Below are 56206 nucleotides of genomic sequence, written 5' to 3' on the forward strand. Positions count from 1 at the left end.
CGCGGATGCGCTGCAGCGCCATCTTGTCCTTGGTGAGGTCGATGCCGCTGGAGGACTTGAACTTGTCCACCAGCCAGTCGACGATCCGCTGGTCCCAGTCGTCGCCGCCGAGGTGGTTGTCACCGGAGGTCGAGCGGACCTCCACGACGCCGTCGCCGATCTCCAGCAGCGACACGTCGAAGGTGCCGCCGCCGAGGTCGAAGACCAGGATGGTCTGCTCCTTGGCGCCGCCCTTGTCCAGCCCGTAGGCCAGCGCGGCCGCGGTCGGCTCGTTCACGATCCGCAGCACGTTGAGGCCGGCGATCTGCCCGGCCTCCTTGGTGGCCTGGCGCTGGGCGTCCTCGAAGTAGGCGGGGACGGTGATCACCGCGTCGGTGATGGTCTCGCCCAGGTACGACTCGGCGTCGCGCTTGAGCTTCATGAGCACCCGCGCGGAGATCTCCTGCGCGGTGTAGTCCTTGCCGTCGAGCTCGGTCTTCCAGTCCGTGCCGATGTGCCGCTTGACCGAGCGGACCGTGCGGTCCACGTTGGTCACGGCCTGGTTCTTCGCGGGCTGTCCGACCAGCACCTCGCCGTTCTTGGCGAACGCCACGATGGACGGGGTCGTCCGCGAGCCCTCCGAGTTGGCGATGACCGTCGGTTCACCGCCCTCGAGGACGGCGACGACGGAGTTGGTCGTCCCCAGGTCGATGCCGACCGCACGCGCCATGATTTCCTCCTGCTTGACCCTGTGGTGTCTGTCGGGTTGAGCGTACCGGGCTCAGGTTTGAGACTTGAGTCGGACCCGCTCAACCTTCCTGACTCCCACAACGAGGCACCCCGGGAAGTTGTTCCCGGGGTGACCTGGCTCTCACTGTTCTCTTGTCAGGCGAAGCCGATGGTGATGTCCCCGGAGTTCGCGTCGAGGTCGAGGTGGTTCGCCGCCCCCAGGTCGTCGCCGACCCGGTTGTCCACCTCGCCGCTGTCGCTCTTGGCCGACACCCGGTACGCCCCGCGCGGCACGGTGACCTGGATCGACCCGCTGGAGGCGCGCGCGGCGACCCCGGCCGCTTTGGCCGCCCGGATGGTGATGTCCCCCGAGTCGGCCTCCACCGCCACGGTGTCCCCGGTGTCGACCAGCTCGACCGAGCCGGAACTCGCGGCCACCCGGACCGGCCCCCCGACCTCCCGCACGGTCACCGACCCGGACGAGGACCGCACGTCGACCGCCGCGGCCCCCCGGACCTCGACGTCCCCCGACGACGACTCCCCGAGCACCCGCACCCCCTCGGGCACGACGACGGTGTAGTCGACCCAGCAGTTGCGCTCCCCGCACCCCGAGAGCACCAGCTCGTCCCCCTCGACCCGGAACGTCGACCCCGGCCTGCTGCTGCGGTAGCCGACGTCGCGGTGCACGCTCGCGGTCTTCCCGACGCTGATCCGGACCGACCCGGAGTCGGTGTCCAGGCGGACCCCTCGTACCGCCTGCTCCACCTTCGCGTCGTCGGAGAACGTCTCCTGCTGGAACGCCCCGCACCCGGTGAGCACCCCGCTGAGCACGCCACCCACCCCGACGGCCAAGAGCACCGCCACCACCCGCCGACCCATTCCGTCCCCCTCCTGCGGCAACCCGACAGCCGGAACGCTATTGACCACCGGTGCCGCGAGCCATCAGGGAGACCCCCGACCCGTCCCTGAGGTTGCCCCTACCTCCGGTCGGCGGCGGGCGGCCGTCCCACCTGCTCCGTTCGGGGTGGAGCGTCCCCTGTGGACCGGGACGACCCGAACCCGGTCAGCGCAGCGGTTCCAGCAGGTGCTCGACCACCGGGAGCAGCTCGGCCGCGGTCGGCGGGTCGTCGTCGATCAGGCCCTGGAGCAGGATGCCGTCGACCCCGGCGAGGAAGGCCCGGAACCCGACCTCGTCGGGCTGGCGGCCGAGGCTGGTGAGCACGTCGAGCCACTGGCGGGCGGCCGGGCGCAGGGCCGGGCGGCGGGCGGCCAGCAGGTACAGCTCGTACTCGGCCATGGTGCGGCCGCGCTGCGGCCCGAGGGCCTCGGCGAGCGTCTCGGCGACCGCGCCCGCCTGGCTGCGGCCCTTGATCCGGCTGGACTCGATCCCGTCCCGGATGCGGGTGGCCATCCGCTCGGCCGACCAGGTGAGGGTGCCGACGACCAGGTCGTCCAGGGAGGCGAAGTGGTAGGTGAGCGACGCGGGCGGCACCCCGGCCTCGGCGGCGACGGTGCGGTGGGTGACGCCCGCGACCCCGTCGCGCTCGATCACCCGGAGCGCGGCCTCGACGATCTCGGTCCGCCTGCGGTCGCCGCGGGCGCGGCGGCCGTCGACGCGGCGGTAGGCGGTGCTCACCGGCGACCGGGTCCAGGGGCGCTGACCAGTGCGGGAGGCACAATTCCGCCGCACCGGGGTGACAATTTCCGCCCCTGCGCGCCCGTCGCCTCGCCGTCGGGGGCGGGGACCAGCAAGATGAACGCGGACATGACCGCCAAGTTACCTGGACGATCGTCCAGGTAGTGCGGAGGTCTGCGCCACACTTGTCCGACTTAGGCTTCGCTTACCTGGTTACTGGCGAGTAAGAAGGCGTAGGGTCTCGCTCCAAACCGACTGACGGAAGGTCACCACAGCATGGGTGCCGTGCAGCTAATCCTCGGTCTGATCGCCGTCGCGGTCAGTCTCGTGGCCTGGAGCATGTTCGTTCGCACGATCCTGCGAATGGTGAAGGTCGTCCAGTTGGGGCAGCCCGACCCGACCCGCAACGGCCCGTTCGTGCCCAGGATGAAGACGCTGATCACCGAGTTCGCCGCGCACACGCGGATGAACAAGTTCCGGCACGTCGGCTGGGCGCACTGGCTGGTGATGTGGGGCTTCCTGATCGGCTCCGCGGCGCTGTTCGAGGCCTACGGCGAGGTGTTCGTCCCGACCTGGGGCTGGCCGATCCTGGACCACTGGAACCTGTGGCACCTGCTGATGGAGCTGCTGGGCGTGGCCACCATCATCGGCGGGATCGCGCTGGTGGTCATCCGCCAGCGCAACCACCCGCGCCGGGCCGACCGCCAGTCGCGCTTCCAGGGCTCGAACTTCTGGCAGGCGTACTTCGTCGAGGCCGTGGTGATCTTCGAGGGCATCGGCATCCTCGGCGTCCGCGCGGGCAAGGCCGCGCTCGGCGCGCACGAGCTGCCCACCTGGGCCGCGTTCGTGTCCAACCCGCTCGGCGAGATCCTGCCCGCCAGCCCGAACCTGGTCTCCGCGCTGGCGTTCATCAAGCTCATGGGCGCGATGGTCTGGGTCTACGTCGTCGCCAAGTACATGACGATGGGCGTGGCCTGGCACCGGTTCAGCGCGTTCTTCAACATCTACTTCAAGCGCGAGGCCGACGGCGGGGTGGCGCTGGGCGCCCTCAAGCCGATGATGTCCGACGGCAAGCCGCTCGACTTCGAGGAGGCCGACCCGGAGAAGGACGTCTTCGGCGCGGGCAAGGTCGAGGACTTCACCTGGAAGGGCTGGCTGGACTTCACCACCTGCACCGAGTGCGGCCGCTGCCAGTCGCAGTGCCCCGCGTGGAACACCGGCAAGCCGCTCTCGCCCAAGCTGGTCATCACCCAACTGCGCGACCACGCCTACGCCAAGGCGCCCTACCTCCTCGCCGGTGGCAAGAAGGACATGATGGGCGAGGAGATCGGCCTCACCGGCGACAACCCGCACGCGGGCATCGACGTGCTGGCGCTGGCCGAGGCCGAGCGGCCGCTGATCGGCGGCGTGGACGAACTGGGCGTCATCGACCCCGAGGTGCTGTGGTCGTGCACCACCTGCGGGGCCTGCGTCGAGCAGTGCCCGGTGGACATCGAGCACGTCGACCACATCGTCGACATGCGCCGCTACCAGGTGCTGATCGAGTCGAACTTCCCGTCCGAGCTGGGCGGCATGTTCAAGAACCTGGAGAACAAGGGCAACCCCTGGGGCCAGAACGCCAAGGACCGGCTGGCCTGGACCGAGGAGCTGGACTTCGAGGTCCCGGTGTTCGAGGGCGAGCTGAGCGACGACACCGAGTACCTGTTCTGGGTCGGCTGCGCGGGCGCGTTCGAGGACCGGGCGAAGAAGACCACCCGGGCCGTCGCCGAACTGCTGCACACCGCGGACGTGAAGTACGTGGTCCTCGGCTCCGAGGAGACCTGCACCGGTGACCCGGCGCGGCGCGCGGGCAACGAGTTCCTGTTCCAGATGCTGGCCCAGCAGAACGTCGAGGTCATCAACACCGTCTTCGAGGGCCGCGAGGCGGGCAAGCGCAAGGTCGTGGTGACCTGCGCGCACTGCTTCAACACGCTGGCGAACGAGTACCCGCAGCTCGGCGGCAAGTACGAGGTCGTGCACCACACGCAGCTCCTGAACAAGCTGGTGCGCGAGCGGCGCCTGGTGCCGGTGGCCAAGGTCGCCGAGGACGTCACCTACCACGACCCGTGCTACCTGGGCCGCCACAACAAGGTCTACGAGGCACCGCGCGAGCTGGTCGGCGCGTCCGGGGCGAAGCTGCGGGAGATGCCGCGGCACGAGGAGCGCTCCATGTGCTGCGGCGCCGGTGGCGCCCGGATGTGGATGGAGGAGCGGATCGGCAAGCGGATCAACCTGGACCGGGTCGACGAGGCGCTGGGCACCGCGCCGTCGAAGATCGCCACGGGTTGCCCGTTCTGCCGGGTGATGCTGACCGACGGCGTCACCGCCCGCCAGGCCGACGGCGCGGCCGGTGAGCACGTCGAGGTGGTGGACGTGGCGCAGTTGCTGCTCGCCGCGGTCAAGCGGGGCCAGACCGAGCCCGCTGACACCCCGACCGACGAGGTGGGCACCGGCACGCCGCTGCCGGACGAGGACAAGTCGCCCACCGCGGGCAACTGACCTGACCCGAGAAGGGGCCGCGACCTGCTGGTCGCGGCCCCTTCCGCATTTCCGGGTGTTCGCAATGTGGGATGACAGTTCCGCGATGCAGGATAAGTTAGCTACGTTAACGATATGACCGAGACCGCCGACCGCACCCGGAGGCGGTGGCTCGTCCTCGCCGTCGCCGTCGCGGGCCAGGCCGCCACCAGCACCCTCGTCTACGGCCTGCCGTTCCTGATCCCCGCCCTGCGCGCGGCCGAGGGCCTGGACCTCGCCCAAGCGGGCGGCATCACCGTCGCCCCGGTGCTGGGCGTGCTGGTGGCGCTGATCGCCTGGGGCGCGGCGGCCGACCGGTTCGGCGAGCGGGTCGTGATGACCATCGGCATGACCGGCACCGGCGTGGGCGCCCTGGCCGCGGCGCTGCTGCCCGGCATCCCGGCGCTGGCGGCGTCCCTGGTGGTCGCAGGCGTGTTCTCCGCGTCGATCAGCGCGGCCAGCGGCCGGGCGGTGCTGGGCTGGTTCGGGCCCACCGAGCGCGGTCTGGCCATGGGCATCCGCCAGACCTGCCAACCGATCGGCGTCGGCATCGCGGCGCTGGCGCTACCGCCGGCGGCCGGGGCGTTCGGCTACCGGGCGGCGCTGCTGGTACCCGCCGCGCTGTGCCTGGTGTGCGCGGTGCTGGTGGCCCTGGCCCTGCTGGACCCGCCGCGCCAACCCGCGAAATCCGTGGCGGCCACCCGCTCGCCCTACCGCGGCGGGCGGCTGGTGCGGGTGCACCTGGCCAGCGCGCTGCTGGTGGTGCCGCAGTTCGTGGCGGGCACGTTCGCGCTGACCTACCTGGTGTCCGAACAGGACTGGAGCCCGGTGGCCGCGGGCGCGCTGCTGGCAGCGGTGCAGGCCCTCGGCGCGGCGGGCCGGATCGGCGCGGGCGTGTGGTCCGACCGCGTCGCCAGCCGGATGCGGCCGATGCGCACCATCGCCGCCGGGGCGGCGCTGGCCCTGGTGCTGTGGGCGGTCGGCGACCAGGTGGCGCCCTGGCTGGCGGCGGTCGGCCTGGTCGCCACGATGGTCATCTCGGTCACCGACAACGGCCTCGGCTTCACCGCGACCGCGGAACTGGCGGGCCCGTTCTGGGCGGGGCGGGCACTGGGCATCCAGAACACCGGGCAGAATGCGGTGGCCCTCGCGGTCGCCCCGGTCTTCGGCGCGCTGGTGCCCACCGCGGGCTGGGTGTGGGCACTGCTGATCGCGGCGGTCGTCCCGGTGGCGGCGATGGCGCTGACACCGGTGAAGGGCGAGGAGATCGGCTAGGGGCACCGGAGCGCCCCCAGCCGATCCCGGATCAGACGGCGTTGATCGTCTGGGTCAGGACGTTGTTGGCGGGGTCGCTGTCCGGGAAGTCCCCCGGGTGCACGGTCAGGGTGACGTCGGCGGCGGAGAAGGCGTGCTCGACGACGACCTGGGCGCCGATGAACTCGTTCGCCCCCGGGGTGCGGCGCTGCGGGAACTCACCGACGACGCTGCGCCCCTGCACGGTCGAAGGCATCCCACCCGCGCGGTCGACGATGCGCAGGCCCGCCGGAACGGTGAGCGTGGCACCGAGGCGCTCGGGCACGTTGCCGCTGGGGAAGACCGAACCGTAGACCGTGAACGTGTCACCGACGGCGAAGGTCGTCTTGCCCGCGGGCTGCCCCTCGAAGATGATCTGGCTGGTCGACAGGTCGCTGGTTGCCTTGAGGTAACCGACGTCGACGGTCAACGCCTCGGTGGTGAGCGCGTAGCGGTGCGAGTTCCCGGTGACCGGGTCGATCTTGGAGTCGAACGGCTCCCCCGGGAAGCTCTCGACGATGCCCCGGGTGAAGCCGAAACCGCGCTGCGCCAGGTACTGCGGCTGCACGACCGCCTCCCCGCCCAGGGGCAGGTCGTGGGCGCAGTAGCGGCCCGACGCGTCGGTGACCGCCTGGACCAGCATCGGGGTGTTGACGGTGACCTGGACCGCGGGCAGCACGAACTCCCCGCTCTCGCGCATCCCGTCGCCGTCGGCGTCGTCCCAGGCGGTGCCGCAGACCTCGCCGCCGCGCAGCCCGAAGTCGGCGGTCGCGGTCCGGCCGGGGCGCACGCGCACGTCCACGTGGCCCGGGGTGGTGCGCTCGTAGGTCCACCCGGTGCCCACGGCGACCCGGTAGCGGCCGGGCGCCAGGGCGGGGACCTGGTAGGTGCCGTCGGACCCCGCGTACACCTGGGTGCTCTCCCCGGTCGACAGGTTGTCCACGCGGATGCCCGACATCGGGGCCGGGGCGTCGCCGAAGCCCAGGGTCCCGGAGGCGTCCCGGTCGAACCAGACGAGCCCGGAGATGCCCCCGGTGTCCGCCGCAGCGGCCGGGACCGCACCCAGCAGAGCGCCGCCGGTGATCACGGCCGAGACGAAGGCGGTTGCGCCGATCATGGTGTTTCCCCCCAGAGAAGGTGTTTCCTGCTGACGGGGAGAACTCTGGCGGTGCGCCCTGGAAATCGGCACCTGCGCGCCTACAAGCGCGCTGCAAGCCCTGCCGACGGGGGTGGAGGTCCATGCCCGGCCCACCCCGGTCGCCACCCGCGGGACAGGACCGTGTATCCTCTGATCGTCTTGCGGATGTAGTTCAATGGTAGAACATCAGCTTCCCAAGCTGAATACGCGGGTTCGATTCCCGTCATCCGCTCCACGCGCTGAAGAGGGCGGGCCACCCACACCGGGTGGCCCGCCCTCTTCGCGTGCGCGTCAGACCGCGGTGCCGACGATGAAGCCGAGGAACCAACTGGTCAGGCAGAGCCAGGTCGCGGCGCGGGTGGCGGCTGCGGCGGTGAGCAGAAGCTTCATGTGTCCTCCTTGGGGCCCGGTACGGATGAGGGTGCTCCGCTTTCCGGGAGGGGACGCTGACAGCGTGCAGGTGGGCTATGTGCCATTTGGCGGGTCGCCGAGGAAGGCGGTGAGGACCTCGGGGCGGGTGACGAGGATGCGGCCGCGGGCCGGTGGTTCGACGATGCCCCGGTCGCGGAGGAGGGAGATGGCTCGGGCGACCGCGCGCAGGGAGGCGCCGATGGAGTGGGCGATGTCCTGCTGGGTCAGGGGGAGGGTGAGGACCACGCCCTCGGGGGTGCGCACGCCGTGGGCGGGCAGGAGGCGGGCCAGGTAGACCGCGACGCGGCGGTTGACGTCGAGGGTGGCGGTGTCGGTGCGGGCGGTTTCGGCCTGGACCAGGCGGGAGGCCATCTGGCGGGCCAGGCCGAGGGTGATGCTCGGCCGGGTCTCCAGGAGTTCGACGAAGCGCTCGCGGCGCAGTTGCACGGCGGTGATCGCGGTCAGCGTGCGGACGGTGGCCGTGCGGACGGTGGGCGCCTGGGTGCGCTCGCGCAGGGCGGCGAGGTCGCCGAGGACGTCGCCGGGGCCGCGGAAGGCGACCAGGAGTTCGCCGCCGTCGCGGGTGACCGCGTCGACCCGGACCCAGCCGGAGACCAGGACGAGGACGTGGTCGGTGGGGTCGCCCTGGCGCAGGACGACCTCGTCGGCGGGGAAGGTGCGCGGGGTGCCCCGGTCGAGCAGCAGCCGCCGGTCGGCGGGCTCCAGGTGGGCCAGCAGCGAACCGGCGACGGGCTCGGGGTCAGCTCGCCCTGGCACGCATCTGGGCGCGCATCGCGGGCAGGCCGAACTCCCGGACCGCGGTGAGCGCTTCCCTGGACACCCTGGTGAACGGCTTGCCCGCGTCGACCTGCCACCACAGGTCGCCGATCGGCACGCCGCTGCCGACGAGCATCACGTCGCCGATGCGCTCCTGCCAGGCGCCCGCGGTGTGGCCCGCGGCGCGCAGGTACGGCCGGATGCGTAGCTGCGAACTCCACTCGTCGGTGGAGCTGACGCTGAGCGTCAGCGTGAACCTGGTGCTGCGCGGGGTGCTGGTCTGCAGGATGGCGACCTGGCCGACCTGCCCGTCCGCGAGCACCCGGAAGCGCTTGCCCATGCCGGACAGGCCCAGGGCCCGCAGGCCCGGCGCCAGCCCGGTCTCCACCATCAGCCGGAACCACTCGTCCGCGTTGCGGACCGCTCCTGCTTCCAACGCCGCCCCCCTTGCTCGTCGGATTCCCGTTCTTGGCACAGCCCCCACGGCGCGCCCCCGACCGACCCGCCCGCGCGGGCCCCTGGACCCGAACGGGCCCACGGACTCCTCACGGAGAGCGGTTCGCCGCGGAGCGCGTCCCACCGCGCACCCACTGCGCACACCCATTGCGATCGGTCGGTCACCGGGTTTCGGTACGAGCCTAACCCGGTGCACCGACAGTTCCCGCACCCCGCCGGTTGCGGATGAATCACTCTCGTGGATCTGGACAAGCACGGACGGCGACCACCACCATGTCTGTGGCGCGAGTCACAATGGCCATCCCCTTTAGGGGTGACTTTGCGACCGGGTGGTCCGAGACAGAAAACTGCACGTCACGGTATGCCGATGGCGGCGTCACGTAGCACGGTCGAGTGACACCCGGGAGGACACACTGATGCCACGCAGCACCACCCCCAGACCCGTCGGGGGACCCGGCGGCAACGAGGCCGCGGGCCTGTCCCTGGCCCTCGTCGACGGCGTCCCGATGTTCCGCGAGGGGCTGTCGGCCCTGGTCCTGCGGACGAAGGGCCTGCGCTGGCTCGGCGCGACCGACACCCCGCAGGGCGCGCTGCAGTTCGCCGAGCGGTACCGGCCGGACGTCGTGCTGATCGACTCCGGCCTGGACCCGCGCCAGCACCTGAGCCACACGCTGAGCGGGGCGAACCCCGACCTGGCGATCCTCATCCTGGTCCGCGACGGCCACCGCACCACCCAGTACGTGGCGACGGCGATCGCCGCGGGGGTGCACGGCGTGCTCCTCCGCTCGGCCGAACCGCCGCAGCTGCTGGAGGCGATCAGCGCCACGCACCGGGACCGCCGCTACGTCGACCCGGCGCTCGCGGCCACCGTCGCCGCGCCGCGCGCCCGGCTGGCGCAGGTCGGGGAGACCGAGCAGCAGCCGCTGTCCCGGCGCGAGTTCCAGGTCCTGCAGCTCATCGCGGACGGCCTGGAGAACCAGGCGATCGCCAAGATCCTCTACGTCTCGGTGGAGACCGTGCGCACCCACGTGAAGAGCATCCTGAGGAAGCTCTCCGCGCGGGACCGGACGCACGCCGTGGCGGTCGCGTTCAAGATCGGCGTGCTCATCGCACCACCCCTCCGGCGGTCGCCGGACGATGGGACGTGACCGGAAGCACAGGTCCACAACCGCCATCCGAGCGACTTTCCTTGCCGTGGTTACCCGCAAGTAATACCCTGTTGTTACCGGTGAGTAGCACGCTTCTGCTCGCGGCTTGACTTACCCGCACGAGCGTGAGGGACACGGAGCAACCAGATGGGTCACTACAAGAGCAACGTCCGCGACCTCGAGTTCAACCTCTTCGAGGTCTTCGGCGTGCAGGAGCGCCTGGGCAAGGGTGTGCTGGCCGACTCGGACGAGGACACCGCGCGCGGCGCGCTGGCCGAGTTGAACAAGCTCGCCACCGGCCCCCTCGCCGACTCGTTCGCCGACGCCGACCGAAACCCGCCGGTCTACGACCCCAAGACGTTCAGCGCGACGCTGCCCGAGTCGTTCAAGAAGTCCTTCCAGGCCCTCTGGGACGGCGAGTGGTGGCGGCTCAGCCTCAACAACGACATGGGCGGCCTGGGCATCCCGCCGTCGGTGCAGTGGGCCGCGGCCGAGCTGATCCTGGGCGCCAACCCGCCGCTGTTCATGTACCTGGCCGGTCCGAGCTTCGCCATGGTGGTCGACGACAACGGCACCGAGGAGCAGAAGCGCTGGGCCCGGATGATGATCGACGACGCCTGGGGCGCCACCATGGTGCTGACCGAGCCGGACGCCGGTTCGGACGTGGGCGCCGGTCGCACCAAGGCCGTCAAGCAGGACGACGGCTCCTGGCACATCGACGGCGTGAAGCGGTTCATCACCTCGGCCGACCAGGACATGACCGAGAACATCATGCACCTGGTGCTCGCCCGCCCCGAGGGCCACGGCCCCGGCACCAAGGGCCTGAGCCTGTTCCTGGTGCCGAAGTTCCTGTTCGACCCGAAGACCGGTGCCAAGGGCGAGCGCAACGGCGCCTTCGTCACCAACGTCGAGCACAAGATGGGCATCAAGGCGTCCACCACCTGCGAGCTGACCTTCGGCCAGCACGGCGTCCCGGCCAAGGGCTGGCTGCTGGGTGAGGTGCACAACGGCATCGCGCAGATGTTCCAGGTCATCGAGTACGCCCGGATGATGGTCGGCACCAAGGCGATCGCCACGCTGTCCACCGGCTACCTCAACGCGCTGGAGTACGCCAAGGAGCGCGTGCAGGGCGCCGACCTGCCGAACATGCTGGACAAGACCGCGCCCCGGGTGACGATCACCCACCACCCGGACGTGCGCCGCTCGCTGATGCTGCAGAAGGCCTACGCCGAGGGCCTGCGCTCGGTGTACCTGTACACGGCGACCTTCCAGGACCAGATCTGGACCAAGGACGGCGACGAGGACGCGCTCAAGCTCGCCGAGCGGGTCAACGACCTGCTGCTGCCGATCGTCAAGGGCGTCGGCTCCGAGCGGGCCACCGAGCAGTTGGTGCAGTCGCTGCAGACGCTGGGCGGCTCCGGCTTCCTGCAGGACTACCCGATCGAGCAGTACATCCGCGACGCCAAGATCGACTCGCTGTACGAGGGCACCACCGCCATCCAGTCGCTGGACTTCTTCTTCCGCAAGATCGTCCGCGACAAGGGCCAGGCGCTGGCGTTCCTGGCCGGGGAGATCGGCAAGTTCATCGAGGCCGAGGGCGGCAACGGGCGGCTCAAGAACGAGCGCGCGCTGCTCAAGCAGGCGCTCGAGGACGTCCAGGGCATGCTGGGCTCGCTGATCCAGTACCTCACCGCCTCGCAGGAGGACCCGCAGAGCATCAACAAGGTGGGCCAGCACAGCGTCCGCCTGCTGATGGCCACCGGCGACCTGCTGGTCGGCTGGCTGCTGCAGCGGCAGGCCGAGGTCGCGATCGCCAAGCTCGACGGCGGCGCGGCGGGCAAGGACAAGGCCTTCTACGAGGGCAAGGTCGCGGTGGCGTCGTTCTTCGCCAAGAACGTGCTGCCCGAGCTGTCGGCCGGTCGCAAGATCGTCGAGGGCGCGGACAACGACCTGATGGAGCTGGACGAGTCGGCGTTCTGAGGACGCCGGTCCCACAGCGCTGACGACGGCCCCCGGGTTCCCACCCGGGGGCCGTTGCGCGTCCACACTCGATCTGCTGACCTCTTCGGAAGTCAGAGGTCGCGGTAAACCTCACGGCGGTGGGCGACCCGTACGACAGTCACCACCACCCTGGTGTCCTCGACCTGGTAGACGACGCGGTAGTCGCCGACCCGGATGCGCATGACCCCGGAGGGCAGGCCGGTGAGTGCCCGACAGCCGAAGGGGCGCGGGTCACTGCCCAGCGCCGTCACCGCCAGCGCGATCCGCCTGCTGGCCTGTTTATCCAGTTTGCGCAGCTCTCGGAGTGCTGCCGCTGTCCACTCGATCTCGTAGAGCACCGGTCAGGCAGCACCGAACTCAGCAAGGACATCCCGGTGGGATGTGCGCGCCTCGGCAGATGCCAGCGCCTCTTGGGCCGCAGCCAGATCGGCTTCGTCCTCCGCCACTTCCAGCCGTCGAAGGTCCTCGATGGAGACGACAGCGGCCACCGGACGACCGTGCCGGGTCAGGATGGTGCGCTCGTGGGCGTGCTCGACCTTGGCCACCACCTCACCGAGGTGGTCCCGGGCTTCACTTATCGGCAACTCGGACATATGCCAAATCGTACAAAATGGGGACTTGATTCGCCAGTCCCGTGAGCCAGTCCGCTGGATCACCCACCAACGGACAAGGTCATCTTTCCTACCATATGGACGTTGGAACACCCCTTTTCAGGCTTGTGTTGACTCTGCCTGTGACATCAACGCAACGCCTGCCGCGGGTCCGAGCGGCCGAGTTGGTCGGTCGGGGCTGGCTGAACACCGGTGGGCGGGACCTGCGCCTGGGGGACTTCCGCGGCAAGGTGCTGCTGCTCGACTTCTGGACCTTCTGCTGCATCAACTGCCTGCACGTCCTCGACGAGCTGCGCCCGCTGGAGGAGGAGTTCGCCGACGTCCTGGTGACGGTGGGCGTGCACTCGCCGAAGTTCGCGCACGAGGCGGACCCGGTGGCGCTGGCGGCGGCCGTGGAGCGGTACGGGGTGCACCACCCGGTGCTCGACGACCCGGAGCTGACGACGTGGCAGGCGTTCGCGGTGAAGGCGTGGCCGACGCTGGTGGTGGTCGACCCCGAGGGGTACGTCGTGCACGTCGCCGCGGGGGAGGGGCACGTGGAGGCGTTGCGGCGGGTGGTCGCGGAGGTGGTGACCGTCCACGAGGCGAAGGGGACGCTGCACCGGGGGGACGGGCCGTACGCGCCGCCCGTGCCGGAGGTGACCGAGCTGCGGTTCCCGGCGAAGGCGGTGGACTCCGGGAACGGCACGATCCTCGTCGCCGACACCGCGCACCACCGGGTCGTGGAGGTGGACCGGGACGGGGAGACGGTCCTGCGCGCCTTCGGCACCGGGGAGCGCGGGCGGGCGGACGGCGTGGACGCCACGTTCTCCGAACCCTCCGGTGTGGCCGTGCTGCCGGACGCGGTCGCCGAGGTGGTGGGGTACCGGTTCGTGGTGGCGGACACGGTGAACCACCTGCTGCGCGGGATCGATCCGGTGACCGGCGCGGTGTCGACGGTGGCGGGGACCGGGGCGCAGTGGCGCAACGGGCCGACCGACGGGCCCGCGACCTCGATCGACCTGACCAGCCCGTGGGACCTGGTGTGGTGGGAACCCGCCGGTGGCGTGGTGGTCGCCATGGCGGGCAACCACACGCTGGGGCTGTTCGACCCGGTGGCGGGGACCGTGCGCAGGTTCGCCGGGACGACGGTGGAGGGCCTCAACGACGGGCCCGCCGCCGAGGCGTTCTTCGCGCAGACCTCCGGCCTCGCCGCCACCGGGGACCGGTTGTGGCTGGTCGACGCGGAGACCTCCGCGCTGCGCTGGGTGGACACCGCTTTCACCGTGCACACCGCCGTGGGCAAGGGGTTGTTCGACTTCGGGCACCGCGACGGCGACGCGGACCAGGCCCTGCTGCAGCACCCGCTCGGGGTGACCGCGCTGCCCGACGGGAGCGTGGTCGTCGCCGACACCTACAACGGGGCGCTGCGCCGGTTCGACCCGGTGACCGGGCGGGTGAGCACGTTGGCGACCGGGTTGGCGGAGCCGTCCGGGGCGGTGCTGGTCGACGGGGAGCTGCTGGTCGTGGCCTCCGCCGCGCACCGGTTGGAGCGGCCGGTGGCCGCCGCGCGGCTCGTCGACGGGCAGGCGCACCAGGTCAAGCGGCCGCCGACCGACATCGCCGCGGGTGAGCTGGAGCTGGCCGTGGTGTTCGAACCGCCGCCGGGGCAGAAGCTCGACCTGCGGTGGGGGCCGTCGACGCGGTTGGAGGTCACCTCCTCGCCGCCGGGGCTGCTGGCCGAGGGGGGCGGTGCGGGGACGGACCTGAGCAGGCGGCTGGTGGTGGCCGAGGGGTTCACCGAGGGGGTGCTGCACGTGGTGGCGCAGGCCGCGAGCTGCGACGACGACGGTGCCGAGCACGGGGCGTGCCACCTGACCAGGCAGGACTGGGGGGTGCCGGTGCGCGTGGGGCCGACCGGACCGGGCCGGTTGGCCCTGGTGCTCGGCGGGCTCGACCGGAACTGATACCACGGCTGCGGGTCGCCTGCGAGTGGACGGTTACCATTCCAGCGGTGGAACACAAGCTCGAGATCCAGATGCTCCAGGACCGCCTGCTCGTCCGCCTCTCCACCGAGGACGGCGAGCGGCGCAGCACCGGCGGCATCGTGATCCCGGCCACCGCGCAGATGGCCCGACGACTGGCCTGGGGGGACGTGCAGGGCGTTGGCACCAGCGTCCGCAACATCCAGGTGGGGGACCGGGTGCTGTTCAACGCCGAGGACCAGCACGAGGTCGAGGTCCACGGCCAGACCTACCTGGTGATGCGCGAGCGCGACGTCCACGCGATCGCCAGCGAGCGCACCGAACACGGAACCGGGTTGTACCTGTAACGGAAGGGTGAGCCGTGCCCGACGAGCACAACTGGCCTGGGTCGAACGGCCCGCACTGGCCGGAATCGCACGCCGAGCAGACCGATCTGCTGCCGAAGGTCCCCGCCCCCGCGGGCGGCTGGGACGCCGCCACCGAGCGGTTCGGCCCTTCCGGCGCACCGGTGTCCGGGTCGCTCCCCGAGGAGCCCCCGGCCAAGGCGCGCAACCGGCGCAAGCCCGCGATCATCGCGGGTGCGGTGTTCGGCGCGCTCGTGGTGCTCTACGGGCTCGACCTGGCGCTGTCCTCCGGCAACGTGCCGCGCGGGGTCAGCGTGGCGGGGGTCGAGGTCGGCGGCCTGTCCCACGGGGAGGCCGAGAAGGTCCTGCGCGAGCGGATCGGCCCCCGGCTGTCGCGGCCGGTGTCGGTGCGCGCGGGTGACGTCGAGCAGCAGCTCGACCCGGCGGCCACCGGGCTGACCCTGGACTGGTCGGCCACCCTGGAGCAGGCGGGCGACCAGCCGCTCAACCCGATCACCCGGATCGGCTCGTTCTTCAGCAGCTCCGAGGTCGGCGTGGTCACCGGAACCGACGAGCAGAAGCTGACCGTGGCGATGGAGAAGCTGCGCGCGGAGACCGCCAAGGACCCGGCGGAGGGTGGCATCCGCTTCGACGGCGCCACCGCGGTCGCGGTCGAGCCGGTGCCCGGCCAGCAGTTGCGGGTCGACCCCGCGCGCGAGGCCCTGGTGTCGAGCTGGGCCGACGGGCAGACCGTCGAGCTGCCGGTGGACACCACCCCGGTCAAGACGACGAAGGAAGCCGTGCAGGCGGCGTTCGAGCAGGTCGCCAAGCCCGCGGTGTCCGGCCCGGTGATCGTCAAGGGCGAGGGCAAGGACGCCACCATCGAACCCGCCGTCATCGCCACCGCGCTCACCTTCGAGGTGGCCGAGGGCGGCGCGCTCAACCCGAAGGTCGACAACGCCAAGGTCGTCGCCGCGGTCCAGCCGCAGCTCGCCTCCACCGAGAAGGAGGGCAAGGACGCGCAGGTGGTCTTCGAGGGCGGCGCCCCGACGGTCACGCCCTCGGTGGACGGCCTGGGCGTCAAGTACGACACCGCGTTCAACACCCTGCTCGACGTGCTGAAGAAGACCGACGGCCGCGAGATCAAGGTGGAGTACACCAAGAAGCCCGCCGCCGTGACCACCGAGCAGGCCAACCAGTTCGGGGTCAAGGAGGTCATCGGCGAGTTCTCCACCAAGGGCTTCGCCGCCGACTCCGGCGTCAACATCCGCGTGGTGGCGGAGAAGGTCAACGGCGCCATCGTCAAGCCCGGGGAGACGTTCAGCCTCAACGGTTTCACCGGTCCGCGCACCGCCGCGCAGGGCTACGTCGAGGCGGGCGTCATCAAGGACGGTGCCCCCGGCCGCGAGGTCGGCGGCGGCATCTCCCAGTTCGCCACGACGCTCTACAACGCCTCGTACTTCGCGGGCCTCAAGGACGCGGGCCACAAGGAGCACAGCTACTACATCAGCCGCTACCCGGCCGCCCGCGAGGCCACGGTCTTCCAGAACCACGACGGCAGCAGCGTCATCGACCTCAAGTTCACCAACGACGCCCCGACCGGGATCGCCATCCAGACCATCTGGACGTCGAACTCGATCACGGTGAAGATCTGGGGCACCAAGCGCTACACCGTCGAGTCGATCCCCGGCGCCCGCAGCGCCGAGACCGCGCCGCAGGAGAAGCCCGGCCCCACCACGGGCAAGTGCTCCCCGAGCAACGGCGCCCCCGGCTTCACCACCTCCGACACCCGGGTGCTCAAGGACGCGGCCACCGGCCGGGAGGTCCGCCGCGACACCCGCACGGTGAAGTACAACCCGCAGCCCAAGATCGTCTGCCCGCCCGCGGCCCCGGCAGGCTGAGCCGAACGGCCCAACGTCGTTTGAGGCCGCCCACCGGGTGAAACCTCCTCGTCGTCCTGATGGACCCGAGGAGGTTTCACCGATGACGAGCATGTCCGGCACGGCCCGCCGCGCCCAGGAGAACAACGGGGTCAAGGTGTTGGGCCGGGCGGGCATGGCCTGCTTCGGCCTGGTGTACCTGATCGTGGCCTACCTGGCGGTGCGCATTGCCGTCGGCGGCGGTGGTCAGGAGGCGGACCAGAACGGTGCGCTGAGCGAGATCTCCAGCACCACCTTCGGTTCGGCGGTCCTGTGGGTCCTCGCGGTGGGGCTGTTCGCCTTCGGCGTCTGGCAGCTCCTGATGGCCGCCGTCAGCTACCACTGGGTGGAGGAGGGCCGCAAGCGCACCTTCAAGCGCGTCGGCGCCGCGGTCCGCGGTGTCGTGGGCATCTCCCTGGGCGTCGCCTCGATCCGCTACGCCACCGGCGGCGGCAGCCAGGGCGGCGACGACAAGCAGCAGGAGTGGACGGCCAAGGTGCTGGAGCTGCCCGCGGGCCGGTTCCTGGTCGGCGCGGTGGCGCTGGTCGTGATCGGTGTCGGCGTGGCGAGCATCGTTTCCGGTGTGCGCAAGTCGTTCATGAAGGACCTGGACACGAGCGAACTGCCCGCCGGGTCGCGCACCTGGGTGGAGCGCCTGGGCATGGTCGGCAACATCGCCAAGGGCGTGGGCATCGCCATCGTGGGCGTCCTGCTGGGCTTCGCGGCCGTGGACTCCAACGCGGGTGAGGCGGGCGGGCTGGACAAGGCGCTGCGGACGCTGGCGGAGCAGCCCTTCGGCACGGCCCTGCTGATCGCGGTCGCCCTGGGCTTCGCCGCCTTCGGCGTCTACTGCCTGGCCGCCGCGAAGGCGCACCGCACGTAGGACTCGAACGGCGAGAGCCCCGACCGCGTCTCGCGGGTCGGGGCTCTTGTCTTTTCAGCGAATGTCGTCTCCGGCGAGCGGGTCAGGACTCGGCGGCGGCCTTCAACCGCTCCAGCGTGACCTCGATGTTCCGCTGGTTCTGCGCGACGCGGTCCCGGACCCCGGTCCCCAGCACCGTGATCGGCAGGTACCACGACGGCCGCCGGTCCCAGGTGCTCTCCGTCAGCGTGCACCCACCGGCACCCGGCTCGATGTCGTACTGCCACCGCGACACCGGCAACCCGAACGACTTCACCTCGAAGGCGAACCGGTTCGGCGCCGCGTCGGTCACCGTCGACGTGGTGGACCACCGCCGCCACCCCCGCCGGTTCGACCCGCGGAACCGGGCCCCCACCGCGGCTCCCGACGCCCCGTCGAGCCACGTGCCGCCGGTGAACTCCTCGGCGGCGGAAGCCATCCCCGGCAGGTCGCTCACCAGCGCGTACACCCGCTCGGCCGAGGCGGAAACCTCCACGCAAGCCCGTGCGGTCGGCTCGGTCACCTAGTCCTCCTCGGTCGGCGGGCGCCTGGTGACGAACACCAGCGGCGCCGTCTCGACCAGTCGATGCCCGGCGCGCGCCTCCTCCACCATCTGCGCCGCGGCGGTGTCGCCGAGTTCCGCGCGCAGCTCCCGCTCGTGCCGCAACCACAGGTCGAACAGGCGCAGCCACCGCGCGTTCGCCCCCTCGTGCACCAGGCGGTCCTCCAGCACCAGCCCGGCCTTCTCCACCATCGCCGTCCAACTCGACGCGCCCTCGCGGCCGGTGAACACGAACCGCGCGCCCGGCCGCAGCACCCGGCAGACCTCGGTCAGCGCCGCCAGCCGGTCCTGGGCGAACGGCAGCGCGTCGATGCTGACCGCGCCGTCCACGCTGGCGTCCTCCAGGGTCGTGGCGTCGAACGAGCCGCGCTGGAAGTGCGCCCGGCCGAGCAGGCCGAAGCTCTCCGCCCGAGCCGCGGCTGAGCGCAGGGCGGCGGGGGAGAAGTCGATGCCGACCAGGCGGGTGGCGGTGGCCCTGGCGAGCCACAGGCCGGGACCGCCGCGACCGCAGCCGAGGTCGGCCAGGAGCTGGCCGGGCGAGAGCTTGAGCGCGCCCACCACCGTGCCCAGCAGCCACCAGGAGCAGGAGCTGAACGTCTCCAGCTCCGCCGGGCAGTCGTCGCCGAATGCCTCGGCGTAGAGGCGGTGGGTGAGCGGGGTGGTGTTCCCGGTCTCCGCTTCGACCGCGGTCATCGGGCGGCTCTCGCGGCAGTCACAGCTATCACATCGTCGGACGTTACCCTCAGCGGTCGGGCGGTCACACCCCAGGTGGCGCGGCGGCTCAGGTGGTGCGGCGCAGCATCCGGGTCAGACCGGCGGCGACCGTGGTGGCCAGGACCCAGCCCAGCGCCACCAGCACCAGCGAGATCCACTGCGAGGCACCGGAAACCGCCCACCGGTTCTTCTGCCCGAAGTCGACGATGGGCACCAGCAGGTCGAGGGTGTAGACGACCGGGTTCCAGAAGATCTGGTCGTCGCGGTTCCCCTTGACCGGATCGGGTTGCAGGCCGAACCAGACGGCGCCCAGGACCAGGAACGCGATCAGCCACACCAGGGCGCGGGCGGGCCGGTAGCCGTAGCCGACCATCAGCCGCTGCAACCAACTCCACAGCAGCACACCGGGTCCGAGGAAGCGGGAGCCCGCGGCGAGCGCCCGGTAGCGCAGGCGCTGCTTCTCCACCAGCACGTTCGCGGCGTGCTCCTCGTTGCCCGCGGCGCGCAGCATGGTCGCGAGCTGGTCGTACGGGCCGGGCCGGTAGCTGCGCATCCCCGCCCGCAGCCAGGCCAACCGCTGCGCCACCCGGTCGTCGTCCTGCAGCCCGACCGGGTCGGCGAGGGAGTCGTAGCGGAAGTCCTCCAGGTCCATCCGCCCCTCGGCGCGCCAGAACTTCTCGTCGTCGGCGAGGGTGGCGCACCGCAGGTGCCGCAGGTCGACCCGACCGCGCGGCGGTTTGGCCACCAGGACGTGCAGTTCCTGGGTGCGCACACCGAAGGCGTTGAGCGCGACCCTGGTGCTGCCGGACCCGATCTCGGCACCGTTGAAGGTGGTGGTGCGCCCGATCTCGGCGCGGCGCATCCGGATCTCGCCCGCCGCGGCGAACGGGCGGTCGGAGCCGCCGCAGTGCAGGTCGCGGCCGACCTGGGCCACGCGCAGGTCCAACAGCGGCTTGGTGGTGCCGTCGGGGTGGTGGCCGGGGCGCAGCAGCCTGCTGCCGCGCAGGTCGAGGTTGGCGCCCACCTTGACCCCGGGCAGCAGGACGGAACCGAACACCAGCAGCGAGCGGCCGTTGAGGTTGCCGCCGCAACTGAACCGCCTGCCCTCGATGGCGTCGCCGTCGCGGTTGCTGAACACGGAGTTGTCGAACAGCGCGGTGCCCTGCACGGCCACGTCGACGATGCGCACCTGCCCGGCGAACCGCGCGTCCCTGGCGTCGAGGCCACCGCGGATGTCGGTGCCGTCGAGGTGCACGGCCCGGTCCGGGTACGGACCGGCCTGGGCGCGGCTGTCGAACCGCTCCTCGAACAGGTCCCGGTGGTCGGCGCCCGCGGACAGGTCGATCGTGGCGTGGTTGAACCGCAGCGCGCCGCCGATGGAGGCGTTGACGATGCGGACCGTGCCGGTGCTGGCGAACCCGCGGTCGAGGTTGACGTTGCCCTCCACTTTGGACCGATCGGCGATCAGCGCGGCGTTGGCGTCGAAGAACGGGTCGTCCAGCGCGAGCTGCCCCGCGGGCTCGGTGCGCGGCTGGATGGTGGCCCCGCGCATGGAGAAGTCGCTCTCCACCTTGGCGCTGGGCAGGAAGACCTGCCCGAGCGCGCGGAACGGGGTGCCCGTCGCGTCGGTGTCCAGACGCAGGTTGCCACCGGTGTGCAGGCCGTTGCCGTTGAGCGCGAAACCCCTGGGGTTGCGCAGCAGCGCACCGGCGAAGTCGACGTTCCCACCGCAGCGCAGACCGGGGATGCGGACCTCCCCGGTGGTCTCCAACCGGGCGGCGAGCAGGGCGCCCGCCAACTGGAGCCGGTCGGCGTGCAGGGCGGGCCGGTCCTCGGTGGCGGCGATGCGGGTGTCGCTGAGCACCAGCGAACCGCGCACCTGCGCGTCGGTGAGGTCAACCGTCCCGGCGACGACGGTGCCCGCGCCAAACCGCACGTCGTTGTCGCTGGACAGGTTGCGCCCCAGCAGACCGGGCAACCGGCAGTCGGTGAACTCCACCCCGGCCAACCGCGCCTGCCGCACGTCCGGCGGCTCGGCGAACCGGCAGCGGACGAACTCCAGCAGGTACGGCGATTCCACCCCGCGCAGGTCCAGCACCCCGACCAGGTACCGGTCGGCGATGCGCACCACCGGCGCGGTGTTCGGCCTGCGCCTGCGCAGCACCCCACCCCGGTCGTCCTGCTCCACGACCCGCTTGACCACCTCGGCGGCGGCCAACCTGGCCGACTCCGGCGGGTGCGGGTCGTGCGGGTCGAACCCGATCTGGAACGGCTCCCCGTTGTCCGCCACCGCAACCCCCCTCGACAGCCCCGGGGGTACGACGTACGCGGGTGACGCCCCGTTCCCGCCCGGCCACCCGGAGTGTGCCAGGCGACCGGCGGGACCGGTCCGGGATCTGCCTCCACAGCAGCCACCCCCCGACACCCGCCCACCCACCAGCCACCCAGGAACCCGCCCAGGAAGCCGCCCGGCGCAGCGGCCGACCGCCCCGAAACCGGCGGCCCGGCGACCGAATGCCCGGGTGGGTGGTTCTGCTTGGGTGGGGGAGGCGATCACGTGCAAGCCTGCCCGGGCAGTGGGGCACTCTTTTCGCCCCACTCGGTCACACCAGGCACGTGATCGCCGTAGGGGCCCCGCCCAAGCAGAACCACCCACCCGGGCAAGCCCCCAAAACTCCCGGGCTTTTCAAAGCTTTTCAAAGCTTTCAAGAACGCACTAGTCCGCCTGCGTGGGGTTGAGCACCCGCCGCAGGAACGACTGCGTGCGCTCGTGCTGCGGGTCGCCGATGACCTGCGCGGGCGGGCCCTCCTCGACCACGTGCCCACCGTCCATGAACAGCACCTTGTCGGCCACCTCGCGGGCGAACTGCATCTCGTGCGTGACCACCAGCATGGTCATCCCCTCGTCGGCGAGCTGCCGCATCACCCCGAGGACCTCCCCCACCAGTTCCGGGTCCAGCGCCGAGGTGGGCTCGTCGAACAGCATCACCTCGGGGTTCATCGACAGCGCGCGGGCGATGGCCACCCGCTGCTGCTGCCCGCCGGAGAGCTGCGACGGCAGGGCGTTGAGCCGGTCGGCGAGCCCGACCCTGGCCAGGTTCTCCACCGCGACCGCCTGGGCCTCCGCCTTGGACCGGCCGAGGACCTTGCGCTGGGCGATGGTGAGGTTGTTCAGCACCGTGAGGTGGCCGAACAGGTTGAACGACTGGAACACCATGCCGATGCGGCGGCGGGCCGCGTCGAGGTCGACGTCGGGGTGGGTCAGCTCGACGCCGTTGACCACCACCGAGCCCTCATCGGGTTCCTCCAGCAGGTTCACGCAGCGCAGCAGGGTCGACTTGCCGGACCCGGACGGGCCGATGATGCAGATGACCTCCCCGGCGCCGACCCGCACGTCGATGCCGCGCAGCACCTCCAGGTCGCCGAAGCGCTTGGTCAGCCCGGTGATGACCACCGCGGGCCCGGTCGTCGTGGTCACTTGACCGCCTCCGTGTCCACCTCGGTCGCCGTGGGTGAGGCGATCTTCTTGCCGCCGGTGCGCCGCTCCAGGTACCGGGAGAGGTACGACAGCGGGATGGTGATGATCAGGTAGCAGATGCCCGCGACCAGCACCGGGGTGAGGCTGCGGGACTGGTTGAGCTCGGTGCGGCCGAACTGGGTCAGCTCGTACTGCAACTGGCTGGAGCCCAGGAACAGCACCAGCGAGGAGTCCTTGGTGAGCAGGATCAGCTCGTTGGTCAGCGGCGGCAGGATGATCTTGAAAGCCTGCGGCACCACGATCCACAGCATCGCCCTGGTCTGCGACATGCCCAGCGAGCGGGCCGCCTCGACCTGCCCCTTCGGCACCGCCTGGATGCCCGCGCGGATCGTCTCGGCCATGTAGGCGGAGCCGACGATGCCCAGCGCCAGCATGATCGAGACGTACCGGTCGATCTGGGTGCCGAAGGCCAGCGGGATGCCGTTGCCGATGGCGAGGATGACCAGCAGCGCGGGCAGGCCGCGGAAGAACTCGACGTAGAGGCCGGACAGCCAGCGGTAGACCGGCACCGACGACAGCCGCATCAGCGCGACCAGCAGGCCGAGCACCAGCCCGAAGCCGAAGCCGAGCCCGGTGTAGATCAGCGTGTTCAGCAGGCCGACGGTGATCACCTCGGGGAACATCCCCGCCGCGACCTCACCGTCGAGGAACGCCTCCCGGAGCTTGGTCCAGTTCGCGGTGAAGGCGAAGATGACGAGGACGACCACCAGGACGCCGTACTGCGTCCCGCGGATGGCCTTTCCCCTCTGGCGCTTGCTCAATGCCATGTGTCGCTCCCAGGAGAAGTGTTCGGTACGACGGTGGGGCCGGCGCCTCCCGGCACCGGCCCCACTGCGAAAGCCCTTACTTGCTCTCCGGCTTCTTGCCGAACCACTTCTCGTAGATCGTGTCGTACTGGCCGCTGGCCCTGGTCTCGGCGATGGTCTCGTTGATGACCTTCAGCAGCGCGGTGTTGCCCTTCTTGACCCCGATGCCGTACTGCTCACCGGTGGCGAACTCGGTGCCCACCTCGTAGTCGGCGTGCTTGTTCACCCAGTCGTAGACCACGCCGTTGTCGTTGATCGCGGCGTCGACCGCACCGGTCTCCAGGCCGCTGAGCAGCAGGCCGAGGTCCTCGAAGACGACCTGCTCGACGTCCGGGGCCTTCTCCTTCGCGTACTTGGCGCCGGTGGTGCCGTTCTGCACGCCCAGCTTCTTGCCCTGGAGCTTGTCGAGCCCGGTGAGCCCGGCGCCCTTCTTGCCGACCAGGACCTGGGTGGCGTCGAAGTACGGGTCGGAGAAGTCGAAGTTCTCCTTGCGGGTGTCGTCGATCGTCATGCCCGCGGCGGCCAGGTCGCACTTGCCGGAGTTGAGGTCGACACCGGACTGGATGCCCTCGAACGGGGTGTCGATGACCTCCTGGGTGGCGTTGAGCTTCTTCGCCACCAGGTCGACGAGGTCCACGTCGAAGCCGACGACCTTGCCGTCCTTCTCGAACTGGAACGGCTCGTAGGGCAGGCCGGTGCAGGTCAGCACCTTGCCCGACTGGATGAGGGTGACCCCCCCGGGGGTGGGGGCGCCGGTCCCGCCGCTGGAGTCGGAGGACCCGCACCCCGCGGCGGCGAGCGCGAGCACCGCTGCCGGGACCAGGGCCAACACCCGGGACTTGGATCGAAGCACGGTGTCACTCCTCGAAGCTGATGGGCGAATCGGTGCCCGCATCCTGCCACCGTCTTCATCGATTACGAGGATTCCGCCGGTTTGTCACAAGTACGCAGCTCGTTCGTTGTGCACTGGTGATGCAGCATGACGCTCGGTGACCGGCCACCAGCGCCCGGCACCGGGTCAGCGCTGCGCGGGCCACCCCGCGAGCAGCACCGCGACCAGCGCGGTCCACCCGGTCTGGTGGGTCGCGCCGAGGCCCTCGCCGGTGTCGCCGTCGAAGTACTCGTTGAAGGTGACGTGGCGTGACCACAGCGGCGAGTCCGTGGCCTCCACCCGGTCGCCGTCGGCGGGGCGGCGGCCGTCCGGGCCGGGGAGGAACAGGGCGGCCAGCCTGCGGGAGAGCTCGTCGGCCGCCTCGCCCGCGCTGACCACGTTGCCGGACCCGGTGGGCAGCTCCACCGTGACCGCGCCCCGGTGGAAGGCCTCCAGCGCGTGCAGGACCTGCACGAGCAGGGCGTTGGTGGGGAACCACACCGGGCCCCGCCAGTTGGAGTTGCCGCCGAACATCGCGGTGCGCGACTCGCCCGGCTCGTACTCCATGGGGTGGTGCCAGCCCGCGATCTCCACCTGCAACCCGCCGCGGTGCGCCGCCGACAGGGAGCGGATGCCGTGCGGGGAGAGGAACTCCCCCTCGTCGAACATCCGGCTCAGGACCCGGCGCAGCTTCCGCTCGTCCAGCAGCGACAGCAGCGCGCTGCGCTCACCGCCGGCGTCGGTGTGCCAGGTGAGGAACTGGCCGAACGCGGGCTGGCGGCGCAGCAGGTAGTCCAACCGGCCCGCGAACCCCGGCAGCTCCTCGAACACCCACGGGTCCAGCGGCGCACCCGCCAGCAGCGGCAGCAACCCCACCATCGACCGCACCCGCACCGGCTGCGACTCCACCGCCCCACCGGGCAGGGTGCGGGAGACCAGGTCGTAGCAAAACCCGTCCTCCTCGTCCCAGATCGGGCGGCCAGCGGAGCCGAAGTGGGTGCTGGCCTGGGCGATGCTGAGGAAGTGCTCGACGAACTTGGTCGCCACGTCCTCGTAGGCCTCGTCGTGCCGGGCCAGCTCCAGGGCCATCTGCATCAGGTGCAGCGCGTAGGCGGCCATCCACGACGTCGCGTCGGACTGCTCAAAGCGCCACCCGTCGCCCAGCGGGGCCGAGCGGTTGACCGGCCCGATGTTGTCCATGCCGAGGAAGCCGCCCTCGAACAGGTAGTTGCCGTAGGGGTCCTTGCGGTTGACCCACCAGGAGAAGTTCAGCAGCAGCTTGTGGAACACCCGGGCGAGGAAGACCCGGTCCCTGTTCTCCTCCGCGTAGTAGACCTGCAACGCCGCCCACGCGTGCACGGGCGGGTTGACGTCACCGAACTCCCACTCGTAGGCGGGCAACTGGCCATCCGGGTGCATCAACCACTCCCGGCAGAGCAGCAGTAGCTGCTCCTTGGCGAACGCCGGATCGACCAGCGCGAACGGCACCATGTGGAACGCCAGGTCCCAGGCGGCGAACCACGGGTACTCCCACTCGTCCGGCATGGACAGCACGTCGGCCACGTCCATGTGCTTCCAGTGCACGTTGCGGGCGTGCGGGGCGTGCCGCTCGGCCGGGCCGGGCGGGTGCGCCGGATCGCCCTCCAACCACTCCCGCACCCGGAACCGGTAGTGCTGCTTGGTCCAGAGCAACCCGGCGAAGGCCAACCGCGCCACCCGCCGCTCCTCCTCGGTCCCGCGGCGGACCACCCCGGCGTAGAAGTCGTCGGCCTCCCGCTCGCGCCGGAGCACGGTCTCGTCGAAGGTGGGGCCGAACGCGCTGCCGTGCCCGTCCCCGGCGATCAACCGCAACCGGACGGTGACCCGCTCACCCGGCGCCACCGAGTCGAACCGGTACCAGGCGGCGGCCTTGGTGCCCGGGTGCGAGGCCCCACCCATCGGTACCACCTGGCACGCGTCCACCGCCCCCGCGACGATGTGGTCACCGATCCCCGCCTTGGTGTAGCGGCTGGGGTTGACCGCCCGGCCGAACAACGCGGCCTCGTCGGTCTCGTTGTCGGTCACCAGCAACCGCGGCCTGCCGTCGAAGTGCACGGTGTAGCGCCCCAACTGCTGGTGCTCCGCGAGCACCCGGGTCCACCCGTCGGCGGTGGAGGCGATCAGCGCGGGCCTGCGCGCGTCCCGGCCCCAGGTCCAGGTGTTGCGGAACCACACCTGCGGCACCAGGTGCAGCGGCGCCGCCTCCGGCCCGTGGTTGGTGGCGGTGATGCTCACGCAGACGTCATCCGGCCCCGCCTTCGCCCAGGTCGTCTCCACGTCGAAGAACCGGTCCTCGGCCAACACCCCGGTGTCCGACAGCTCCGGCTCCCGCTCGTCCCGACTGGCCCGCGCCGCCCGCTCCCGCAACTCCGCGTAGGGGAAAGCCCGCTGCGGGTAGCGGTACACCATCCGCATCCACGAGTGCGTGGGCGTGCCATCGGTGATCCACCAGTGCTCCTTGACGTCCTCACCGTGGTTGCCCTCGGAGTTGGTGAGCCCGAAGTACCGCTCCTTCAGGATCTCGTCCGCCCCGTTCCACATGGCCACCGCCACGTTCAGGAACCCGTGCCGGTCACAGATCCCGGCGATCCCGTCCTCCCCCCACCGGTACGCCCGCGACCGAGCCTGGTCGAACGTCAGGTAACCCCACGCGTCCCCGTTGCCCGAGTAGTCCTCCCGCACCGTGCCCCACTGCCGGGCCGCCAGGTACGGCCCCCACAACCGCCACGGCGAGTCCGGATCGGGGGATGCCGCCAGCCGCTCCTGTTCGCTCACTGAACCGAGTGTGTCACCCCCCGCCTCTGGCGGGCAGTGACCTGTCGTGCGGCGGATCGGTCAATTCCGGACCACCCGTCCGGCCGACTGGCGTATCCTGCGGTCACGCAGAGGTAGGTACGGGGCACGGGGGGAATGCAATGACGTCTGCCTTCCAGAGCATCGGCAACTCACTGGGCGACATCGTCGCCAGCCGTGCCGGTTCGATCAACGCGCCGGGGGGCGGCACCGGCGGCGGGGGCCAGTTCGCCTTCGAGCCGGACGAGGTCAAGGCCCTCGCGCAAGCCTGGGCGGAACTGGCGCAGAGCTACCAGAAATCGCAGGCCTACGTCCGCCGTATCGAGGTGGAAGGCCCAGGTGACGAGCCTGCGAGTTCGCAGCAGGCCATGGCGGCCATGGACTCGTGGGCAGCGTACGCGGACTCCCTGAGCCAGAAGCTGCAATACAGCAGGGGCCAAGCCCAGAAGTTCACGGGTGCACTGGCCGACTACCTCGGCACAGACCAGGAGAGCGTCGCCAAGATGCTCGGTATCGAGACATCGGACCCCGCAGCACAGGGCGGGATCTGATGATGGCGACGCGCTCCATCGCACTGGCCGCACTGGCCGTGGCATTTTTGTCTTCCTGCACCTCGAAGGAGGGCGGCAGTCCGACGGGGGTTTCCGACCCGCCACCCGCCACCTCGAGAACGACCACTCCGCCCTCGTCCTCGTCTGCTGCCGACGAGCTGCCCACTGACGGCGCCCCGAAGGTCGAGCAGCCGCTGGCGCTCGGGAAGTTCGTCGACGAACCGTGTTCGGCCTTGACCGCGGCGCAGGCCGCCAACCTGGGGGTCAAGTTCCCAGGTGAGGCCGATGCCTCTCCGCTCGGCCCGACCTGCGTCTGGACCAACCCGGGGGGCGCCTCCATCAACCTCGGCTTCAACCAGAAAGACGGTGGCCTGAGCGGCGTCTACCGGGCGAACAAGGCAGGGAAGTGGGAGTACTTCCAAGAGCAGCCTGCGGTCTCCGGTTACCCCGCTGTCACCGCACTGCGGACCGACACGCGCAACATCGGGACGTGTGCACTCGACATCGGCGTTCGGGATGACGTGCTGCTCTCCGTCGACTTGGCGCAATCAGTGGGCAGGGTGGGTTCGGAAGACCCGTGCAAGGTGACGGCGAGGGTCGCCGAACAGATCCTGCAGACCGTGAAGACAGGGGGCTGAACCGTGGTGGGCATGAGCGGCTACGACATCTACGTGGCGATGCACAACGGTCCAGGGACCGGACCTCTGGAAAACATGTACACCGCCGCGCGGGAAGAAGCCGAGCTGGAGGAGCAGCGGGCGAAGCTCATCCAGAAGCTGGCCGAGAAGACCGCGGCGGGCTGGGAGGGCCAGGCGGGTGACGCGGCCTACGGCGCCGCGAAGCCGATCGCCGAGGCCGCGCTGGTGGGGGCGATGAACCTGCAGCAGACGCACGTGCTGCTCCAGGACCAGGCGAGCCTGTTCGGTGAGGTCCTCCCGCGGCTGGAGCCGGTGGACCCGGCCCCGCCGGAGACCGGGTTCCTGGACGACATCTCGCCCTGGGACACCGACACCGAGGACAAGCTCAACGAGTACAACGCGAAGTCGCAGAAGAACATCGATCTGTACCGGTCCTACGACGCCAACAGCCAGTCGAACGGGTATTCGCTGCCCACGGACTACTCCACGCTGACCGACCCGGGTGGCGAGATCACGGTCAACAAGCCGGACGAGCCGGGTGGTCCGCCGCCGGTCAGCCCGCCGCGGACGGTGAGCCCGCCGCAGGTGAACGGGTCCGGGGACACCACCACCGCGCAGCAGTGGCAGCAGCAGCCGGGGCAGCCGACTCCGACGTACCCGCTGGACCCGCCACCGCCCGGGCCGGGGAACCAGGGGCAGAACGGGAACGAGCACCAGAACGGCAACATCGGGACCAAGCCCGCCCAGTACGTCCCGACGCCGCCCCGGCAGGACCTGCCTGGTGTCCCCCGGCCGGGGGAGCACGGGTGGCGGCCGGGGAACTGGCCCGGCGGGGACCCCTCGGGGGGCTTCGGCGGTCAGGGTGGTGTGGGCGGTCAGGGTTACGGCGGCGGAGCCGGGAGCCGGGGTGGCGCGGGCGGGTTCGGTGCCCGGGGCGGCTTCGGCGGCGGTGCGGGCGGAATGGGTGCCGGTGGTGTGGGCGCCGGTGGTGCCGGGGCGGCTGAGCACGGGCCGGGTGCGCGGGCCGGGGCGGGCGCGGGCGCGGGCGCCGGCGCCGGTGAGCACGGGCCGGGGTCGCGCGGGTTCGGGGCGGCGGCTGACGAACGCGCTGGTGGGCGCGGTGGGCAGCCCGCGGGTGGCGGTGCCGGTGGCGGTCGTGGTCAGGGCGGGGAGGACGAGGAGCACGAGCGCGCTTCCTTCCTGATCGAGGACGACCCGGAGGCCGTGTTCGGCACCGACGAGGTCACCGCGCCGCCGGTGATCGGGGGGTAGCGGGTGCGCACGCGGGACAGGGTGGAGTTGTCGGTCGAGTCGTTGCACCGGTTGTGCGCGGCGCAGGGGCTGGGGGAGCCGCACACGCTGTTCACCGGTGGGGCGCGCTACTACCCCCAGCGCCACCAGCAGGAGGCCGACGCCCAGTTGCGGCGGGAGTTGGACGCGGCGGGGGTGAACGGGGCCAGGGGGATCGATCCCGAGTTCCTGGACCTGCTCGGCGTGGTGCAGCGGGGCGCGGTCGAGTACTACGGGTGGTTGCAGGACGCCGAGGGGCCCTACTCGGTGTTGGTGGCCGCTGCCGGGCGGGTCGGGGTGTTGGCGCAGCGGGTCGGGGAGAAGGTGGCCTTCGAGCGGATCGATCCGGCTCGGTTGGTGGAGTCCTTCGTGTTCCGGTTGCCGAACGTGCCCGCCGCGCGCGGGGAGGCGATCTCGGTGCGGGAGGGTGACTACGCGGACGGGGCCTCGGCGGTCGACGCCGGTGGGTTCCGGATGAGCAGGCCGCGGTCCGCCCGGGCGCCGGAGGCCCGGCGGTTGGAGGCGTTGGTGCGGGCTCCCCGGGTGGGGGGCGGGAAGCTGTACACCGCTCGGCGCGACCACCGGGGCACCCGGGTGCGGGCGGCGGACTGGCTCAGCTTCATCGACCTCCCCGACGGGCGGTGGGCGCTCTACCGGACCTCCGGGCGCGGGGAGCGGTCGATCAGCGCCGTACCGGGGACGCCCCAGTTCATCCGGAAGCGGCTGACCGAGCTGCACGCGACGATCGGGTGAGGCCGCTGCCCGCGCGCGGTGTGCCGGTGCTGCCCGTGGGGGCAGTCTGGTGGAGGCCGCCGCAGGCGTGCGGTGTGCCTGCGCTGTTCGCGCGGGCGTCCCGGTGGAGGTCGCTGTCGGCGGGAGCGGTCCGGTGAGGTCGCTGCCCGCGCACGGTGTGGAGCCGGGGCTGGCGGTGCGGTGGCGGCGGAGTCGGGCGCTGCTCGCGGCGGCGTTCGGGTGGGTGCCGGGCGCGGTGGTGCTGGCCTGCGTGGCGATGGCGCTGGTCGGGGACCGGCCGGTGGGGTGGTGGTCGGTGCTGCCCGTCGTCGGGGCGCTGGTGCCCGCGGTCGTGCCGCTGGCGGTTCGGGTCGATCCGCCGTCGTGGGCGAAGGTCGCCTGGTTGGGGGCGGCGGGGTCGCTCGTCCTGGGGGCGTTCCCGGCGTACGGGGTCGCGGGCGGGGTGGCGGCGCTGCCGTTCTTCCTGGTGGCCTGGGTGGCGCTGCCGACCGGGTTCCTGCTGGGGCGCGGCGCCTACCGGGCGTTGATGCTGCCGTTGGTGGCGGAGTTGGGGTCGACCGACCTGGAGGTGCGGGTGGGGGTGCGGATCGCCGTCGAGCACGCCGACCTGATCACCGCCGGGGCGACGGTCGGGCGCACGCACCTGGTGCTGCACGCCCGCAGGCACGTCCCCAACAGCGCGGGGTCGCCCGCCGAGGTCGCCGTGCCGTGGGGCGGGGTGCTGGGTGTCCACGTGGAACTGCTCGCCCAGCTCCGGCCGTGGTTGTCGCTGGCCGACGGGACGCCGCTGCTGGCCAGGCCGGGGCCGGTCGTGGTGGTGCGGACCGCGCGGGGTGCGGTGCTCATCCCGAGCGACGACGCGCGGCAGGTCGCCGGGATCGTCGACAGAAGAGTCCGAAGAGCGCGTGCCTGAAAGCGACATCTGGTAGCAAGGCAGACATGGTCAGCGCACAGCCGGGCAAAGCGGCACAAGAGATGGAGAAGTGGGCGGAGCAGTTGCGGCAGCGGTCCACCCGCTACACCGAACTGCACCGGCGGATGAGCGGTCTGTCGGAGACCGAGACCTCGGCCGACGGGACCGTGCGGGTGAGCGTGGACGGCAACGGCCTGCCCACCGAGCTGACGGTGACCGACCGCGGTCGCGGCGCCGACCCGGCGAAGCTGTCCGCCGCGCTGATGGCGTGCCTGGCCGCGGCGCAGGCGAAGCTGCGCGCCCGGGTCGAGGAGGTGACCAGGGAGACCGTCGGCGAGGACGGGCCGGGGGAGGCGATCCTGGCGCAGTACCGGGAGCGGTTCCCGGACCCGCCGGAGAACGAGTTCGCCAAGCGACCGCGCCGGGACAACACCCTGGCCGAGCAGGAGTGGGACGACTGATGGACGGCTTCACCGTGACGATCGGCGAGGTGCTCGCGCACGCCGCCACCGCCGAGGCCCAGGCGGCCAGGGCCGACGTGGCCGCCGAGGCGGGCGCGCACCTGAGCAGCCTCGACGACGCCTACGGGCTGTTCTGCCAGCCGTTCGGGCAGATGCTCGTGGAGCCGCAGCAGCGCGGCACCGACGCGATCACCAAGGCCGCCGCCGCCCTGCACGGGCTCACCGAGTCGCTGGAGCAGGCCGCCGCCGAGTACCAGGCGGTGGACGAGAAGGTCACCGCCGTGCTGGACGCGCTGGTCGCCCAGCTCGACGCCGCCGCGGGCATGATCCCGAGCGTGGGGGGCAACTGATGGTCGACGTCGACAACAGGTCCGACAACCCGCTGATCGACCAGCGGTCGGACCTGCGCGAGAACTACCTGCAGGACTGGAACCCCGTGGAGAACGTCGGCCTGCCCAGCGCCGACGGCGGGCCGGGGTTCATGGCGGGCATCACCGCCTTCGAGGCCGGGTGGGCCATCGCCGAGGGCATCGACAAGGGCGACTGGAAGCTGGCGCTGAGCGGTCTCGCCGCGGGCGCCCTGGACGTGGCCGGTGCCGCGCTCGACCCGATCGCCTACGTGGCGGGGCAACTGTTCTCCTGGATGCTGGAGCACATCGAGCCCGCGCGGGCCGCGCTGCACGCGCTGTCGGGCAACCCGGACATGGTCAAGGGGTACGCCCAGTCCTGGACGAACGTCGAGCAGCAGATGCTGTCCGTGGCCCAGGACTACCGGGACGCGGCGGCGGGCGAGGCGCCCGGCTGGACGGGGCAGGCCGCCTCCGCGTACCGCGACAAGGCCGCCGAGACGGCCGGGGTGTGCGGCGGGGTGGCGGGCGCGGCGCACGGGATCGCGACGCTGACCCAGGGCATGGCCGAGGTGGTCAACGGGGTGCGCACGGCGGTCCGCGACGTGCTGTCGGCGATCGCCGGGTCGCTGGTGAGCTGGGCGATCGAGATCGCCGCCTCGCTGGGCACGGCCACGCCGCTGGTGGTGGCGCAGGCCACCTCGAAGATCGCCCAGGTGGTGTCGACGGTGGCCAGGACCATCGCCAAGCTGGACACGGTGCTCGGCGCCGCGATCACCGCCCTGGTCGCCCTGCGCGACCTCCTCGACGGGTTGCTGCGTCAGCTCAACGCCCTCGAGCAGGGGCGTTGACCGAACTACTACCCTGCCGGTCGTGGACGGCGACCTTCCTTACGAACGTGTGATCCCGGCGGACAGGTGGCTGGGCTCCCTGCTGGCGGGGGCCGTGGGCGACGCGCTGGGCGGGCCGGTGGAGTTCCTGCACATCGACACGATCCGCGAGCGGTTCGGCCCGCGCGGGGCCACCGGCTACGCCGACGCCTACGGCGGGCCGGGGAGGATCACCGACGACACCCAGATGACGCTGTTCACCCTGGAGGCCATGATCCGCGGCCACGTGGGGCGGCGGCTGGGGTACTTCGAGCAGCAGCCCGCGTCCGTGGTGCAGCACGCCTACCAGCGCTGGTACCACACGCAGGGCGTCCCGTGGCACAAGGCGGGCGGGTCGTACGCGATGGAGGCGGAGCCGGACGGCTGGTTGGTCCGCGAGCCGGGCCTGTTCCACCGCCGCGCCCCCGGGTCGACGGTGCTGACCGCGTTGAAGGGCTTCGCCGACGGCCGGGACCGGGGGACGCTGTCCGAGCGGCTCAACGACTCGAAGGGCTGCGGGGCGGTGATGCGGGCGGCGCCGTGCGCGCTGTGGTCGGAGGACCCGCTGGACGCGTTCGTGGTGGCCGCGCAGGCCGGGGCGCTGACCCACGGGCACCCCAGCGGTTACCTGACCGCGGGTGCGCTGGCGTTCCTGGTGCACCGGCTGCTCGACGGCGCGGACCTGCCCTCGGCGCTGGTCGAGGTGCGCACGGAGCTGGTGACCTGGGACGACTCGGCGGAGACGGTGGAGGCGCTGGACAAGGCGGTGAAGCTGGCCGAGGTCGGGCGGCCGACGCCGGAGGCGATCGCCGCGGAGCTGGGCGGCGGCTGGGTCGGGGAGGAGGCGTTGGCGATCGGCGTGTGCGCCGCGCTGACCGCCACCGACCTGGCCGACGGGCTGCTGCTGGCGGTCAACCACTCCGGGGACAGCGACTCCACCGGCGCCATCTGCGGCAACCTGCTCGGCGCCGTGCACGGGGTGGGGGCGATCCCCGAGCACTGGCTGGCGGACCTGGAGCTGCGCGAGGTGATCGAGCGGATCGGCCGCGACTCGCTGGTGGAGTTCAGCCAGACCAACTCGCTGGACGTGGCGGACTGGCAGCAGCGGTACCCGGCCTGGTGAGGTCGTTCCCGGTGGCGACTCCGGGAGGCACGCGGTGAGCCCGCCGTTCCCCGGTGGGGAACCGGAGCCGGGGGACGTGCGTCACAGCGGGGGCCACGTCGGGGAGCTGCCCCTCGGCTGGCTCGACGAGCCCCGATCCCGAGGACGACGACAACCCGTGGGGCGGCGGTTCCACCCTGAGTTGACCCCCTGCCTGAGTTGACCCCCTGATCGAAGGAGCCCCCGGTGCCCGACGGCTACGGTGTCCTCGTCGACGAGTTGGGCGCGCACGCCGCGAAGCTCGCCGCCCTGCACGACAAGCTCGACCAAGCCCTCCAGGCGGCCGACCAGGTGAACCTGGGGTCGCAGGCGTACGGGCAGATCTGCCAGTTCTTCGTCCCGATCGTGCAGTCGGTGAGCACGCCGGGGGTCGAGTCGATCGGTGAGTCGGCGCGGACCATGGACGCGACCGCGCAGGGCGTGCGCGACACCGCGGGTTCGTACGCGAACACCGAGCAGGCCAACACCTCGCCGTTCGCCGGGGGTGCGCGGTGACGAACCCGCTGGTCGCGGAGCGGCAGGACTCCACGCAGTCCTACACCGGGATCGGCGTGGTGGAGTCCGCCGTCGACGTCTACAACGGCGTCAACAACGGGTCCTGGGTTGAGGGCGGGCTGGGGGTCGTCGGCGGCGGCCTGGAAATCCTGTCGCTGGCGCTGGACCCGGTGGGCACGCTCGGGCAGTACGCGGTGTCCTGGCTGATCGAGCACATCAAGCCGCTGCGCGACGCGCTGAACTGGCTCGCAGGCGACGCGGACCAGATCGCGGCGTACGCGGCGACCTGGAAGAACGTGTCGGAGGCGGTCGCCGCGGTCGCCGCGGAGTTCAAGACCGAGGTGGACAACGGCACCGCGGGCTGGGCCGGGCCCGCCGCGGACGCCTACCGGCGCAACACCGCCGGGCAGAACGAGCACATCACCGCCGCCGCGTCCGGCGCGGGCACCATCGGCACCGTCGTCGAGGTCGTCGGGGTGCTGGTGGGCACGGTTCGCGGGATCGTGCGCGACCTGGTGGCCGAGTGCGTCTCCACGCTGCTGGTGCGCATCCCGCAGTGGCTGGCCGAGGCGGGCCTGACGCTGGGCCTGGCCACCCCGCACGTCGTGGCGTCGGCGGCGGCGCTGATCGCCAAGTGGGTCGGCCGGATCACCGACGTGATCACCAAGCTGACCCGGTCGGTGGAGAAGCTGCGGCCGATCATGGCCAAGCTGGGCGAGATCTGGGAGGCCATCAAGTCCGGCCTGCGCGGCCTGCGGACCAGCCCGACCGGCGCGGGCACCCCCGACGCGCCCAGCCCGGTGCGCTCCACCCCGCCGCCCGTGGACGCCCCCACCAGCGGCACCCCGGCGGCACCCACCGCCCCGGGCGCGCCGACCACCACGCCGAGCGGCGTCGACGCACCCCCCGGGTCGACCGGCGCGCCGACCACGCCCAGCAGCGCCCCCACCACCACGCCCAGCGGCGTCGACGCGCCCACCGGTTCCCCGGGCAGCACGACCACGCCGAGCAGCGCGCCCACCAGCACACCGACTCCCACCCGCGTCGACCCGCCCGCGGGCTCGACCACCACCCCGAGCAGCGCCCCACCCACCAGCACACCGACACCGACGCGCGTCGACCCGCCCGCGGGCTCGACCACGACGCCGAGCAGCGCGCCGCCCACCACCCCGGTGGACCCGTCGACCCCGACGCACCCGGTGAACACCCGCGACTACGACGCGTCGGGCAGGACCATCCCGACCAACCAGTTGCAGCACCCGAACGCCAACCTGCTCGACGACGACCTGATCGCCCAGGCGCGGGCGAACCCGAATCGAGACGCCATCATCAACACCAACGGCGTGCCCGCCGACCACCCCGCCGTCCGCGACCTCATGCCACCGGACTACGACCCGCACGCCGGGCTCGGCGAGGCGGGCTGGAACCAGGAGTACTGGCCCAGCGGTGACACCGGCCGCTACGGCAACCGGCTGCTGGAGTGGCCGGACGGCGACGCGCACCCGCAGGGCTTCGACTCCCCGGAGGCGCGGACCCCCGGGGTGCTGCAACCCGGCCAGACGATCGACCGCTTCGGCTCCGCCCGCGGTGACTTCGTCTCGCCCGCGGACACGCCTTACCCGCAGCGCGGCCTGCCGCCGGACAACCTGAACAACGGCTACCACCAGTACGAGGTGGTCCGGCCGCTGCCGGTGTGGGAGGGTCCGATCGCCCCGGCCATGGGACAGCCCGGTGGCGGCACCCAGTACGTCCTGCCGCACTCCGTGGTCGACCTGATCAACGCCGGCTACCTCAGGGAGATCCCGCTGTGAACCTGCAAGGCCTCGGCACCGCCCTCGACGACATCGGCATCGAGCCCCTGGTGGTGGCCCTGGGCTCCCGCGACGAGCAGTGCTGGTGCATCCACGGCACCCCCGAGGGCCCGTGGCAGGTGTACTGGATGGAGCGCGGCCAGAAGAACCACCTGGTCGAGCTGCCGGACGAGAGCGCGGCGTGCGAGCTGCTGCTCGGCAGGCTGACCTACAGCCAGCTCGTCGCGGGCAAGCTCACCCGCCGCTGACGCAACCGGTGGGCGGGGGCCGACCCCGCCCACCGGGCGCGTCAGGAGCGGGTCTGGGCGTCGAGGACGTGCGCCACGGCCTCGGTGACCCGCTGCGCTTGTTTCACGTGAAGCCATTCGTCGGGCACGTGGGCGTTGGAGTCCGCGCCGAGCGCGCCGGTGATCACGAACTGCGCGTCCGGGTACTTCTCCGCGAGCAGGCCCATGAACGGGATCGACCCGCCCAGCCCGACCGTGCGCCACGGGGCGCCGAACACCTCGTCGGACGCCGCGTCCAGGGCCGCGCGCAGCCACGGCGCGAGCGCGGGCGCGTTCCAGCCGTCGGCGACCTCGGTGCGCGACAGCTCGACCTTCGCGCCGTAGGGGACGTCGCTGGTCAGCGCCTCCGCGACGGCCGCGAGCGCCGCCTCGCCGTCGGCCGTCGGCGGCAGCCGGAAGCTCAGCGTCAGCGTGGTGAACGGGCGCAGCACGTTGCCCGCGTCGACCGGTTCCGGGAAGCCCGCGGCGCCGATGACCGACAGCGTCGGGCGCCAACTGTTGTTCAGGACCAGCTCGACCTCGTCGTCGGACACCGGGCGGGCGCCCGCGGTGAGCGGGAACGCGCCCGTGATCGCGCCCGGCGCCGCCGCGACGGCGGCCGCGGCCTCGGCGGCGCGGTCGTCGGGGATGTCGACGTGCATGTCCTTGATCCGGATCTCACCGGTCTCGGAGTCCTCGACGCGGTCCAGCAGCGCCCGCACGACCCGGAACGAGCTGGGCACGACCCCGCTGGCCAGGCCGGAGTGCGAACCGGCGTCGAGCACCCGCACCGTCAGGTCGACCGAGACCAGGCCGCGCAGCGACGTGGTGAGCCAGAGCCGCTCGTAGTCGTTGCCGCCGGAGTCCAGGCAGATGACCAGCGACACCCGGCCCAGGCGCTCGGCCAGGTGCTCCAGGTAGGCGGGCAGGTCCGGGCTGCCGGACTCCTCGCCGGTCTCCAGGAGGACGACGCAGCGCCCGTGCGCCCCGCCCGCGGCGCGCACGGCCTCGATCGCGGCGGTGGCGGCGTAGCCCGCGTAGCCGTCGTCGGCCGAGCCGCGGCCGTAGAGCCTGCCGTCGCGCAGGACCGGCGTCCATGGGCCGAGGCCCTCGCCCCAGCCGCCGACCGGTGGCTGCTTGTCCAGGTGGCCGTAGAGCAGGGTGGTGCCGGTGTCCGGGGCGCCCTCGGTGGCCGGGACGTCCACGACCAGCAGCGGCGAGCGGTCCGGCAGCCGCACCACCTCCACCTGGGCTCCGGGCACGGCGCGGCCGGTGATCCACCCGCGCAGGTGCTCGACGGCCGCGTCGAGGTGACCGGTCTGCGCCCAGTTCCGGTCGAAGTTCGGGGAGAGAGCCGGGATGGCGACGAATTCCCGCAGGCTGGGCAGGATCTCCGCCTCCCACAGGCGCGTCACGGTCTCGTGTGCTGCTGTCTTGTCCACCCCCCCGATCCTGCCACCCGGCGCGGGCGACCCGCCGTGACCGGATCGCGACGTGGTGGGACAAGGTGAGGTAGCTCACCCGCGTTCGCGGCCGGGTTCGCCGCCGCTCGGCGCCGGTCGCGCTGAGCTGCTCCGATCGGCGGCTGCTCTGACCCCCGAACATCGGGAGTCCAAGCGTTCTCCCAGCTCAGACCCACCCTGTGGACAACTTCCGACGTTCGGCGCCTCGTTCCGCCATGCTGTGCCGTGTCAGGATGTGGGAGGAAACCGTCTGCGCTGACGGTGGCCAACGCCACTACCCGTGGCGTGCCCACGCAGCGCGGCCGCCCGCCCGCCACGAGCGGCCGGACGGCTCGAACCACGAGGAGATCGCACATGTCGTCCCCAGAACAGTGGACGCACCCCGAGCCCCGGGGTGGCCCGGCGGCCACGGCCGCCGCGCCCACAGCAGAGCAGGTGATCGCGGGTTTGCGTGCCACCAGCGAGGGCGGTCCGGAGCTGGTGCAGCTCCTGACGCCCGAGGGTGAACGGATGGAGAACGCCGAGTTCGACCGGTACGTCGCCGATGTCACCGCCGAGGACCTGCGCGGGCTCTACCGCGACATGGTGCTGGTGCGCCGGGTCGACCGCGAGGCGAACGCGCTGCAGCGCCAGGGCCAGCTCGGGATCTGGGTCCCGCTGCTGGGCCAGGAGGCGGCGCAGATCGGCGCGGGCCGGGCGATGCGGCCGACCGACATGGCCTTCCCCTCCTACCGCGAGCACGGCGTGGCCTGGTGCAAGGGCGTGCACCCCACGGAGCTGCTGGGCATCTTCCGCGGCACCGACCACGGCACCTGGGACTCGGTGGAGACCCGGTTCCACCCGTACACGATCGTCATCGGCAACCAGGTGCTCAACGCCGCCGGGTACGCCATGGGGCAGCGGTTCGACGGCAAGGTGGGCGACGCCGACGGCGAGGCCACCATGTGCTTCTTCGGCGACGGCGCCACCAGCCAGGGCGACGTGCACGAGGGCTTCGTGTGGGCGTCGGTGTACGACGCGCCGCTGGTGTTCTTCTGCCAGAACAACCAGTGGGCCATCTCCGAGCCGACCGAGCGCCAGACCCGGCTCCCGCTCTACCAGCGCGCCCGCGGCTACGGCTTCCCCGGCATCCGGGTCGACGGCAACGACGTGCTGGCCACCCTGGCGGTCTCCCGCTGGGCGCTCGACGTCTGCCGCCAGGGCAACGGGCCGGTGCTGATCGAGGCGTTCACCTACCGGATGGACGCGCACACCACCACCGACGACCCGACCCGCTACCGGCTCTCCGACGAGCTGGAGGCGTGGAAGCTCAAGGACCCGATCGAGCGGGTCCGGGTGAACCTGGTCCGGCACGAGCACGCCGAGCAGGACTTCTTCGACTCGGTGCAGGCCGAGGCCGACGAGCTGGCCGCGGAGCTGCGCGAGTTCTGCTTCTCCATGCCCGAACCGCCGGTGGGGCAGATGTTCGACCATGTCTACGCCGAGGCCAGTCCGCTGGTTACGGCCCAGCGCGAGGAGTTCCTGGCCTACCAGGCCGGGTTCGCCGGAGGTGAGCACTGATGGCCGCACCCGTGATCGACCGGTCCGCGACCGCGTCGTCGGTCCGCTCGCTGACCCTGGGCAAGGCGCTCAACCTGGGCCTGCGCACCGCGATGGAGGCCGACCCCAAGGTCCTGGTGATGGGTGAGGACGTCGGCAAGCTCGGCGGCGTCTTCCGGATCACCGACGGCCTGCAGAAGGACTTCGGCGAGCACCGCGTGCTGGACACGCCGCTGGCCGAGTCCGGCATCATCGGCACCGCGGTCGGCTTGGCCGTGCGCGGGTTCCGCCCGGTGTGCGAGATCCAGTTCGACGGGTTCATCTTCCCCGGCTTCGACCAGATCGTGTCCCAGGTCGCCAAGCTGCACAACCGCACCCTGGGCCGGGTGAGGGTGCCCATGGTCATCCGGGTGCCGTTCGGCGGCGGGATCGGCGCGGTCGAGCACCACTCGGAGTCCCCGGAGTCGTACTTCGCGCACACCGCGGGCCTCAAGGTCGTCGCCTGCTCCAACGCCGTGGACGCCTACTGGATGATCCAGCAGGCCATCGCGTGCGACGACCCGGTGCTGTTCTTCGAACCCAAGCGGCTCTACCACTCCGGGTTCATGAAGGCCGACGTCGACACCTCGGCCACCCCGCAACCGCTGTTCGCCTCGAAGGTGCTGCGCCGCGGGAGCACCGCGACCGTGGTGGCCTACGGGCCGTCGGTGAAGGTGGCGCTGGACGCGGCCACCGCCGCCGAGGAGGACGGGCACTCGCTGGAGGTCATCGACCTGCGCGCGCTGTCCCCGCTCGACCTGGGGCCGGTGTTCGAGTCGGTGCGCCGCACCGGGCGGCTGGTCGTGGTCAGCGAGGCGCCGTCGGAGGCCTCGCTCAGCTCCGAGATCGCCGCCCGGGTGCAGCAGGAGTGCTTCCACTCGCTGGAGGCGCCGGTGCTGCGGGTGACCGGGTTCGACACCCCGTACCCGCCCGCGAAGCTGGAGGAGCACTTCCTGCCCGACCTGGACCGGGTGCTCGAGGCCGTCGACCGCTCGCTGGCGTGGTGACCCGTGCCTGAGTACAAGAGCTTCCCCCTGCCGGACACCGCGGAGGGGCTGACCGAGGCCGAGATCCTGTCCTGGCACGTCAAACCGGGCGACGTGGTCGTGGTGAACCAGATCATCGTCGAGATCGAGACCGCCAAGGCCGCCGTCGAGCTGCCCTGCCCGTGGGCCGGGGTGGTGACCGAGCTGCACGTACACCCGGGGCAGACGGTGGACGTCGGCACCCCGATCCTGACCGTCGACGTCGACCCCGGCGGCGCGGCGGCACCGGACGTGGGCTCGATCAACGGCTCGCTGAACGGCTCCGCCGTGGCGGCGCCCGCCGAGGAGGAGATGAAGCCGCTGGTCGGCTACGGCTCCAAGGCGGTCACCGCGAAGCGGCGGGCGCGCCGCGGCCCCGCGGTCCCGGCCGAGCCCGCCGCCGCAGCGGCGCAGGGCTCGGTGGCGGCCGCATTCGAGCACGCGCCGGGGCCGCTGCCGGTGGTGGAGGAACCCGCACCCGCGAACACCGCCACCACTCCCACCGCCGCTTCGGCCGTCTCCGCCGCCGCTGTGCCCAACGCCCTGCCCGCCGCACCGGACGCCCTGCCGGGCGGCCACGTGCCGCTGGCGAAGCCGCCGGTGCGCAAGCTGGCCAAGGAGCTGGGCGTCGACCTGCGGTCGCTGGCCGGGTCCGGCGACCGCGGGGTGATCACCCGCTCCGACGTCGAGCGCGCCGCGACCGGACCGGTGGCCGCACCCCCGGCCGAGGCTCCGGCGGGGGCCCCGACCGCTCAGGCGGCGGTGTCCGCCGGCGGTGAGCGGCGGGTGCCGATCAAGGGCGTCCGCAAGGTCACCGCGGCGGCGATGGTCAGCAGCGCGTTCACCGCACCGCACGTCACGGAGTTCCTGACCGTGGACGTGACGCCGATGATGGAGCTGCGGGCGCGGTTGAGGGCGCACCGGGACTTCCGCGACGTCAAGCTGACACCGCTGGCGTTCTGCGCCAAGGCCGTGGCGATGGCGGTCAAGCGCACGCCGGAGGTCAACTCGGCGTGGGACGAGGCCGCGCAGGAGATCGTCTACAAGGACTACGTGCACCTCGGGATCGCCGCGGCGACCCCGCGCGGGCTGATCGTGCCGAAGGTCCGCGACGCGGAGCGGTTGTCGCTGCGCGAGCTGGCCGAGGCCCTGGACGCGCTCACGGTCACCGCCCGCGACGGCAAGACGCCGCCCGCGGACATGGTCAACGGGACGATCACGATCACCAACGTCGGCGTGTTCGGTGTGGACACCGGGACGCCGATCATCAACCCGGGTGAGTCGGCGATCCTGGCCTTCGGTGCCATCCGGGACACGCCGTGGGTGGTCGACGGGGAGGTCGTGGTGCGCAAGGTGTGCCAGTTGGCGCTGAGCTTCGACCACCGGTTGGTGGACGGGCAGCAGGGGTCGGAGTTCCTGTCCGACGTCGGCGCGCTGCTGGCCGATCCCGCGGTGGCGATGACGTACTGACCCGCGCGTGGTGGGGGCCCGGGTGGGCTCCCACCACGCCGGTCAGACCTGCGGCAGGTCGAAGTAGTTGGTCAGGGTGGCGGCGAAGGCGATGTCGCCGCGGACCTTGACCTTGCCGGAGATGAAGAGCTTGGGGAGGGTGGCTCCGCCGGTGACCGCGCGGAGGAAGTCCGGGGGGTCGGCGGTGATGGTGACCCGGGGGTCGGCCGTGGGGATGTCGGCGGTGGTGCAGGTGCCTCGGGCGATCACCGTTTCGAAGCGGTCGTAGCCGCCTTCGCCGGAGCCACCGGTGAAGCGCCAGTGCACGACCGCGCGCAGGTCGGCGGCCTTGGTCAGGTCCAGGTGGGCCGACATCCGGCGGAAGACCTCGTCGAAGACGACGTGGCGCAGGCGGGGGTGGGCCATCAGGGCTTCGAGTTGGTCGGTGCTGGTGCGGGCGAAGAAGTGGGCGAAGGTCTCGGTGGACATGCCCGCCAGTTCGATGCCGGTGCCCGCGGTGCCGAGCATGTCCAGGGTGGCGATGAGCTGGACGAACTGGTCGGGGTCGAGCCTGGTGGGGTCGATGGTGGCGGCGAAGCCGTCGAGGTCCACCACGGCGGTGGGTTCGAGGCGGTGCCACTTCTCGCCGCGGCGCCTGCGGGAACCGGTCATACCGGCAGTGTGCGCCCTGGAGCGGCTCATGGGCGCGGCAGGTCGAACAGGCCGATCAGGTTCGCGGCGAACGCGAGGTCGCCGCGCACCTTGAGCTTGCCGGTCATGAACAGGACGGGGGCGGAGGCGTTGTTGCTGATGAGCTTGAGGAAGTCGACCGGGGTCAGGGTGACGGTGACGCGGGGTTTTTCCGCCATCTCGCGGCCGACCGCGCAGGTGCCGCCGCGGAAGACCGTCTCGTAGCGGTCGAAGCCGCCCTCGCCGGAGCCGCCGGTGAGCCGCCAGTGCACGACCGCGTGCAGGTCCTTGACCCGGTCCTGGCGCAGGTGGGCGCCCATGCGGCGGAAGATCTCGCCCAGTACGCGCTCGCGCAGCACCGGGTCGACCATGATCGCCTCGACCTGGTCGGTGGTGGCGTGGGCCATCAGGCGGGCGAACGTGGTCGGTCCCATCCGGGACAGGCCGATGTCCGCGCCCGCCTCGGCGAGCCGGTTGACCGCGGCGAGCACCGAAGTCAGGTCATGTGTGCCAAGTTTTCTCGGATCGATTGCGCGACCGATAGCATCCACGTCGATGTTCGACGCGGCGACGTCAGCCACGTCGATGCGGTCGAGCATCGCCACGAGATCCCGTGGTTTCAGCGCGCCGATGGCCTCACCGGTGTGACTTGACTCGGGCATGGACACCTCCAGGACCTACTCACCAGTAGGCTACGGGTGGGTAGGTTTTCCGGCAAGTGGGGCACAGGAGGTTGGCGTGAGCGTCGACGAACAGCGTCGGCCTGCGCGCGTGAAGCGCCTGCCACGCGAGGTCCGCGAGCGCCAGATCCTGGACGCGGCGGTGCGGGTGTTCTCCGAGCACGGGTACCACAACGCGTCCATGGACGAGATCTCCGAGGTGGCGGGCGTCTCCAAGCCCATGATCTACGCCTACCTCGGGCACAAGGAGGACCTGTTCGCCGCCTGCATCCGGCGCGAGGCCACCCTCCTGGTGGAGGCCATCGCCGGGGGCGTGCGGGCGGAGGCGCCCCCGGACATGCAGCTCTGGCACGGCCTGCGCGCCTTCTTCCGCTTCGTCGGCGAGCAGCGCGAGAGCTGGCGCGTGCTGCACCGCCAGGCCACCTCCCAGGGCGGTCCGTTCAGCGAGGAGCTGATGGGGATGCGCGGCCGGGCGATCAACCTGGTCGACGCGCTGCTCGTCCGCTCCGCCACCAGCCACGGCGTGCCGACGAAGTCCACCGAGGCGATGGCGGTCGCCCTGGTCGGCGCGGGGGAGTCCCTGGCCGACTGGTGGCTGGACCACCCGGACGTGCCGGAGAAGACCGTCGCCTCCTGGTTGATGAACCTGGTCTGGATGGGCCTCGGCGACCTGGTCGACGGCACGTCCTGGGTGCCCACCCCCGAGTGACCGCTACCGGCGCGCGTACAGGTCGCGGAGCAGGGCGATCTCGGCGCCGTGGTGGATGGCCTCGCGGCTGATGTGCAGCACGAGGGTGGCCATCGGGGCCTCGGCGTGCGGTCCCTCGGCGGAACCGCACGGGCGGGCCAGGTCGTCGGCGCCCAGACCGCGCACGCCCTCGACCCAGGCCGCGTAGGTCTCGTCGAGCTGGGCCAGCCCGCCCGCCGCGTCCCCGGCGTAGGCGTGGGTCGGGTAGTCGTACCGCGGACCGCCGAAGTGGTCGGCGGTGCGCGCGCCGAAGACGCCGACGATCAGGTGGGCCATGCGCCAGGCGATGGTGGTGACCGGCGCCGGGTCGGGCTGGGGGTACTCGAAGTCGACGGTGAACCCGCCGGTGCCCGGTCCGCCCCCGGCGCCCCTGGGGCGGATGTTCCACGAACCGGGCGCGGGCTCCCACAGGTACTCGTCGTCGGTGAGGCCATCGAGGCGCGGGCGCAACTGCGTGGTCCAGTGCAGGTCGAGCTGCTCGACGAGTTCGCGGGTCCAGTCGATGGTCATGGCGGCACCCTAGGAGCCCTTGCGGACACCTCCGGTCCGCGAGTCGTCGCGGATGATGCAGGTGATGACGTCGTACGGGCGGGTCTCGTGGGCACCCACCCGGCAGGGCAGGCAGTACTCGTCCCCCGGGCCCGCGACCAGGTAGAAGTCGGCGTCGCGGGTGCCCGACCAGCTCGGGGACCGGCGGGTGGCCCGGACGGTGGGGGAGATGCGGTCGAGGAGCTGGGCGAGGGCCACCGCGGGGTCGGGGTCGGCGCCCGCGCGCTCCTGGAACCGCTCGACCGCGTGCGGCAGGAAGTGCACCAGCGACAGCAGGGCGTTGCCGCGCAGGGTCAGCGGGTCCTCGCGGGAGCGGGACCGGGGGAACGGTACGCAGTTCGTCGCGGCCCAGTGCTCGGGGGCGCGCCGGTACGGCGCCAGCGGGAGCACGAAGGAGCCGGGGACCAGCAGGAAGTACCCGGACGGGCTGCGCCTGCCGCGCACCGGGCCGGGGAGGGTCTCGGTGACCTCGCCCCGGTCGGCGATGGCGTCGGTGAGCCAGTCGCGGGCGCGTTCCCGGTCGCCGAAGCCGAAGGCGTCGGCGCAGGCGTCCGCGCAGCGGTCGGTGACCACGATCGGCCAGTCGAGCGGGTCGGTCATGGGTCAATCCTGGACCGGTGTGGTCCCGCCGCGTCGGACGGGACCACACCGGCACGGGTCACAGCGCGGTGATCAGGCCCTCGATGTGCGGCTTGGGCTTGCGCGCGTCGAACAGGTCGAACTTCCAGTCCGCGCCGACCTGCTCGGCGTGGAAGCCGAGCTTGCCCGGCAGCAGCACCGGGAGCTTGAACCGGACGTCGACGGTGTAGGCGTCGGGCAGCCTGCCCTCGAACGCGGCCAGGCAGCGGGCCTTGGTCCACATGCCGTGCGCGATCGCCCGCGGGAACCCGAACAGCTTGGCGGTGAGCCCGTACAGGTGGATCGGGTTGCGGTCGCCGGAGACGTCGCCGTAGCGCCTGCCGATGTCGCCGGGGACCTTCCAGACCGCTGACGGGGCGGGCAGCTCACCGCGCTGCCCGGGACCGGACTCCGACGACTTCGCCGAGTCGTCGGAGCCGCCGCCGCGGCAGAGGTAGGTGCTCGCCTCGTGCCAGAGCACCTCCTCGCCGACGACGACCTCGCTGATCATGTCGTACTGCCTGCCCTTGGGGTGCGGGCGCAGGTTCTCCACGTGCACCCGCAGGTCGAACTTCTCGTTGACCAGCAGCGGCCGGTGCTGGGTGATCACGTTGGCCACGTGCACCGAGCCGATCAGCGGGAACGGGAAGTCCGGGTCCGTCATCAGCTTCACCTGCATGGGGAAGGTGAGCATGTGCGGGTAGGTCACCGGCAGCTCGTTGCCCAGCCGGAACTCGCACACCCGGTTGTAGGCGGCGAGGTGGGCCGGGTCGACGGGCACGGACTGCCGCAGGTAGGTGCGGTCGGGCAGCTCCCGGCCGCCCTTCTTGCCGAAGCCCGCGACGACCGCCTTGGGGTACAGCACGCCCAGGTTGGGCGACTCCCGCAGGGCCTGGGTGGACATCAGGCCCCCAGCAGCGACTGGCCGCAGACCCGGACCACGTTGCCGTTGACCGCGCCGGAGGCCGGGTTGGCGTACCAGGAGACGGCCTCGGCGACGTCGACCGGCAGGCCGCCCTGCGACATCGAGTTCATCAGGCGACCGGCCTGCCGGATGAACAGCGGGACGGCCGCGGTCATCTGGGTCTCGATGAAGCCGGGGGCGACCGCGTTGATGGTGCCGCCGTACTCGGCCAGCTTGGGCGCGTAGGCGTTGACCATGCCGATGACGCCCGCCTTGCTGGCGCCGTAGTTGGTCTGGCCGGTGTTGCCCGCGATGCCCGCGATGGAGGACACGCCGATGATGCGGCCGTTGGGGCGCAGCACCTTCTCGGCGAGCAGGGCGTCGTTGACCCGGAGCTGGCTGCTCAGGTTCACGGCGATCACCGAGTCCCAGAGCCCTTCCTTCATGTTGGCCAGCTTCTTGTCGCGGGTGATGCCCGCGTTGTGCACGACGATGTCGACCCCGCCGTGCCTGCTCTTGAGGTGTTCGACCAGCTTGGCCGGGGCGTCGGCGGCGGTGATGTCGAGCTGGAGCGAGGAGCCGCCGACCCGGTTGGCGACCTTGGCCAGGTCGCCGCCCTGGGCCGGGATGTCCAGCACGACGACGTGCGCGCCGTCGCGGGCGAGCACGTCGGCCATGGCCGCGCCGATGCCGCGGGAGGCGCCGGTGACCAGCGCGACCTTGCCCGCGAGCGGGGCGTTCCAGTCCTCCGGCTCGACCCCGGCGCCGCCGTGCGTGCCGACCCGGATGACCTGGGCGTCGACGTAGGCGGACTTGGCCGAGAGCAGGAAGCGCAGCGTGGACTCCGCCTCGCCCTCCGCGCCGGGCTGCACGTAGACAAGCTGGGCGGTCGCGCCGCGGACGATCTCCTTGCCGAGCGACCGGACGAAGCCCTCGAGCGCGCGCTGGGCGATCAGCTCCAGCGGGTCTTCGATGTTCTCCGGGGGTGTGCCGAGCACCACGACCCGGCCGCAGGCCCCGAGCTGTCGGAGCACGGGGTGGAAGAAGTCGTACAGCGCGCGGAGCTGCTCGGGTGCCTTGATCCCGGTCGCGTCGAACACCAGGCCGCCGTAGGCGACCCCGCGCTCGCCCTGGGGGGCGGGTGCGGGGGTGGTCAACACGTCGATGCCCGCGGCCTTGGCGGTGGTGGCGAGCGCGTCGCCCAACCGCCCGCCGGGGGCACCGCCCACCAGCGCGGGGCCGTCCAGCGCTGGCGCGCCGGGCTTGTGGCGCCGCAGCGTCGGGGGGTTCGGCAGTCCGAGACGCTTCACGAGAAGCTTTCCGACGCCGGAGGTGGTGAACTGCTGATAGCGGTCAGTCATCTGTGTGCGCCTCCCTACTCGCTAGTAAACTTACTCAAGAGTAGGTTAGGATGCTACCTCAGATGCAAACCTGTGCTTTGGAGGACGGAATGGCCCCCAGTCGCGTGCGCCGAGTTGCGGTCCTTGGTGGGAACCGCATCCCCTTCGCGCGGTCCAACGGTAAGTACGCCAAGGCGTCGAACCAGGACATGTTCACCGCCGCGCTCGACGGTCTGGTCGCCCGCTTCGGCCTCCAGGGCGAGCGCCTCGGCGAGGTCGCCGCGGGTGCGGTGCTCAAGCACAGCCGCGACTTCAACCTCGCCCGCGAGTGCGTGCTGGGCAGCAGGCTCTCCCCGGAGACCCCCGCCTACGACGTGCAGCAGGCGTGCGGCACCGGCCTCCAGGCCATCGCCCAGGTCGCCAACAAGATCGCGCTCGGCCAGATCGACTCGGCCATCGCGGGCGGCGTCGACACCACCTCCGACGCGCCGCTGGCGGTCAACGAGGACCTGCGCCACATCCTGATCGCGCTGAACAACGCCAAGACCGTCCCGCAGCGGCTGGCCCTGCTGGCCAAGATCCGCCCCGGCCACATCGTCCCGGACATCCCGCGCAACGCCGAGCCGCGCACCGGCCTGGCGATGGGCGACCACGCGGCGCTCACCGCCAAGGAGTGGGGCATCACCCGCGAGGCGCAGGACGAACTGGCCGCCTCCAGCCACCAGAAGCTGGCCGCCGCCTACGACCGCGGCTTCTTCAACGACCTGATCACCCCGTTCCAGGGCCTGAGCAAGGACCAGAACCTGCGGCCGGAGTCCACCGCGGAGAAGCTGGCGAAGCTCAAGCCCGCCTTCGGCGGCGCCGACGGCACCATGACCGCGGGCAACTCGACCCCGCTGACCGACGGCGCCTCCGCGGTGCTGCTGGCCACCGAGGAGTGGGCCAAGGAGCACCGGCTGCCGGTGCTGGCGTACCTGACCTTCACCGAGACCGCGGCCGTCGACTACGTGCACGGCGGCGAGGGCCTGCTGATGGCGCCCGCGTACGCGGTGCCGCGGATGCTGGCCCGCGCGGGCCTGTCCCTGCAGGACTTCGACTTCTACGAGATCCACGAGGCGTTCGCCTCGCAGGTGCTGGCCACCCTGGCGGCCTGGGAGAGCGTGGACTTCGCCAAGGAGAAGCTGGGCCTGGACGCCCCGCTCGGCTCGATCGACCGCTCGAAGCTCAACGTCAACGGCTCGTCCCTGGCGGCCGGTCACCCGTTCGCCGCGACCGGCGGCCGGATCGTGGCCACGCTGGCGAAGCTGCTCAACGAGAAGGGCTCGGGCCGCGGCCTGATCTCCATCTGCGCCGCCGGTGGCCAGGGCGTCACCGCGATCATGGAGAAGCCGGGAGCGGCGGCACCCGCCGCCAAGTAGTACCTCGGTAGCACCCTCTACGGCTCTCTAGCTCACCAGCTAGAGAGCCGTAGAGCTTTGTACGGCCCTAAGGTGAACGCATGGAGCGGGCGTGCGAGTGGGAGGCCCGGCACGGGATGCTGGTCGGGCTGTCCCCGCGGCGGACCAGGGTCCGGTCGATGGTCGGGTTGGCGGTCGCCGGGCTGGTGCTGCTGGTGCCCGCGGTGTTCGTCGCCGTTCACGCGGTGGAGGTCGCGCTGGCGGGCGGCTGGGACGACCGGGTGTGCCGGTCGGTCGGTTCGCGCGGGTGCGGCCCGGCCTGGCTCTCGCTCAGCGCGGCGCTGTTCTTCGTGGTCGTCGGGGCGGGGTTCGGGGTGGGCGCGGTGCGCGAGCTGTTCCGGCGGGAACACGCGTTCGCCCTGGAGCAGGATGACTTCCGGGTGGTCTTCCGGAACTCGTCGACGTACGTCCCCGAGTGGGTGCGGGTCCGGTGGGCCGACCTCGCCGAGGTGGTCCCGGACGGCGGGCGGCTGGACCTGGTGCTGCGCGAGGGGGCGTCGGCGACGCACCTCGACGGGCGGACCGCGGGTCCGTTGACCGACCTGCTGTGCGGCGACGCCCGGGCCGACGCGGCGGTGCTGCGCCACTTCCGGACCGCGGACCGGCGGCGGATCGGCCAAGCGCCCGCGCAGGACGAGGCGAACCGGATCGCGGCCGACACGCCGTAGCGGGATCTCGCCGAATATCGGATCTGCGCTAGAGACGCCGATACCGTCCGAGAATGGACCCGGTGCGCAATCCGTTCGCCCCCGGCGCAGGTCAGCGCCCCCCGGAACTGGCGGGCCGCGAGAAGGAGCTGACCGCCTTCGAGGTGGTGCTGGAACGGGTCGCGCGGGGGCGGCCGGAGCGCAGCCTCGTGCTGACCGGGCTGCGCGGGGTCGGCAAGACGGTCCTGCTGGGTGAACTGCGGTCGATGGCCGTCCGGCGCGGGTGGGGCGCGGGGAAGGTCGAGGCCCGGCCGGACGCCGCGCTGCGCAGGCCGCTGTCGGCGGCCCTGCACCGGGCGGTGCGCGACCTGGCGGTGCGGCACCGGGCACCGGAACGGGTCGAGCACGTGCTCGGCGTGCTCAAGGCGTTCGCGCTCAAGTCGAACCCGGACGGCGCCAAGCTGCGCGAGCGCTGGCAACCCGGCATCGACGTGCCCGCCGCGGTGGGCCGCGCCGACTCCGGCGACATCGAGATCGACCTGGTGGAGCTGTTCACCGACGTCGCCGAACTGGCCAAGGACGTCGGCACCGGGGTCGCCGTCCTGATCGACGAGATGCAGGACATCGGCGCCGACGACATCTCCGCGCTGTGCGCCGCCTGCCACGAACTGGCCCAGTCCGGCGCACCGCTGGTCGTCGTCGGCGCCGGGCTGCCACACCTGCCCGCGGTGCTCTCGGCGAGCAAGTCGTACTCCGAGCGGCTGTTCCGCTACGTCCGCATCGACCGCCTGGACCGCCCCGACGCCGACCGCGCGGTCCTCGCCCCGGTCGACCGCGAGGAAGCGGGCATCACCCCGGAGGCGCTCGACGCGCTGTACGAGCGCTCCGGCGGCTACCCGTACTTCATCCAGGCGTTCGGCAAGGCCGCCTGGGACGCCGCCCCCACCGACCCGATCACCGCCGAGGACGTGCTGGTGGCGGCACCGGAGGCGGAGGGCGAGCTGGCGGTGGGGTTCTTCGGCTCCCGGTACGAGCGGGCCACCCCGGCCGAGCGCGAGTACCTGCGGGCGATGGCGGAGCTGACGCACGGCCGCGACGAGGGCGCGGGCACCTCGGACGTGGCGGTCTTCCTGGGCCGCAAGCCGTCGTCGCTGTCGCCCGCGCGGGACAGCCTGATCAAGAAGGGGTTGGTGTACTCGGCCGAGCGCGGCCGGATCGCCTTCACCGTGCCGCACTTCGGCCGGTACCTGCTCGGCATGGAGGAGTAGGCGATCTCGGCTTGTCTCGCGGGCTCTAGGCCACACGCTAGAGAGCCACATGAACACCTCGCGTGACCGTCTCTACCGGACAGATAGCGGCTCGTCTGGATTTACGGCCGATGATTCGCCGGCCTGTGCGCCACTTCACCGGCCAATCACTGGCATTCCAAGTGGGCAACGCGCATACTTGAGGCACAAGCCGAAGACCTCCGAAGGAGATGCAAGTCCGATGAACCTCACTGCCAAGTTCCGTGCCCGCCGCGTCGAGGCCCGCAACCGGAAGGCGGTGACCCGCGCGATCGAGACCGCCGCCACTCCCTCGATGCGCCACGAACTGATGACCCTCGCCCAGAACCAGCAGCACAACTGGCGCTGACCGGATGAGTGGTCTGGGTCACAATTTGTGACCCTGTAACACCCCCGGCTCGTCTGACGATGAACCGGTTGACCCCGTAGTGCTGGCGGACCCCCGACCTGGCAGCACTACGGGGTTTCCACATCCCTGCTCGCCGCTTCGCGGCTTCGCAGGGACCCCTTCGTCATTTTCTCTGGGGCCGAGCCCCAGGCCCCTGCCGGCGGGCTACGCCCCCGGACCCCCGCCGGTGGGCACGTTCGTCACCTGCCAGCCGCCCCTCAGCTTCGCAGGGACCCCTTCGTCATTTTCTCCGGGGCCGAGCCCCAGGCCCCTGCCGGCGGGCTACGCCCCCGGACCCCCGCCGGTGGGCACGTTCGTCACCTGCCAGCCGCCCCTCAGCTTCGCAGGGACCCCTTCGTCATTTTCTCCGGGGCCGAGCCCCAGGCCCCTGCCGGCGGGCTACGCCCCCGGACCCCCGCCGGTGGGCACGTTCGTCACCTGCCAGCCGCCCCTCAGCTTCGCAGGGACCCCTTCGTCATTTTCTCCGGGGCCGAGCCCCAGGCCCCTGCCGGCGGGCTACGCCCCCGGACCCCCGCCGGCGGGCACGTTCGTCACCTGCCAGCCGCCCCTCAGCTTCGTGGGCAGGCCTTCGTCATTTGCTGCACCCGTCGGCGGGTGATGCCGCCGGACCCCCGCTGGGGCTTGTTCCCAAGCAAGCTCCCCACGAACTGGTGGCCCGGCGTGGGTGGGTCTCTGGCCGCCAGGGTGGCTTCGCGGGCATCCCTGGCGTTCGGTGCTGGTTGTCGGGGGGTTTTGGCGGGGGTCCTCCGCTGTCTTGTCCGGGTGCTGTCGGCGTGCATACTTCCGCCGTGTTCTTAGGCGTGGACGTGGGCGGGACCAAGATCGCCGTCGGTGTGGTGGACCCGGCTGGGCAGGTCGTCTGGCGGGAGCAGCGGAGCACGCACCGCCACGGCACGGCCGAGGAGATCTTCGCCGTCGTGGCCGGGCTGGTGGGGACCGCGCTGGCGCGGTACGACGTCGAGGCGGTCGGGGTCGGGTCCGCCGGGCCGGTGGACATCCCGAACGGCACCGTGTCGCCCCTCAACATCCCCGCGTGGCGGGGCTTCCCGCTGCGGGCCCGGGTGGCCGAGGTCGTGGACCGGCCGGTCGTGCTGGCCGGGGACGGGCCGTGCATGGCGCTCGGCGAACACTGGGTGGGGGCCGGGCGCGGCGTCTCGGACATGGTCGGGCTGGTGGTGTCCACCGGTGTCGGCGGCGGCCTGGTGCACGGCGGGGAGCTGTTCGGCGGTCGCACCGGCAACGCGGGCCACATCGGGCACATGGTCGTGGAACCCGACGGCGACCCGTGTTCGTGCGGGGGCCGGGGCTGCGTGGAGATCGTGGCCAGCGGCCCCAACCTGGTGCGCTGGGCACGGGCGCGCGGCTGGTCCGCCCCCGAGGACGCCGACGCGGCGCACCTCGCGGAGACGGCGCGGCACGGCGACGAGATCGCCCTGGCCGCCTTCACCCGAGCCGGACGGGCCGTCGGGCTGGCCATCGCGGGCACCGCAGCGCTGTGCGACCTGGAACTGGCGGTCGTCGGCGGCGGGGTGGCGCAGGCCGGGGAGCTGCTGTTCGACCCGATCCGGGCGACCGTCGCCGAGTACGCGACCATGGACTTCACCCGGGGCACAGTCGTCGTACCCGCGACCCTGGGCGGGAACGCGGGAATCGTCGGCGCCGCCGCCCTGGTGGCACGCGGCTGACCCGCCCGAACCGACCTGCCCGGCTGACTGGTGGGACGCTCAGGCGAGCCGGGCTGCCCAGGCGGATCGCTCCCTCGCCCGATCAGACGAGCCAATCGAGCAGCCGGGCAGCCGGGCAGCCGGGCAGGTCAGGCGGGTGGGCCGGGCAGGGCGGGCGGACTGGGCGAGCGGATTGGGCGGAGGTGGGTGGGTGGGATTACGGCTTGGGGGTGCGGCCCATCAGGTAGAACTCCGGGTTCGGGGTGAGTGCCATCAGGTGGGCCAGGCGGTTGGACATGGCGAACAGGGCGGTGATCGCGCCGACGTCCCAGATCTCGTCGTCGGTGAGGCCCGCGTCGCGGGCGTCGTCGAGGTCGGCTTCGGTGAGGGTGGTGGGTTCCAGGGCGAGGGTGAGGGCCAGGTCGACGATGGCGCGGGCGCGTGGGGGCAGGTCGACCGCCCACGGGTTGGTGGCGACCTGGTCGGCGAGGTGCGGGTCCTTGGCGCGGATGCGGAGGATCGCGCCGTGCGCGACCACGCAGTAGGTGCAGTTGTTGGCGCCGGAGGTGGCGACCACGACCAGCTCGCGCTCGGCCTTGCTCAGCCCGCCCTCCCGGTCCATCAGGGCGTCGTGGTGGTCGAGGAAGGCGCGCAGTTCGGCGGGGCGGTGGGCCAGGCCGAGGAAGACGTTCGGCACGAAGCCCGACTTCTCGGCGATGGCGCCGATCCGGTCCCGCAGGTCCTCGGGGAGGTCGGCCAGGTCGGCGACCGGGAAGCGGCTCAGTGTCATACCCCGAAACTAGTCTTCGGCAGGACGGGGTGGGGTTCTGCCCGTTTCGGGAGATGTAAGCAGAGGGTTACTACGCGGGGGATCGGTGGGCTGTTCCCGGCCGTCCGGGTGCCGGTGAGATTGCGCGCGCAACTGACTAATCGTGACTTCACCCGTTGGGCGCTACAGCCGCCCGGCTCCGCCCCGGAAGCGGTATCTGCCATAGCACCTGGTGTTTACCTCACCCGATCGGCGATTACGCGGGCACGGTGCCGTTCGGCGCTGAACACGCTCCGTTTATCGTCTACTACGCAGTAGGCGCGCGTTCGGGGGAGCGATGGGTGCAGACTGGGAGTAACCGCAGTACCACGAAGGAGTTCGTCGCTTTGGCTGTGACAGGAACGGAGTCCGCCCGTGTGGACGACCGCCGAACCCTGCACCTGACCTTCGCCCCGGAGGTCCTCGGGGCACCCGAACCGGACCGCAAGACCGAACCAGCCCGCACCGCGGAGACCGACACCGCAGAGACCGACACCGCACCGGCTGACACCGCGCCGGACCAGGCCGACACCGCCGCCGCGGACACCGGCCGGGCCACCGCGGACCTGCCCGCCCCTCGGCGCACCCCGCGCGACCGGTTGCTGGTGCTGGCCGAGCACCTGGTCGGCAGTTGGGCCTCCACGCTCCGGATGGCCCTGGCCATGCTGGCCTGCATGGTGGGCGCCCTGGTCCTGATCGCGCTCGCCACCGGCCCGTTGCCCGCGCTGATCGGCGCGGGGGCGCTGGCCGCGGTCATCAGCACCACCCGCAACCGCTGAGCGGTCCACTCGACGCGAAGAGGCCCCGCACCTGCTGGTGCGGGGCCTCTTCGCGGTCGGGCCGCGTCAGTGCGCGCCGATCTGGCGGAGCTTCTTGTCGCCGTCGTCGACGTGGTAGTCGTCCGGGCGGGTCTGGTCCATGCCGTTGAACGCCTTGAGCTTGCGGGCGATCAGCGTCACCAGCACGGCGACCAGCAGGTTCGCCACCAGGGCGACGATGCCGACGTAGATCTGCACCGTTGAGCCCGCGAACGGGTGCCACCCGAACAGGCTGAGCTTGTCCAGCGCCAGCGCGGAGCCGCCGAAGTGCGCGCGCTTGCCGTTGGCGCTCGGGATGCTGTAGAGCAGCACCATCCCCCAGCCCATGCCGACGAACCACCCGGCGATCAGGCCCCACACGTGCAGCCACCGGGTGTAGAGCGCGATGGCCACCGCGGGCAGCGTCTGCAGGATGATCACGCCGCCGATGAGCTGCAGGTCGATGGAGAACTGCGGGTCGATGAACAGGATGAACGCGACCGCGCCGAACTTGACCACCAGCGAGGCGAGCTTGGCCTGCTTCGCTTCCTGCTTCGGGGTGGCGTCCTTGCGGAAGTACTCCTTGTAGATGTTGCGGGTCCACAGGTTGGCCGCGGCGATCGACATGATCGCGGCGGGCACCAGGGCGCCGATGCCGATGGCGGCGAAGGCGATGCCCGCGAACCACGAGGAGAACTCGTTCTGGAACAGCACCGGGATGATGGTGTTGGTGTCGGGCTGGCCGGTGGCCTGGTTGGTGATGGGCGCGACGCCCGCGGCGATGGCGACGAAGCCGAGCAGCGCCAGCAGCCCCAGCAGCAGCGAGTACGCGGGCAGCGCCGACATGTTCCGCTTGATCACGTTGCGGCCCTTGGAGGCCAGCACGCCGGTGACCGAGTGCGGGTAGAGGAACAGCGCGAGCGCCGAGCCCAGGGCCAGCGTGGCGTACTGGAGCTGGTTGTTGGCGTTGAGCAGCACGCCGTCGCCCGCGGCCGGGGTGGCGTCGAACTTCTCCTTGGCCGAGGAGAAGATCTCCGACCAGCCGCCGAGCTTGATCGGCAGGTAGATCACCGCGACGATGATCACGACGTAGACCAGGATGTCCTTGACGAACGCGATCAGCGCCGGGGCGCGCAGGCCGGACTGGTAGGTGTAGACCGCCAGCACGACGAACGCGATCAGCAGCGGCAGGTGCCCGACGATGCCGCTGCCGTTGATGCCCATGGTGCGCAGCACGGCCTCCAGGCCGACGAGCTGCAGCGCGATGTAGGGCATGGTGGCGACGATGCCGGTGACCGCGATCAGCAGCGCCAGCAGCGAGGACCCGTAGCGGCCTCGGACGAAGTCGGCCG

54 protein-coding genes and 1 tRNA gene (2 of these 55 cut by a window edge) are annotated in these 56206 nt (G+C 71.7%); 31 read left to right on the plus strand and 24 right to left on the minus strand.

Annotated elements, in window-relative coordinates; all coding sequences use genetic code 11:
* From dnaK to DFQ13_RS17660, 3 genes are all read right to left on the minus strand, one after another.
* Positions 1-709 carry the 5' end (the start) of a molecular chaperone DnaK gene (gene dnaK, locus DFQ13_RS17650; RefSeq protein WP_035285451.1) on the minus strand. Its footprint begins 1139 nt before the window's first position, so only the first 709 of its 1848 coding nucleotides appear in the window; its start codon is at positions 707-709; its stop codon lies off the left edge, out of view.
* Positions 710-864: 155 nt separating this feature from the next.
* Complete coding sequence (locus DFQ13_RS17655) at positions 865-1587, minus strand: DUF4097 family beta strand repeat-containing protein (protein ID WP_110080611.1); 723 nt, start codon at positions 1585-1587, stop codon at positions 865-867.
* 184 nt (positions 1588-1771) lie between these two features.
* Positions 1772-2344 carry a TetR/AcrR family transcriptional regulator gene (locus DFQ13_RS17660; protein WP_035285448.1) on the minus strand — a complete coding sequence of 191 codons (573 nt, stop codon included), beginning with the start codon at positions 2342-2344 and terminating at the stop codon, positions 1772-1774.
* A 276-nt stretch (positions 2345-2620) separates the two neighbouring features.
* On the opposite strand from DFQ13_RS17660, the gene DFQ13_RS17665 reads away from it, so the two are divergent.
* Together DFQ13_RS17665 and DFQ13_RS17670 are read left to right on the plus strand one after the other, a co-directional pair.
* The gene (locus tag DFQ13_RS17665; RefSeq protein WP_110080612.1) at positions 2621-4882 is read left to right on the plus strand and encodes a (Fe-S)-binding protein; all 2262 of its coding nucleotides are present in this window, start codon (positions 2621-2623) and stop codon (positions 4880-4882) included.
* Between the two features lie 114 nt (positions 4883-4996).
* Positions 4997-6175: an MFS transporter gene (locus DFQ13_RS17670; RefSeq protein ID WP_110080613.1), complete on the plus strand. Its 1179-nt coding sequence runs from the start codon at positions 4997-4999 to the stop codon at positions 6173-6175.
* Positions 6176-6206: 31 nt separating this feature from the next.
* Here the strand turns inward: DFQ13_RS17670 and DFQ13_RS17675 are convergent, their stop codons facing one another.
* Positions 6207-7310, minus strand: coding sequence for a carboxypeptidase regulatory-like domain-containing protein (locus tag DFQ13_RS17675; protein WP_110080614.1), 1104 nt, complete (start codon positions 7308-7310; stop codon positions 6207-6209).
* 182 nt (positions 7311-7492) lie between these two features.
* On the opposite strand from DFQ13_RS17675, the gene DFQ13_RS17680 reads away from it, so the two are divergent.
* Positions 7493-7566: transfer RNA gene (locus DFQ13_RS17680), tRNA-Gly, on the plus strand.
* 230 nt (positions 7567-7796) lie between these two features.
* On the opposite strand, the gene DFQ13_RS17685 is transcribed toward DFQ13_RS17680, so the two are convergent.
* Both DFQ13_RS17685 and DFQ13_RS17690 read right to left on the minus strand, forming a co-directional pair.
* The gene (locus DFQ13_RS17685) at positions 7797-8519 is read right to left on the minus strand and encodes a Crp/Fnr family transcriptional regulator (RefSeq protein WP_110080615.1); all 723 of its coding nucleotides are present in this window, start codon (positions 8517-8519) and stop codon (positions 7797-7799) included.
* Positions 8503-8955, minus strand: coding sequence for a DUF4304 domain-containing protein (locus DFQ13_RS17690; protein ID WP_181400033.1), 453 nt, complete (start codon positions 8953-8955; stop codon positions 8503-8505). The genes DFQ13_RS17685 and DFQ13_RS17690 overlap by 17 nt, the downstream gene beginning before the upstream one ends.
* 436 nt (positions 8956-9391) lie before the next feature.
* Between DFQ13_RS17690 and DFQ13_RS17695 the strand changes: the two genes are divergently transcribed.
* On the plus strand, positions 9392-10123 hold the full coding sequence (locus tag DFQ13_RS17695) for a LuxR C-terminal-related transcriptional regulator (RefSeq protein ID WP_035285440.1): 732 nt from the start codon (positions 9392-9394) through the stop codon (positions 10121-10123).
* Positions 10124-10270: 147 nt separating this feature from the next.
* Positions 10271-12103 (plus strand): acyl-CoA dehydrogenase, encoded by a 1833-nt coding sequence (locus DFQ13_RS17700; protein WP_035285439.1) that lies wholly within the window; start codon positions 10271-10273, stop codon positions 12101-12103.
* 92 nt (positions 12104-12195) lie between these two features.
* Here the strand turns inward: DFQ13_RS17700 and DFQ13_RS17705 are convergent, their stop codons facing one another.
* Together DFQ13_RS17705 and DFQ13_RS17710 are read right to left on the minus strand one after the other, a co-directional pair.
* Positions 12196-12462 (minus strand): type II toxin-antitoxin system RelE family toxin, encoded by a 267-nt coding sequence (locus DFQ13_RS17705; RefSeq protein ID WP_035285438.1) that lies wholly within the window; start codon positions 12460-12462, stop codon positions 12196-12198.
* A gap of 3 nt (positions 12463-12465) precedes the next feature.
* Positions 12466-12717 carry a type II toxin-antitoxin system Phd/YefM family antitoxin gene (locus tag DFQ13_RS17710; RefSeq protein WP_035285436.1) on the minus strand — a complete coding sequence of 84 codons (252 nt, stop codon included), beginning with the start codon at positions 12715-12717 and terminating at the stop codon, positions 12466-12468.
* Positions 12718-12812: 95 nt separating this feature from the next.
* Here DFQ13_RS17710 and DFQ13_RS17715 point away from each other — a divergent pair, with 95 nt between their 5' ends.
* The 4 genes from DFQ13_RS17715 to DFQ13_RS17730 all read left to right on the plus strand — a co-directional run bounded on the left by DFQ13_RS17715 (position 12813) and on the right by DFQ13_RS17730 (position 17845).
* Positions 12813-14681 carry an NHL domain-containing thioredoxin family protein gene (locus DFQ13_RS17715; protein WP_110080617.1) on the plus strand — a complete coding sequence of 623 codons (1869 nt, stop codon included), beginning with the start codon at positions 12813-12815 and terminating at the stop codon, positions 14679-14681.
* 71 nt (positions 14682-14752) lie between these two features.
* Positions 14753-15046 (plus strand): GroES family chaperonin, encoded by a 294-nt coding sequence (locus tag DFQ13_RS17720; RefSeq protein WP_084176032.1) that lies wholly within the window; start codon positions 14753-14755, stop codon positions 15044-15046.
* Between the two features lie 14 nt (positions 15047-15060).
* Complete coding sequence (locus tag DFQ13_RS17725; protein WP_110080618.1) at positions 15061-16944, plus strand: VanW family protein; 1884 nt, start codon at positions 15061-15063, stop codon at positions 16942-16944.
* An 82-nt stretch (positions 16945-17026) separates the two neighbouring features.
* Positions 17027-17845, plus strand: a complete 819-nt coding sequence (locus tag DFQ13_RS17730) for a DUF1206 domain-containing protein (RefSeq protein ID WP_407643176.1) — start codon at positions 17027-17029, stop codon at positions 17843-17845.
* Between the two features lie 82 nt (positions 17846-17927).
* Here the strand turns inward: DFQ13_RS17730 and DFQ13_RS17735 are convergent, their stop codons facing one another.
* The 7 genes from DFQ13_RS17735 to DFQ13_RS17765 form a co-directional block, all read right to left on the minus strand.
* Positions 17928-18386: an SRPBCC family protein gene (locus DFQ13_RS17735; RefSeq protein WP_110080619.1), complete on the minus strand. Its 459-nt coding sequence runs from the start codon at positions 18384-18386 to the stop codon at positions 17928-17930.
* Positions 18387-19118: a class I SAM-dependent methyltransferase gene (locus tag DFQ13_RS17740; RefSeq protein WP_052021466.1), complete on the minus strand. Its 732-nt coding sequence runs from the start codon at positions 19116-19118 to the stop codon at positions 18387-18389. It abuts the gene before it with no gap.
* A gap of 88 nt (positions 19119-19206) precedes the next feature.
* A complete protein-coding gene (locus DFQ13_RS17745; RefSeq protein ID WP_233438466.1) occupies positions 19207-21429 on the minus strand; it encodes a translocation/assembly module TamB domain-containing protein in 2223 nt (740 codons plus the stop codon).
* Between the two features lie 426 nt (positions 21430-21855).
* Positions 21856-22617 (minus strand): amino acid ABC transporter ATP-binding protein, encoded by a 762-nt coding sequence (locus DFQ13_RS17750; RefSeq protein ID WP_324608993.1) that lies wholly within the window; start codon positions 22615-22617, stop codon positions 21856-21858.
* The gene (locus tag DFQ13_RS17755; RefSeq protein WP_052022061.1) at positions 22614-23444 is read right to left on the minus strand and encodes an amino acid ABC transporter permease; all 831 of its coding nucleotides are present in this window, start codon (positions 23442-23444) and stop codon (positions 22614-22616) included. Before DFQ13_RS17755 ends, DFQ13_RS17750 begins: the two co-directional genes overlap by 4 nt.
* A gap of 76 nt (positions 23445-23520) precedes the next feature.
* Positions 23521-24336, minus strand: coding sequence for a transporter substrate-binding domain-containing protein (locus DFQ13_RS17760; RefSeq protein WP_233427913.1), 816 nt, complete (start codon positions 24334-24336; stop codon positions 23521-23523).
* Between the two features lie 165 nt (positions 24337-24501).
* Complete coding sequence (locus tag DFQ13_RS17765) at positions 24502-27168, minus strand: MGH1-like glycoside hydrolase domain-containing protein (protein ID WP_110080620.1); 2667 nt, start codon at positions 27166-27168, stop codon at positions 24502-24504.
* Between the two features lie 140 nt (positions 27169-27308).
* On the opposite strand from DFQ13_RS17765, the gene DFQ13_RS17770 reads away from it, so the two are divergent.
* The 12 genes from DFQ13_RS17770 (at position 27309) to DFQ13_RS17825 (ending at position 36724) form a co-directional block, all read left to right on the plus strand.
* Positions 27309-27737, plus strand: a complete 429-nt coding sequence (locus DFQ13_RS17770) for a hypothetical protein (protein ID WP_110080621.1) — start codon at positions 27309-27311, stop codon at positions 27735-27737.
* Between the two features lie 2 nt (positions 27738-27739).
* Positions 27740-28375, plus strand: a complete 636-nt coding sequence (locus DFQ13_RS17775) for a DUF3558 domain-containing protein (protein ID WP_181400034.1) — start codon at positions 27740-27742, stop codon at positions 28373-28375.
* 12 nt (positions 28376-28387) lie between these two features.
* Positions 28388-29647, plus strand: a complete 1260-nt coding sequence (locus DFQ13_RS33905; protein ID WP_181400035.1) for a hypothetical protein — start codon at positions 28388-28390, stop codon at positions 29645-29647.
* 3 nt (positions 29648-29650) lie between these two features.
* Complete coding sequence (locus tag DFQ13_RS17785) at positions 29651-30418, plus strand: ESX secretion-associated protein EspG (protein WP_035290045.1); 768 nt, start codon at positions 29651-29653, stop codon at positions 30416-30418.
* 133 nt (positions 30419-30551) lie between these two features.
* Complete coding sequence (locus DFQ13_RS17790) at positions 30552-31331, plus strand: hypothetical protein (protein ID WP_110080623.1); 780 nt, start codon at positions 30552-30554, stop codon at positions 31329-31331.
* Positions 31332-31357: 26 nt separating this feature from the next.
* A complete protein-coding gene (locus tag DFQ13_RS17795; RefSeq protein WP_110080624.1) occupies positions 31358-31792 on the plus strand; it encodes a YbaB/EbfC family nucleoid-associated protein in 435 nt (144 codons plus the stop codon).
* A complete protein-coding gene (locus DFQ13_RS17800; protein WP_052022058.1) occupies positions 31792-32142 on the plus strand; it encodes a type VII secretion target in 351 nt (116 codons plus the stop codon). The genes DFQ13_RS17795 and DFQ13_RS17800 overlap by 1 nt, the downstream gene beginning before the upstream one ends.
* Positions 32142-32990, plus strand: coding sequence for a WXG100 family type VII secretion target (locus tag DFQ13_RS17805; protein WP_035290039.1), 849 nt, complete (start codon positions 32142-32144; stop codon positions 32988-32990). Before DFQ13_RS17800 ends, DFQ13_RS17805 begins: the two co-directional genes overlap by 1 nt.
* Positions 32991-33012: 22 nt before the next feature.
* Positions 33013-34131, plus strand: a complete 1119-nt coding sequence (locus DFQ13_RS17810) for an ADP-ribosylglycohydrolase family protein (protein ID WP_233438467.1) — start codon at positions 33013-33015, stop codon at positions 34129-34131.
* A 225-nt stretch (positions 34132-34356) separates the two neighbouring features.
* A complete protein-coding gene (locus tag DFQ13_RS17815; protein WP_110080626.1) occupies positions 34357-34665 on the plus strand; it encodes a type VII secretion target in 309 nt (102 codons plus the stop codon).
* A complete protein-coding gene (locus DFQ13_RS17820; protein ID WP_110080627.1) occupies positions 34662-36476 on the plus strand; it encodes a TNT domain-containing protein in 1815 nt (604 codons plus the stop codon). Before DFQ13_RS17815 ends, DFQ13_RS17820 begins: the two co-directional genes overlap by 4 nt.
* The gene (locus DFQ13_RS17825; protein WP_035290030.1) at positions 36473-36724 is read left to right on the plus strand and encodes a hypothetical protein; all 252 of its coding nucleotides are present in this window, start codon (positions 36473-36475) and stop codon (positions 36722-36724) included. The genes DFQ13_RS17820 and DFQ13_RS17825 overlap by 4 nt, the downstream gene beginning before the upstream one ends.
* Before the next feature lie 41 nt (positions 36725-36765).
* Here DFQ13_RS17825 and DFQ13_RS17830 read toward each other — a convergent pair whose 3' ends face one another.
* The gene (locus DFQ13_RS17830) at positions 36766-38184 is read right to left on the minus strand and encodes a M20/M25/M40 family metallo-hydrolase (RefSeq protein ID WP_407643177.1); all 1419 of its coding nucleotides are present in this window, start codon (positions 38182-38184) and stop codon (positions 36766-36768) included.
* Positions 38185-38559: 375 nt separating this feature from the next.
* Here DFQ13_RS17830 and pdhA point away from each other — a divergent pair, with 375 nt between their 5' ends.
* Genes pdhA through DFQ13_RS17845 form a run of 3 tightly spaced genes read left to right on the plus strand, consistent with a single transcriptional unit; the run spans position 38560 to position 42278 of the window.
* A complete protein-coding gene (pdhA, locus tag DFQ13_RS17835) occupies positions 38560-39765 on the plus strand; it encodes a pyruvate dehydrogenase (acetyl-transferring) E1 component subunit alpha (protein WP_110080629.1) in 1206 nt (401 codons plus the stop codon).
* Positions 39765-40790 (plus strand): alpha-ketoacid dehydrogenase subunit beta, encoded by a 1026-nt coding sequence (locus tag DFQ13_RS17840; protein WP_110080630.1) that lies wholly within the window; start codon positions 39765-39767, stop codon positions 40788-40790. The genes pdhA and DFQ13_RS17840 overlap by 1 nt, the downstream gene beginning before the upstream one ends.
* A gap of 3 nt (positions 40791-40793) precedes the next feature.
* Complete coding sequence (locus DFQ13_RS17845) at positions 40794-42278, plus strand: dihydrolipoamide acetyltransferase family protein (RefSeq protein WP_110080631.1); 1485 nt, start codon at positions 40794-40796, stop codon at positions 42276-42278.
* A gap of 42 nt (positions 42279-42320) precedes the next feature.
* On the opposite strand, the gene DFQ13_RS17850 is transcribed toward DFQ13_RS17845, so the two are convergent.
* Complete coding sequence (locus DFQ13_RS17850; protein WP_084176421.1) at positions 42321-42929, minus strand: SCP2 sterol-binding domain-containing protein; 609 nt, start codon at positions 42927-42929, stop codon at positions 42321-42323.
* A gap of 26 nt (positions 42930-42955) precedes the next feature.
* Positions 42956-43609, minus strand: coding sequence for an SCP2 sterol-binding domain-containing protein (locus tag DFQ13_RS17855; RefSeq protein WP_110080632.1), 654 nt, complete (start codon positions 43607-43609; stop codon positions 42956-42958).
* A 76-nt stretch (positions 43610-43685) separates the two neighbouring features.
* Here DFQ13_RS17855 and DFQ13_RS17860 point away from each other — a divergent pair, with 76 nt between their 5' ends.
* Entirely contained in the window at positions 43686-44336 is a 651-nt protein-coding gene (locus DFQ13_RS17860; RefSeq protein ID WP_035290017.1) for a TetR/AcrR family transcriptional regulator, read from the plus strand.
* Positions 44337-44339: 3 nt separating this feature from the next.
* Here the strand turns inward: DFQ13_RS17860 and DFQ13_RS17865 are convergent, their stop codons facing one another.
* From DFQ13_RS17865 to DFQ13_RS17880, 4 genes are read right to left on the minus strand one after another with little or no spacing between them, the layout of a single operon-like run.
* Positions 44340-44885 carry a DinB family protein gene (locus tag DFQ13_RS17865; protein WP_110080633.1) on the minus strand — a complete coding sequence of 182 codons (546 nt, stop codon included), beginning with the start codon at positions 44883-44885 and terminating at the stop codon, positions 44340-44342.
* Between the two features lie 9 nt (positions 44886-44894).
* Positions 44895-45524, minus strand: coding sequence for a hypothetical protein (locus tag DFQ13_RS17870; RefSeq protein ID WP_110080634.1), 630 nt, complete (start codon positions 45522-45524; stop codon positions 44895-44897).
* Between the two features lie 58 nt (positions 45525-45582).
* On the minus strand, positions 45583-46446 hold the full coding sequence (locus DFQ13_RS17875) for a MaoC/PaaZ C-terminal domain-containing protein (protein ID WP_035290009.1): 864 nt from the start codon (positions 46444-46446) through the stop codon (positions 45583-45585).
* Entirely contained in the window at positions 46446-47807 is a 1362-nt protein-coding gene (locus tag DFQ13_RS17880) for a 3-oxoacyl-ACP reductase (protein WP_035290006.1), read from the minus strand. Before DFQ13_RS17880 ends, DFQ13_RS17875 begins: the two co-directional genes overlap by 1 nt.
* An 89-nt stretch (positions 47808-47896) precedes the next feature.
* Here DFQ13_RS17880 and DFQ13_RS17885 point away from each other — a divergent pair, with 89 nt between their 5' ends.
* The 5 genes from DFQ13_RS17885 to DFQ13_RS17900 all read left to right on the plus strand — a co-directional run bounded on the left by DFQ13_RS17885 (position 47897) and on the right by DFQ13_RS17900 (position 53270).
* The gene (locus DFQ13_RS17885) at positions 47897-49204 is read left to right on the plus strand and encodes an acetyl-CoA C-acetyltransferase (protein WP_110080635.1); all 1308 of its coding nucleotides are present in this window, start codon (positions 47897-47899) and stop codon (positions 49202-49204) included.
* A gap of 80 nt (positions 49205-49284) precedes the next feature.
* The gene (locus tag DFQ13_RS17890; protein ID WP_110080636.1) at positions 49285-49911 is read left to right on the plus strand and encodes a hypothetical protein; all 627 of its coding nucleotides are present in this window, start codon (positions 49285-49287) and stop codon (positions 49909-49911) included.
* 53 nt (positions 49912-49964) lie between these two features.
* Positions 49965-51158: an ATP-binding protein gene (locus DFQ13_RS17895; RefSeq protein WP_035289998.1), complete on the plus strand. Its 1194-nt coding sequence runs from the start codon at positions 49965-49967 to the stop codon at positions 51156-51158.
* Between the two features lie 220 nt (positions 51159-51378).
* Complete coding sequence (locus DFQ13_RS33910; protein WP_181400036.1) at positions 51379-51525, plus strand: hypothetical protein; 147 nt, start codon at positions 51379-51381, stop codon at positions 51523-51525.
* A gap of 848 nt (positions 51526-52373) precedes the next feature.
* Complete coding sequence (locus DFQ13_RS17900; protein ID WP_035289996.1) at positions 52374-53270, plus strand: ROK family protein; 897 nt, start codon at positions 52374-52376, stop codon at positions 53268-53270.
* 196 nt (positions 53271-53466) lie between these two features.
* Here DFQ13_RS17900 and DFQ13_RS17905 read toward each other — a convergent pair whose 3' ends face one another.
* Positions 53467-54039, minus strand: a complete 573-nt coding sequence (locus DFQ13_RS17905) for a peroxidase-related enzyme (protein ID WP_110080638.1) — start codon at positions 54037-54039, stop codon at positions 53467-53469.
* A 395-nt stretch (positions 54040-54434) separates the two neighbouring features.
* On the opposite strand from DFQ13_RS17905, the gene DFQ13_RS17910 reads away from it, so the two are divergent.
* Positions 54435-54836 (plus strand): hypothetical protein, encoded by a 402-nt coding sequence (locus DFQ13_RS17910; protein ID WP_110080639.1) that lies wholly within the window; start codon positions 54435-54437, stop codon positions 54834-54836.
* A 66-nt stretch (positions 54837-54902) separates the two neighbouring features.
* On the opposite strand, the gene mctP is transcribed toward DFQ13_RS17910, so the two are convergent.
* Positions 54903-56206, minus strand: the 3' portion of a protein-coding gene (gene mctP / locus DFQ13_RS17915; RefSeq protein WP_110080640.1) for a monocarboxylate uptake permease MctP. 331 nt of this gene lie beyond the right edge of the window; the window shows 1304 of its 1635 coding nt (coding positions 332-1635); its start codon lies off the right edge, out of view — the gene reads right to left on this strand; it ends in the stop codon at positions 54903-54905.

This window comes from Actinokineospora spheciospongiae (genome assembly GCF_003182415.1).
Classification (GTDB): domain Bacteria; phylum Actinomycetota; class Actinomycetes; order Mycobacteriales; family Pseudonocardiaceae; genus Actinokineospora; species Actinokineospora spheciospongiae.

Excerpts from the sequence above, each read along its gene's own strand:
- DFQ13_RS17655 (WP_110080611.1), bottom strand. The coding sequence starts at position 1,587 with ATGGGTCGGCGGGTGGTGGCGGTGCTCTTGGCCGTCGGGGTGGGTGGC.
- DFQ13_RS17665 (WP_110080612.1), top strand. The coding sequence starts at position 2,621 with ATGGGTGCCGTGCAGCTAATCCTCGGTCTGATCGCCGTCGCGGTCAGT.
- DFQ13_RS17670 (WP_110080613.1), top strand. The coding sequence starts at position 4,997 with ATGACCGAGACCGCCGACCGCACCCGGAGGCGGTGGCTCGTCCTCGCC.
- DFQ13_RS17675 (WP_110080614.1), bottom strand. The coding sequence starts at position 7,310 with ATGATCGGCGCAACCGCCTTCGTCTCGGCCGTGATCACCGGCGGCGCT.
- DFQ13_RS17695 (WP_035285440.1), top strand. The coding sequence starts at position 9,392 with ATGCCACGCAGCACCACCCCCAGACCCGTCGGGGGACCCGGCGGCAAC.
- DFQ13_RS17700 (WP_035285439.1), top strand. The coding sequence starts at position 10,271 with ATGGGTCACTACAAGAGCAACGTCCGCGACCTCGAGTTCAACCTCTTC.
- DFQ13_RS17710 (WP_035285436.1), bottom strand. The coding sequence starts at position 12,717 with ATGTCCGAGTTGCCGATAAGTGAAGCCCGGGACCACCTCGGTGAGGTG.
- DFQ13_RS17715 (WP_110080617.1), top strand. The coding sequence starts at position 12,813 with ATGGACGTTGGAACACCCCTTTTCAGGCTTGTGTTGACTCTGCCTGTG.
- DFQ13_RS17720 (WP_084176032.1), top strand. The coding sequence starts at position 14,753 with ATGCTCCAGGACCGCCTGCTCGTCCGCCTCTCCACCGAGGACGGCGAG.
- DFQ13_RS17730 (WP_407643176.1), top strand. The coding sequence starts at position 17,027 with ATGACGAGCATGTCCGGCACGGCCCGCCGCGCCCAGGAGAACAACGGG.
- DFQ13_RS17740 (WP_052021466.1), bottom strand. The coding sequence starts at position 19,118 with ATGACCGCGGTCGAAGCGGAGACCGGGAACACCACCCCGCTCACCCAC.
- DFQ13_RS17755 (WP_052022061.1), bottom strand. The coding sequence starts at position 23,444 with ATGGCATTGAGCAAGCGCCAGAGGGGAAAGGCCATCCGCGGGACGCAG.
- DFQ13_RS17770 (WP_110080621.1), top strand. The coding sequence starts at position 27,309 with ATGACGTCTGCCTTCCAGAGCATCGGCAACTCACTGGGCGACATCGTC.
- DFQ13_RS17775 (WP_181400034.1), top strand. The coding sequence starts at position 27,740 with ATGGCGACGCGCTCCATCGCACTGGCCGCACTGGCCGTGGCATTTTTG.
- DFQ13_RS33905 (WP_181400035.1), top strand. The coding sequence starts at position 28,388 with ATGAGCGGCTACGACATCTACGTGGCGATGCACAACGGTCCAGGGACC.
- DFQ13_RS17795 (WP_110080624.1), top strand. The coding sequence starts at position 31,358 with ATGGTCAGCGCACAGCCGGGCAAAGCGGCACAAGAGATGGAGAAGTGG.
- DFQ13_RS17800 (WP_052022058.1), top strand. The coding sequence starts at position 31,792 with ATGGACGGCTTCACCGTGACGATCGGCGAGGTGCTCGCGCACGCCGCC.
- DFQ13_RS17805 (WP_035290039.1), top strand. The coding sequence starts at position 32,142 with ATGGTCGACGTCGACAACAGGTCCGACAACCCGCTGATCGACCAGCGG.
- pdhA (WP_110080629.1), top strand. The coding sequence starts at position 38,560 with ATGTCGTCCCCAGAACAGTGGACGCACCCCGAGCCCCGGGGTGGCCCG.
- DFQ13_RS17840 (WP_110080630.1), top strand. The coding sequence starts at position 39,765 with ATGGCCGCACCCGTGATCGACCGGTCCGCGACCGCGTCGTCGGTCCGC.
- DFQ13_RS17850 (WP_084176421.1), bottom strand. The coding sequence starts at position 42,929 with ATGACCGGTTCCCGCAGGCGCCGCGGCGAGAAGTGGCACCGCCTCGAA.
- DFQ13_RS17855 (WP_110080632.1), bottom strand. The coding sequence starts at position 43,609 with ATGCCCGAGTCAAGTCACACCGGTGAGGCCATCGGCGCGCTGAAACCA.
- DFQ13_RS17865 (WP_110080633.1), bottom strand. The coding sequence starts at position 44,885 with ATGACCATCGACTGGACCCGCGAACTCGTCGAGCAGCTCGACCTGCAC.
- DFQ13_RS17870 (WP_110080634.1), bottom strand. The coding sequence starts at position 45,524 with ATGACCGACCCGCTCGACTGGCCGATCGTGGTCACCGACCGCTGCGCG.
- DFQ13_RS17875 (WP_035290009.1), bottom strand. The coding sequence starts at position 46,446 with ATGTCCACCCAGGCCCTGCGGGAGTCGCCCAACCTGGGCGTGCTGTAC.
- DFQ13_RS17880 (WP_035290006.1), bottom strand. The coding sequence starts at position 47,807 with ATGACTGACCGCTATCAGCAGTTCACCACCTCCGGCGTCGGAAAGCTT.
- DFQ13_RS17885 (WP_110080635.1), top strand. The coding sequence starts at position 47,897 with ATGGCCCCCAGTCGCGTGCGCCGAGTTGCGGTCCTTGGTGGGAACCGC.
- DFQ13_RS17890 (WP_110080636.1), top strand. The coding sequence starts at position 49,285 with ATGGAGCGGGCGTGCGAGTGGGAGGCCCGGCACGGGATGCTGGTCGGG.
- DFQ13_RS17895 (WP_035289998.1), top strand. The coding sequence starts at position 49,965 with ATGGACCCGGTGCGCAATCCGTTCGCCCCCGGCGCAGGTCAGCGCCCC.
- DFQ13_RS33910 (WP_181400036.1), top strand. The coding sequence starts at position 51,379 with ATGAACCTCACTGCCAAGTTCCGTGCCCGCCGCGTCGAGGCCCGCAAC.
- DFQ13_RS17905 (WP_110080638.1), bottom strand. The coding sequence starts at position 54,039 with ATGACACTGAGCCGCTTCCCGGTCGCCGACCTGGCCGACCTCCCCGAG.